39 protein-coding genes and 4 pseudogenes are annotated in these 43,740 nt (G+C 61.3%); 30 read left to right on the top strand and 13 right to left on the bottom strand.

Annotated elements, in window-relative coordinates; all coding sequences use genetic code 11:
* Positions 1 to 57 precede the first annotated feature (57 nt).
* Positions 58 to 147 (top strand): annotated as a pseudogene (locus A5625_RS29980) (aldehyde dehydrogenase family protein); the annotation flags it as partial.
* A 92-nt stretch (positions 148 to 239) separates the two neighbouring features.
* On the opposite strand, the pseudogene A5625_RS29975 reads toward A5625_RS29980, so the two are convergent.
* Together A5625_RS29975 and A5625_RS05635 are read right to left on the bottom strand one after the other, a co-directional pair.
* Positions 240 to 1,055 (bottom strand): annotated as a pseudogene (locus tag A5625_RS29975) (aldehyde dehydrogenase family protein); the annotation flags it as partial.
* Positions 1,056 to 1,605: 550 nt separating this feature from the next.
* Positions 1,606 to 2,085 carry a hypothetical protein gene (locus A5625_RS05635; protein ID WP_066989934.1) on the bottom strand — a complete coding sequence of 160 codons (480 nt, stop codon included), beginning with the start codon at positions 2,083 to 2,085 and terminating at the stop codon, positions 1,606 to 1,608.
* A gap of 808 nt (positions 2,086 to 2,893) precedes the next feature.
* Here A5625_RS05635 and A5625_RS05630 point away from each other — a divergent pair.
* The 4 genes from A5625_RS05630 to A5625_RS30725 all read left to right on the top strand — a co-directional run bounded on the left by A5625_RS05630 (position 2,894) and on the right by A5625_RS30725 (position 5,435).
* On the top strand, positions 2,894 to 3,481 hold the full coding sequence (locus A5625_RS05630; protein WP_369829987.1) for a hypothetical protein: 588 nt from the start codon (positions 2,894 to 2,896) through the stop codon (positions 3,479 to 3,481).
* Positions 3,482 to 3,708: 227 nt separating this feature from the next.
* The gene (locus tag A5625_RS05625) at positions 3,709 to 4,176 is read left to right on the top strand and encodes a hypothetical protein (RefSeq protein ID WP_156747975.1); all 468 of its coding nucleotides are present in this window, start codon (positions 3,709 to 3,711) and stop codon (positions 4,174 to 4,176) included.
* Between the two features lie 64 nt (positions 4,177 to 4,240).
* Complete coding sequence (locus A5625_RS05620) at positions 4,241 to 4,888, top strand: CAP domain-containing protein (protein WP_156747969.1); 648 nt, start codon at positions 4,241 to 4,243, stop codon at positions 4,886 to 4,888.
* A gap of 265 nt (positions 4,889 to 5,153) precedes the next feature.
* A complete protein-coding gene (locus A5625_RS30725; RefSeq protein ID WP_369829986.1) occupies positions 5,154 to 5,435 on the top strand; it encodes a DUF732 domain-containing protein in 282 nt (93 codons plus the stop codon).
* A 111-nt stretch (positions 5,436 to 5,546) separates the two neighbouring features.
* On the opposite strand, the gene A5625_RS05610 is transcribed toward A5625_RS30725, so the two are convergent.
* Positions 5,547 to 6,602, bottom strand: a complete 1,056-nt coding sequence (locus A5625_RS05610) for a TIGR03857 family LLM class F420-dependent oxidoreductase (protein WP_066989948.1) — start codon at positions 6,600 to 6,602, stop codon at positions 5,547 to 5,549.
* Positions 6,603 to 7,061: 459 nt separating this feature from the next.
* Between A5625_RS05610 and A5625_RS05605 the strand changes: the two genes are divergently transcribed.
* The 4 genes from A5625_RS05605 (at position 7,062) to A5625_RS05590 (ending at position 9,725) form a co-directional block, all read left to right on the top strand.
* The gene (locus A5625_RS05605; RefSeq protein WP_066989921.1) at positions 7,062 to 8,036 is read left to right on the top strand and encodes a quinone oxidoreductase; all 975 of its coding nucleotides are present in this window, start codon (positions 7,062 to 7,064) and stop codon (positions 8,034 to 8,036) included.
* Between the two features lie 18 nt (positions 8,037 to 8,054).
* Positions 8,055 to 8,873, top strand: a complete 819-nt coding sequence (locus A5625_RS05600) for a 2-keto-4-pentenoate hydratase (protein ID WP_156747963.1) — start codon at positions 8,055 to 8,057, stop codon at positions 8,871 to 8,873.
* Positions 8,863 to 9,363 carry a nuclear transport factor 2 family protein gene (locus A5625_RS05595; RefSeq protein ID WP_197515981.1) on the top strand — a complete coding sequence of 167 codons (501 nt, stop codon included), beginning with the start codon at positions 8,863 to 8,865 and terminating at the stop codon, positions 9,361 to 9,363. The genes A5625_RS05600 and A5625_RS05595 overlap by 11 nt, the downstream gene beginning before the upstream one ends.
* Before the next feature lie 71 nt (positions 9,364 to 9,434).
* Positions 9,435 to 9,725 carry a hypothetical protein gene (locus tag A5625_RS05590; RefSeq protein ID WP_066989915.1) on the top strand — a complete coding sequence of 97 codons (291 nt, stop codon included), beginning with the start codon at positions 9,435 to 9,437 and terminating at the stop codon, positions 9,723 to 9,725.
* Between the two features lie 996 nt (positions 9,726 to 10,721).
* Here the strand turns inward: A5625_RS05590 and A5625_RS05580 are convergent.
* Positions 10,722 to 11,714, bottom strand: a pseudogene (locus A5625_RS05580) (IS481 family transposase).
* Between the two features lie 693 nt (positions 11,715 to 12,407).
* Between A5625_RS05580 and A5625_RS05575 the strand changes: the two are divergent.
* The 9 genes from A5625_RS05575 to A5625_RS05535 all read left to right on the top strand — a co-directional run bounded on the left by A5625_RS05575 (position 12,408) and on the right by A5625_RS05535 (position 22,478).
* Positions 12,408 to 13,196 (top strand): ABC transporter permease, encoded by a 789-nt coding sequence (locus A5625_RS05575; protein ID WP_066989909.1) that lies wholly within the window; start codon positions 12,408 to 12,410, stop codon positions 13,194 to 13,196.
* 20 nt (positions 13,197 to 13,216) lie between these two features.
* Positions 13,217 to 14,047: an ABC transporter permease gene (locus tag A5625_RS05570; RefSeq protein WP_369829985.1), complete on the top strand. Its 831-nt coding sequence runs from the start codon at positions 13,217 to 13,219 to the stop codon at positions 14,045 to 14,047.
* 6 nt (positions 14,048 to 14,053) lie between these two features.
* Positions 14,054 to 15,436: an MCE family protein gene (locus tag A5625_RS05565; RefSeq protein ID WP_066989903.1), complete on the top strand. Its 1,383-nt coding sequence runs from the start codon at positions 14,054 to 14,056 to the stop codon at positions 15,434 to 15,436.
* Positions 15,433 to 16,476, top strand: coding sequence for an MCE family protein (locus A5625_RS05560; protein ID WP_066989900.1), 1,044 nt, complete (start codon positions 15,433 to 15,435; stop codon positions 16,474 to 16,476). The genes A5625_RS05565 and A5625_RS05560 overlap by 4 nt, the downstream gene beginning before the upstream one ends.
* On the top strand, positions 16,473 to 17,819 hold the full coding sequence (locus tag A5625_RS05555; protein WP_066989897.1) for an MCE family protein: 1,347 nt from the start codon (positions 16,473 to 16,475) through the stop codon (positions 17,817 to 17,819). Before A5625_RS05560 ends, A5625_RS05555 begins: the two co-directional genes overlap by 4 nt.
* Positions 17,816 to 19,147, top strand: coding sequence for an MCE family protein (locus A5625_RS05550; RefSeq protein WP_066989895.1), 1,332 nt, complete (start codon positions 17,816 to 17,818; stop codon positions 19,145 to 19,147). The genes A5625_RS05555 and A5625_RS05550 overlap by 4 nt, the downstream gene beginning before the upstream one ends.
* Entirely contained in the window at positions 19,144 to 20,283 is a 1,140-nt protein-coding gene (locus tag A5625_RS05545; protein WP_066989891.1) for an MCE family protein, read from the top strand. Before A5625_RS05550 ends, A5625_RS05545 begins: the two co-directional genes overlap by 4 nt.
* A 1-nt stretch (position 20,284) precedes the next feature.
* A complete protein-coding gene (locus tag A5625_RS05540) occupies positions 20,285 to 21,739 on the top strand; it encodes an MCE family protein (protein WP_066989887.1) in 1,455 nt (484 codons plus the stop codon).
* A 364-nt stretch (positions 21,740 to 22,103) separates the two neighbouring features.
* On the top strand, positions 22,104 to 22,478 hold the full coding sequence (locus A5625_RS05535; RefSeq protein ID WP_066989883.1) for a nuclear transport factor 2 family protein: 375 nt from the start codon (positions 22,104 to 22,106) through the stop codon (positions 22,476 to 22,478).
* A gap of 93 nt (positions 22,479 to 22,571) precedes the next feature.
* Here A5625_RS05535 and A5625_RS05530 read toward each other — a convergent pair whose 3' ends face one another.
* Positions 22,572 to 23,297 (bottom strand): IclR family transcriptional regulator, encoded by a 726-nt coding sequence (locus A5625_RS05530; RefSeq protein WP_197515980.1) that lies wholly within the window; start codon positions 23,295 to 23,297, stop codon positions 22,572 to 22,574.
* A gap of 245 nt (positions 23,298 to 23,542) precedes the next feature.
* On the opposite strand from A5625_RS05530, the gene A5625_RS05525 reads away from it, so the two are divergent.
* The 4 genes from A5625_RS05525 to A5625_RS05510 all read left to right on the top strand — a co-directional run bounded on the left by A5625_RS05525 (position 23,543) and on the right by A5625_RS05510 (position 27,945).
* Positions 23,543 to 24,772 carry a CaiB/BaiF CoA-transferase family protein gene (locus A5625_RS05525; protein ID WP_066989942.1) on the top strand — a complete coding sequence of 410 codons (1,230 nt, stop codon included), beginning with the start codon at positions 23,543 to 23,545 and terminating at the stop codon, positions 24,770 to 24,772.
* A complete protein-coding gene (locus A5625_RS05520; protein ID WP_066989877.1) occupies positions 24,769 to 25,665 on the top strand; it encodes a fumarylacetoacetate hydrolase family protein in 897 nt (298 codons plus the stop codon). The genes A5625_RS05525 and A5625_RS05520 overlap by 4 nt, the downstream gene beginning before the upstream one ends.
* Complete coding sequence (locus A5625_RS05515) at positions 25,662 to 26,441, top strand: enoyl-CoA hydratase-related protein (protein ID WP_066989874.1); 780 nt, start codon at positions 25,662 to 25,664, stop codon at positions 26,439 to 26,441. Before A5625_RS05520 ends, A5625_RS05515 begins: the two co-directional genes overlap by 4 nt.
* Positions 26,442 to 26,748: 307 nt before the next feature.
* Positions 26,749 to 27,945, top strand: a complete 1,197-nt coding sequence (locus A5625_RS05510; protein ID WP_197515979.1) for a DUF3500 domain-containing protein — start codon at positions 26,749 to 26,751, stop codon at positions 27,943 to 27,945.
* Positions 27,946 to 28,253: 308 nt separating this feature from the next.
* Here A5625_RS05510 and A5625_RS05505 read toward each other — a convergent pair whose 3' ends face one another.
* Entirely contained in the window at positions 28,254 to 29,021 is a 768-nt protein-coding gene (locus tag A5625_RS05505) for an IclR family transcriptional regulator (RefSeq protein ID WP_066989868.1), read from the bottom strand.
* Between the two features lie 96 nt (positions 29,022 to 29,117).
* Between A5625_RS05505 and pcaH the strand changes: the two genes are divergently transcribed.
* From pcaH to mdlC, 8 genes are all read left to right on the top strand, one after another.
* On the top strand, positions 29,118 to 29,900 hold the full coding sequence (gene pcaH, locus A5625_RS05500; RefSeq protein WP_066989865.1) for a protocatechuate 3,4-dioxygenase subunit beta: 783 nt from the start codon (positions 29,118 to 29,120) through the stop codon (positions 29,898 to 29,900).
* On the top strand, positions 29,893 to 30,444 hold the full coding sequence (gene pcaG / locus A5625_RS05495; RefSeq protein ID WP_066989940.1) for a protocatechuate 3,4-dioxygenase subunit alpha: 552 nt from the start codon (positions 29,893 to 29,895) through the stop codon (positions 30,442 to 30,444). Before pcaH ends, pcaG begins: the two co-directional genes overlap by 8 nt.
* A complete protein-coding gene (locus A5625_RS05490) occupies positions 30,441 to 31,670 on the top strand; it encodes a lyase family protein (RefSeq protein ID WP_066989862.1) in 1,230 nt (409 codons plus the stop codon). Before pcaG ends, A5625_RS05490 begins: the two co-directional genes overlap by 4 nt.
* On the top strand, positions 31,667 to 32,452 hold the full coding sequence (locus A5625_RS05485; protein WP_066989860.1) for an alpha/beta fold hydrolase: 786 nt from the start codon (positions 31,667 to 31,669) through the stop codon (positions 32,450 to 32,452). The genes A5625_RS05490 and A5625_RS05485 overlap by 4 nt, the downstream gene beginning before the upstream one ends.
* Positions 32,449 to 32,844, top strand: a complete 396-nt coding sequence (gene pcaC / locus A5625_RS05480) for a 4-carboxymuconolactone decarboxylase (RefSeq protein WP_066989858.1) — start codon at positions 32,449 to 32,451, stop codon at positions 32,842 to 32,844. The genes A5625_RS05485 and pcaC overlap by 4 nt, the downstream gene beginning before the upstream one ends.
* Before the next feature lie 43 nt (positions 32,845 to 32,887).
* A complete protein-coding gene (locus tag A5625_RS05475) occupies positions 32,888 to 34,078 on the top strand; it encodes a 4-hydroxybenzoate 3-monooxygenase (protein WP_066989855.1) in 1,191 nt (396 codons plus the stop codon).
* Positions 34,079 to 34,384: 306 nt separating this feature from the next.
* Positions 34,385 to 34,693: a nuclear transport factor 2 family protein gene (locus A5625_RS30720; protein ID WP_369829984.1), complete on the top strand. Its 309-nt coding sequence runs from the start codon at positions 34,385 to 34,387 to the stop codon at positions 34,691 to 34,693.
* A 79-nt stretch (positions 34,694 to 34,772) separates the two neighbouring features.
* Positions 34,773 to 36,344 (top strand): benzoylformate decarboxylase, encoded by a 1,572-nt coding sequence (gene mdlC, locus A5625_RS05465; protein WP_232003452.1) that lies wholly within the window; start codon positions 34,773 to 34,775, stop codon positions 36,342 to 36,344.
* Position 36,345: 1 nt separating this feature from the next.
* On the opposite strand, the pseudogene A5625_RS30715 reads toward mdlC, so the two are convergent.
* The 7 genes and pseudogenes from A5625_RS30715 to A5625_RS05435 form a co-directional block, all read right to left on the bottom strand.
* Positions 36,346 to 37,007 (bottom strand): annotated as a pseudogene (locus A5625_RS30715) (DUF3500 domain-containing protein); the annotation flags it as partial.
* A 146-nt stretch (positions 37,008 to 37,153) separates the two neighbouring features.
* Positions 37,154 to 37,453, bottom strand: a complete 300-nt coding sequence (locus A5625_RS30435) for a DUF3500 domain-containing protein (RefSeq protein ID WP_066989848.1) — start codon at positions 37,451 to 37,453, stop codon at positions 37,154 to 37,156.
* Positions 37,454 to 37,588: 135 nt separating this feature from the next.
* Positions 37,589 to 39,268 carry an AMP-binding protein gene (locus tag A5625_RS05455; RefSeq protein WP_066989846.1) on the bottom strand — a complete coding sequence of 560 codons (1,680 nt, stop codon included), beginning with the start codon at positions 39,266 to 39,268 and terminating at the stop codon, positions 37,589 to 37,591.
* A complete protein-coding gene (locus A5625_RS28140) occupies positions 39,265 to 40,419 on the bottom strand; it encodes a DUF3500 domain-containing protein (RefSeq protein WP_197515978.1) in 1,155 nt (384 codons plus the stop codon). Before A5625_RS28140 ends, A5625_RS05455 begins: the two co-directional genes overlap by 4 nt.
* Before the next feature lie 97 nt (positions 40,420 to 40,516).
* Positions 40,517 to 41,398, bottom strand: a complete 882-nt coding sequence (locus A5625_RS05445; RefSeq protein ID WP_066989842.1) for a fumarylacetoacetate hydrolase family protein — start codon at positions 41,396 to 41,398, stop codon at positions 40,517 to 40,519.
* 106 nt (positions 41,399 to 41,504) lie between these two features.
* On the bottom strand, positions 41,505 to 42,332 hold the full coding sequence (locus A5625_RS05440) for an NAD(P)-dependent oxidoreductase (RefSeq protein WP_066989937.1): 828 nt from the start codon (positions 42,330 to 42,332) through the stop codon (positions 41,505 to 41,507).
* A gap of 227 nt (positions 42,333 to 42,559) precedes the next feature.
* Positions 42,560 to 43,420 carry a cupin domain-containing protein gene (locus tag A5625_RS05435; protein WP_066989840.1) on the bottom strand — a complete coding sequence of 287 codons (861 nt, stop codon included), beginning with the start codon at positions 43,418 to 43,420 and terminating at the stop codon, positions 42,560 to 42,562.
* Positions 43,421 to 43,740: the final 320 nt, after the last annotated feature.

Here is a 43,740-nt window from a genome sequence, read left to right as displayed (position 1 = left end):
GGGCTTAGCGACGCAGACATCGACGGTGCCGTCGACGCCGCGGTCTTCGGTGCGTTCATGAACCAGGGGCAGATCTGCATGTCGACCGAGCGCATCGTGGTCGCCTCGCAGCTATGCGACGAGTTCACCAGCAAGCTGGCCGCGCGCGCAGCATCACTTGTGGTGGGCGACCCCCACGATCCCGCCACCCAGATCTGCCCCTGGTTCATGAACGCACCGAAGACCGCGGCGTCGACGGCACCGTCGATGTCTGCGTCGCTAAGCACCAGCATCGGTGCTTTTCCGCCGAGTTCTAGCACCACCCGCTTGAGGTGTTTTCCTGCTAACTCACCGATGATGCGGCCTACGCGCGTAGAACCGGTGAAGTTGATGCGGCGCACCGTCGGGTGGGTGACGAGTCGCTCCACGATCTGGGGTCCGTCTTCGGCGGCGTTGGTGATCAGATTGATCGCGCCGGGGGGCAGGCCGGCGTCGTGGAGCGCGCGGGCGATCTCTGCATGGGTGCCTGGAGTCTGTTCGGAGGCTTTCAGAATGACGGTATTCCCGTAGGCCAGTGGCATCGCTACTGCACGGACTCCCAGGATCAGCGGCGCATTCCACGGTGCGATACCTACGGTGACACCGGCAGGCTGGCGCAGACCGAGGGCCGTCAGCCCTGGCACATCGGATGGAATGACTTCACCCACCGTCGAGTAGGTCTGCGCTGCGGCCTCTCTCAACATGCCAACCGCAACATCGACATTGAACCCGCACCATCTGATGACGCCGCCCATCTCCGAAGCCATCAACGCGCTGATTTGTCGGCTGCGTTCGGACAACAGCTGCGCAGCGCGCTCCAACAATGCTCGTCGCTGACCCGGATTGGCGCCCGCCCATTGCTCCATCCCGTCCGCGGCGGCGTCCACGGCAGCGTCGACGTCACTCACGGTTGCGGCAGCCACTGTCGTAATGGCGTCACCCGTAATGTTCGACGTGTTCACAACGGTACGGCCGGAGCTCGAAGCGGTCCACCTTCCATTGATCAACAGCTCGACGTCGCGCGCGTTCGCGCTCATCGCGCCTCCTAGCTCCTATTGGTCTGCACCCGTGGGTCGCATCTGCATCGCGTCACCGGCTTGCGGCCACGAACACTCATCGATATCGCCAGCCGCTGCGGCATGACGACCCGGCCGAGCTTCGATCAGAGCGCCAGGATAACAGGATGACCAGTGATGATGAATATTTTTGACACTTCATCGCCGCTGTAGCGTCACTGCGGCGTGGCCCACCGCGACGGCGGGAGGTGTGCATGCCGTTGGATGCTTTGGCTGATGCGCTTTGGCAACACTTCGGCGCGAGGTAGATGAACCGAAGCATCGACCGCAGTGCGACTTGGGGCTACACGTGTGCCGGCGACGTGGTGGTCGGATGGCCGGCGCGCAGACTCACGCGAGGTAATGCGCTCACACCGGCGATGTGACCGAACTGCCTGCCCTGGAATGTGTGATGCCTAAGCGTTCTCTAGGCCATCGTTGGCCGCGCGGCCGGCATGGCACAGTTCGTTCGGCCGCGTACGCCTTTGAGCCGGGATTCTTCGGCAAAGGACCACGCGAACCCTGGCGCGCGTCACTGATCGCATGTCATTCCGATCCTGCCACCAGTACTGCACCCGGCGGCGCAACTTCGGTGACACGACTGGCTACGTTGACCGGACTGCCGAACCAGTCCCGAGCCCGGCTCACCGCCCAACCCGACGCGAATACCGATCCACAGTTCGGGCGGTTTCGCGTCGCGGCCGGCAGCCTCCGACAAATCCAACATCGCGTCAACCAACTTGACGGGATCCGGGCAGATCAGCATCACCGCGTCACTGGTCGTCTTGACGAATCGCACTGGCGGGTCGATGATTTCACGCGCTAGCGCGGCCAGGCGTTCAACTAGTCCCACCAGGTCCTCCGGCGGTACCGCCTCGCCCTGGCGAGTGAACCCAACCATGTCGGCGAACGCGACGGTGAGTCGGCGAGCCCCAGGCAGCGCGGTGCCGGCTGCCCGCTCGGTGGCACTGAGTTCCTCGCCCTCCACCGCGCGCCGCAACTGCACGAACATGATGTCGCAAGTCAGCGGACCCAGCAGCGGCGCTACTCGGCGTACTAACGCCTCGTGCGCATTGGCAAGCGCCTCCTAACACGTCGTTACGGCATTCTCCTGATGCAATGCGGCCCATTGGTGGCTCCGGTGGCCTCTGGACGCGTATCGACATCGAGGACATCGCCAATGACGGTGGAGTGTCACCGCGACAGGTAGATCGAATTTCGTCGCTTGACGCTGCGGCGCACCCTAGCTACGTTAACCTCAGGCCGTTTTACGGAATAGTGGTCCACATTACGGACCATGCGAACTGTCAGGGGAGACAAGGCATGACAATGTTGTGGGACGCTCTCCTCACTTCAGGGCGATGCGATGCTGACGGTCAACCGACAGTCAATCCGTCCCGTCCCGGCGAGAAACTACTTCGGCTTGTCGCGGCCAGTGGGGGAAGGGTCTTCGAATGGTCACGGGCGCGTCTTGGTGGACTCGCGCACAGCCAGGACGGGATGCCGTCCAATTACGCAGCCTTGCCACTACCGTCGCTGGCCGACCCGTCGAACGAGGAAGGATCTTCGCAGAAGACCTCGTCGCCAGAGGCGACATCACCTGACTGGCCAGCAACGCAAAATCTCGGCATCGGCCGGTGTCCGCCCGGTAACGGCCGTCCGGATATGACCCAACCTCTGGCAAATACGTTGGTCCGACTGGGTGCTGGTACCGCCAAAGCAACCCGGCGCGTGGTGCCGGAAAGGAATAGACAATGCCAAAGCTTGCTGGTACCGACGGCCGTTGTCTAAACGGCTCTTCCGAAGCGGAGGATGCTGGGTTGGCGCAGGAATCCTCGGCTGAGGAAAAGGAGCACAGCCAGATCGAAGCGACCGACACCGAGGATCCCGCCGATCAGCACGTCAAGCGCTGCGGCCGGACCCGTCTTTCGAGCTTGAGGTCCGCGATCGTCGTAGGTGCTGCCGTCGTGGTCGCAGTGGGCTCTTTGGCTGGCTGGTTGGGCTACCGCACATACGAAACACGACAGGCGCACGCGCAACGTAACCAGTGGGTCGCAGTCGCGCGCCAAGGCGCGTTGAACTTGACGACCATCGATTACACCGAAGTTGACACCGACGTGCAGCGGATCCTGGATTCATCGACGGGCGCGTTCCGCGATGATTTCAAGAAGCGCTCACAGCCGTTTATCGAGGTTGTTAAGAAAGCGAAGTCAAAAACGCAAGGCGCCATCTCCGAGGCAGGCCTGGAATCGCAGCAAGGCGACCAAGCTCGGGTACTCATCGCGGTGTCGGTGAAAACATCGAATGCCGGTGTATCGGAACAAGTCCCGCGCCGTTGGCGGATGAGGATAAGCGTCGAGCGGGTCGGTGACGACGCTAAGGTGTCCGACGTTGAGTTTGTGCCATGAGCCACAGCAAGACGACCGAATTAGAGCGCGAAGTGCCGATCGACAGCGACAACAGCACGAGCGCACCGCCGGCTCAACCTGAAGAAGCGTCGGCTCCCGACGACGCGGTGGCAGACGGCAACGACAACGGCGACGTTCACGGCAAAGCCGACGCGGCTGACGAAGCCGAGCAGGCCGAGACGGCTAAAGACCCAGCCGGGCTGGGCGACCGATTCTCGTGGAAACGCATGGTGGCCTGCGGGCTACTGCCAGCCCTGGCCCTGGCCCTGGGCTCAGGCGCAGGTTATTTGAAATGGCAGAGTGGTAAAGCAGAGTTGTCGCGCGCAGCGGCTGCGCAGTCGACGCAAGCAGCAAGCGAAAACACCATCGCGATGCTCTCTTACCGTCCCGACACGGTGGACAAGGACTTGGTTTCCGCGGCTAATCGGATGACCGGCAAATTTCGCGATGACTACACCCGATTGATCAGTGATGTCGTCATTCCGGGCGCCAAACAGAGGAAGATCTCGGCGGTAGCTAAGGTGTCCGGTGTCGCTTCGGTATCGGCAACCGAAAACCATGCGGTGGTCCTGGCTTTCGTCGATCAGACCGTCACCGTCGGTGATGATGCACCAACTGACACCGCATCCACCGTTCGCGTGATCCTCGACAAGATCAACGGGCGTTGGCTCATTTCACAGTTCGAGCCCATCTAGTGTGCAAGGCCCGCCGCGCAACGCGACACCCATCCCGCGTGGCGATTTAAAAGAGGAGATCGACATGCATCGCAGGCCTCTTGCCATGCCAGGCTTGGTTCTGGCTGCCGGCGCGCTCCTGGGCATGCCCGTCGCCCATGCAGACAACGACAACAACACACTCATACCAAACAACAAGCGGCTCAACGACGGTGCCATCGCCAACGTCGACACGATTCACCGTCAGGCTGGCTGCCTGAACCAGGTCAGGCCCAACCCGCAACTTCAAATCGCAGCGCAGCGGCACGCCGAGGACGTGCTCAACAACCGTGCTCTTGACGGTGATATTGGCTCAGACGGATCTAACCCACAAGACCGCGCCAATGCGGCCGGCTACCACGGTAAGGTGGCCGAGACAGTGGCGATCAACCCCGCCCTTGCGATCAGCAACCTTGAGTTGCTCAACGGTTGGTATCACGACTCCGCAGATTTCGCTGTCATGTCCGACTGTGCCAACAGCCAAATGGGCGTGTGGTCCTTGAACAGCTTGGATCGCACCGTTGTGGTTGCGGTCTACGGGCAGCCAGACCAGCCGGTCAACACTCAGGGCGTGAATGTTCCGCTCGACCCTTTCCCCGACTATGACGCTAGCGACGAAATCGAATTCGGCATCGATTGGTTTCCGTGGATCCTGCGGGGTGTTTACCCGCCGCCGGCGTATGCGCCGCAATAGGGCAAGTTCGTTCAACCCGAGTAATCGCTTCAAGTTGGGAAATCGCATGAACTCGTACTTCGACTCCAGCCGACACGACGAGTTCGAACGCGATATGCACCGAGCGAGTGGGGATGGCGACGGACCGACGCGCGCGCGCCTGCTGCAACGATGCAGGTGTGCCGGCGCGTTAGCCACCAACAGCGGCGGGTGGCTCGCCGCCCTAGTCCTCGTTGCGACTGCCGTCGGCGGGGCGACACAGGTGCTACCGGCGCGGGCGAACGCAATGCCGGCACCGGAAGTGGAGTATGTGTATGACGTCATGGTGCGGCGCCATTACAATTTCGCGAACCCCGACGAAGCCGTCAAGTATGGCTACGGAATCTGTGACAACCTCCGCGGGAACGCGAGCTATGCCCAAATCATGGGCGATGTGAAGCGCGACGTCATGCCCAACGACGAATTTGCGGCCAACTACCTTGTCTCGTATGCGGTTAATTTGCTGTGCCCAGCGCAGATCTGGCAGCTGAGGAACTCGGCCGCAGGCTACCAACCACCCGCACAGTGACGGCATAGGGCCAGTCACCGGCCCACGGTCGCGTCGATGTGGGACGGGGATAAGCGCGTCAACCTGAGGTCAGGTCAGCGGTCTTCACTCTGACCCAAGCGGTGTCCCGGTTCAGGCTCCCTGGCTTGTGGCGCGATACGCCGCGATGATCGGCTCAAGTTCGTCAGGAGTCGCGCCGTGAAGAATTACTCGATCGGCGCCGCAATCGAATTCGCGCCGGATGCGTGCGGCACACTGCTGCGCGCTGCCCGTTGCCACTGAGTCGAACCAGGTGGTCGGAAGAATCTCGGCGATGTGGCTGAGCTGATCATGGGTCGCATCACTTTCGATCGGCTCGGTGAACGAGGAGACGACTGGGTCGGCACGAAATCGGCGAAGCACGAGTGGGTCCCAACCGTAATCAGCGACAAAATCGTCACCGAGGTACTGCAGGTAGTTGGCCAGCCGGGCAACGGTTTTCTGCAAGCGAACTTCTTCCGGTAGGTGATCTCCCGCCGTGATCAGGCATGACCACACGCGAACAGACGCCGGGTCACGTCCAGCGCAGACGGCGGCGTGTTTGATGATCTTGACCGCGCGCGTGAGCGCTTCCTCGTCAAGGAAGGTGTGTAGGACGACGTCGTCGAAGAGTTCGCCTCCAAGCGCGAGATCGTCGTCGTGGAAGGCGACCAAGGCCAAGGGAATCGTCGAATGCATCGGCGCGCAGTCGATCCGCAGCACGGGGAAATCGCCGGCTGGCCCGTGATGGTCACGGATCGTCTCGCCTCGCCAGAGACGCCGGATGAGCCCTGCCCAGTCGCGCATTTGCGCCGTGGTTACCGGAGGAAGCCCGAATGAGCGATATACCGCGGCGACGCCGGGACCGATTCCGAGGATGAACCGTCCATTTGACAGTCGGTCCAGGGTTGCCGCCCACGCGGCCGTGATAACCGGATGTCGCAGGTTGTGATTGGTGGCGGCGATGCCGATGCGGAGCCGAGTTGTAGCGGTGCAGGCAGCACCTGAGAGGGAGGAGGCTTCGGCGCTCATTTTCCAACGTTCGGCAAGAAACGCTGTACCCAATCCCAGTTCTTCGCCACGGCGTGCCTCGTCTATGACGTTCGCAGGGTCCGCGTCAGCCCCGGCCAGTAGGTAAAAACCGAGTTCATCCAGCTTATGATCGCTCAATCTGGGCCCCATTGTTACGTCTCGGCGACGGGTCGACTGCCGTCATGGTGGGCCGTAGTACCCGCCGTCGCAGCGAGGCGGTCGCCACTTTACGAACGGGCTTTCCGGCGTATATTGTTCTGCTATGCAGACCAATGGTCCGTCGCACGGACCATGCCGATGGTACGGTTGCGGATATTTCTGTGTCAAACGCCCTTTGAGTTTCGACGAAAAACTTTACGGAAGTACGGCCGCACGCCGCCAAGGCAAGGCGCCATGCACCCTTGTATTCGTCATTCCGGCGATGACCGCCGAAATTCGCTATGCGCGGCGCGGCTGGCCGCGCTGTCCGAAATGGTCCGTGCCTTATGAGGAGGTCAAGTTGAGAAGTCGCGCGGGGTACAGGAACCGGCTTGAGGACTTGCGTTTCGAGTTCACCGCTGAGCCGCCGACGGATATGACGTTGGCGGTAGACCGCTGATGCGTGCCGTAGTGGTCAAAGAGTTCGGTGGGCCTGATGTGTTGGCTGTCGTGGACCAGCCTGACCCCCATCCGGGCCCTTCCGATCTTGTCGTGCGCGTGCAGGCCGCCGGCGTGAACTTCCGTGATGTGATGGTGCGTCGCGGCGCCTACCCATCGATGCCGCCTCCACCCCTGCGGCTGGGAACTGAGGGGGCGGGCGTGGTGGTCGAAATAGGGCACGATGTTACTGAATTCAGCGTCGGTGATCGGGTGGCGTGGCCAAACACCGATGGAAGCTACAGCGAATTCGCGGTTGTCCCGGCAGCGCAAGCGGTACATGTTCCGCCGGCGGTGGAAACCACGGACGGCGCGGCAGTGCTTGCGCAGGGTCTTACCGCACACTATCTGGCAACCTCGGTCTGGGGTCCCATATCCCCCGGGGACAGCGCCCTGGTTTTCTCGGCAGCCGGCGGAGTGGGGCGCTTGCTGACGCAGATCATCACCGCGCATGGCGGCAGGGTGCTCGGCGTTGTCTCCGATGAAGCCAAGGTGGAGCACGCTCGCGCATCGGGTGCCGAGGATGTTGTGGTTGGCTACGACGGAATTGCCATCGCAGCGCGCAATTTCACTCATGGTCGCGGAGTGGACGTCGTGTTCAACGGTGTTGGTGGCCCGCAGTTTCGGTCAAGCCTGGACTGCGTGCGTCGGCGCGGCATGGTAGTGCTCTACGGCGCATCAGGAGGCCAGACTCCGCTGGTGGATGTCCATGAGCTGGCGGACGCTGGCTCCATCTTCCTCACCAGACCGCGTCTGGCTGACTTCGTAGCGACCCGAGCGGAGCTCACGAAACGCGCCGATGAGGTGTTCAGTTGGCTCACCGAAGGCAGTATCAAGCTGCATCTCTCGGCCAGCTACTCATTGGCCAATGCCGCAGCCGCGCATCGAGCTCTTGAATCTAGAAGTACCACAGGAAAACTCGTTCTTGTGCCATGATTGATTTGAGGAGGATCATTGCCTTCCGACGGCCTCGTCGATCTAGTGTTGAATGACGACACGTGGTCCGAACCGCATGTCGATGTGCTCAGTGTCCAGCCCGAGATGACGTACGCAGACGCGTATGAACTCCAGTTCGAGCACATGCGCAAACGTGTCGCCGGCGGCGATCGGATCATCGGATACAAGGCCGCGGGTACGTCCTTGGCTGCGCGAGACATTCTTGGTGATTCCCCGATGCCGTTGCCGATCGTCGGCACCTTGCTGTCTTCGAATTTGGCGCGCGAAGGTGCGCAGTATGTGGTTAAGCCCGGAGTCACTTACGTGGAAAGCGAAATCGCTGTGGTGCTTTCGGAAGGTCTCGCTGGCCCGCATGTTAATGACCTTGATGCCTCCCGCGCGATCGGGGCACTGTGTCCGGCCATCGAGATCGCACCGTGGTCACCGTCGACCGTGGCCAAACAGCGGAGCGAGCAGCATGCCATCGCTACGCAGAAAACCGATGGGCTCGTTGTCATTGGGGCTCCGCGGTCGTTGGGTGGGGTGCAGGATCTCCACTTGGAAGGCGTAGTTCTGACCGTCGATGGGCGTATCACCGGCTCCGGGACGGGAGCCGAAGTCATGGGTAGTCCGCTAAGCGTCGTGTCAGCCATCGCACGGCATCTGTCTGAATACGGTTTGGCGCTCGAGGCCGGCATGGTTGTTATGACGGGATCCATCACGAAGCCGCTGGGGTTGCCAGATGGCTCTCGAAGCGCCCGAGCGATGTTCACCACACTCGGCAGCATTGGGGTGCGGTTCACGAATAATACAGAAGGGAGCCGGTGTGACCGCTGACATGAAGGACGCACAGGCAATGGAAGCCGCGGTGTTGTGGAATCAGCTGTGGGCCTTGGAGTGTGCATATTGGTCGGAAGTGGATTTCAATGCAGCCCAGGCCGCTCCGGAATACTACACTGAGGACGCCGTCTTCGAAATCGGTATGCCCGGTGCGCGCTTGCAGGGCCGACAGGCGATCGCCAAGTTCTACGCTGGCCGTCGGGAAGCCGGAGCCAGAACCACCCTGCACACGGTGAACAACTTTACGTTGCTGGAGTGGAGCACCACCTCGGCTCGCACTCGTTCGACCGTTTGCCTTTACGGCCGCGATGGTGACGCACCACAGGAATCGGCAAGACCCATCTTGATGACCGATGCCGAGACGTCGTATGTCGTTGTCGCTGTTGGCGGCTGGAAGGTGAGTAGTCGTGTCAACAGGCCAGTCTTTGTAGACTCCGAGCACCTGCCGCTAGAGCGGATCCGCCAAATCGCCGACAATCCGACGTAAGTCGCGTCGGCGGGTAAGTGCGCCCCGCCGACGCGCGCTAAACCAGTTAAGCAGGGGTAGGGAATTAACTGATGCTGGCCCAGATTCTTCTGACGTTCTCGACCGTAGTGATTACCGGAGCACCGATGCTTGCGGACTTCAACCGTACCCATGCAACGAATCCATTGTGGACTGGACATGCGCGCCACCACGTGGGGTGGCAGGCGTTCAGTTACGCCCTTTTGGGGCTGCTTGACCTTTATCTGATCTGGGTTGCTCCAAGCACCAAGAGCCTCGTTGTCAGCGCTGGCATCCTGTTGTGTATGCTCACCGGATTTTTCATCATTGCCTTGAATGTCAAGCGTTTCGGCGGCACATTCTAGGATCCAAACGGCTACCTTCCCTGGGCGCGCCTGACCATATTCGGCAAGCAAATTGAAGTGGCGGAAATGCGACCGTAGCCTCGATCTTCATTTGTGTATTGGTCGGTGCGCGCATCGCCATCTGACATAGCATCGCCAGGTTGATCGTTCAATCGTTCGCTCCAATGTCTGCGTCTCGACGCCGAACAAAACCTTGATCGCGCGTACCGACAGGCCGGTTGTTGCGCCCTGTTGGCCCACGCACCGCGTCGATTTATGCCATGAAGGCCGTTAAGTCTGTGTGGCAGTGAACATCCAGCCTGTGAGGAACTGCCACCGCTCCGACCGGTACGTCGCGGTCTTGGTTTATGCGCCGAGTTGCCGTGCGCAAACCGGCGACGGAGAATCCACGCAGGCATGGGCGCGAACCACGTCGGTCAGGGTCGGGTGGTTGGTCGCTACCCATATCCACTACACCGTGTAGCCGTGCGGGTGGGCTGCGTGGGGATGACGGGTGTCAGTCCGCTTCGAAACTGATGTCTCGGCGGGTGGCAAGCGCAAGTTCGCGCTTCAGTCGCTTCCCGCATGCTCGCCGCGGCGCCGTGAACGCCATGGTGCTGTTGGCCCAAACCGATTCTGACGCGAGCGTCGTGGCGACGAATCGCGCGGCCGCCAGATAGGCTGGTGGTCGCCCAATGAGTAAGCCCCGCTGATGAATCGGCATCGCGAGTGCGGAATTTTCACCGAGGGCAAAATTCTGGTCGTTGTCGTTTGAACACCGCTTTGTCCAGTGGTGCCGTGGTCGCGGCGAGGAACTTACCCGCGGGCGAGAAGCCCAGTGCTGAGCGAGCGTCACCGTCTAGGGTGCGTACAGGTGCGTACAGGTGCGTGGACAGAGCGCCTGCGCAGACTGACCCGGGCCGCAGCGCGTGCTGGGGTTGCTGTTGCATGTGCAGCGGCGGCGGCGGCGCCTCTTCAGCCGGCGAAACCAGCCCCAGGCTAGTGCAACTTGCCCGACTAGCTGTACTGCCCAGGCAGGTTGGTCAACCGCGTGATGGGTGGGGTCTTGCCGATCGCTGAGTGTTGCCGGTGGTGATTGTAGGTGTGCAGCCACGCTGGAAGGGCTGAGCGGCGGGTGCGTTCGTTGGGGTAATGACGGGCAAAGGCCCATTCGGCAGCCATGGTGCGGTGGAAGCGCTCAATTTTGCCGTTGGTCTGAGGCCGGTAGGCGCGGGTCCGTTTAGGCACAATGTGCAGCTCAGCGCAGGCGTGGCGCCAGGCGTGGGAGCGGTAGCACGAGCCATTGTCGGAGAGAACACGTTGCACCGTCACACCACGGACGGCGAACCAGCCCACGGCCCGTCGCAACACCGCGATCGCGGTGGCCGCAGTTTCGTCGTCATGGATTTCGGCATAAGCCACCCGCGAGTGATCATCAATCACGGTGTGCACGAAGCCATGCCCCATCAACTCGTTACGGTGTCGACTGCGTTTGGTGTTGGGCATCGCACGTCGGTTCTTCCATCCTTGAGCTTGTCCCACGAATCGCCAGCCCCCACCGTCGGGGATATTGCCCAACTTCTTCACATCGACGTGGATGAGCGCACCGGGACGGTCGTGTTCATAGCGACGAATGACCTCTCCGGTCCGAAGATCGATGTGCGACAGGCGATTCAGCCGACAACGCACCAGCACAGCGTGCACCGTGGAAGCCGGCATCGACAACCGCGACGCGATGGCCAACGGCGCCAGTCGATGACGCCACCGCAACTCCACGATGCGACGCACCACCGGCGGCGGTGTGCGGTTAGGGCTGTGATGGGGCCGGCTGGAGCGATCGGCCATCCCGGCCTGCCCCATCGCCGCATACCGCACAGCCCAACGTTTAGCGGTCGGCCACGACACATGGAAATGCTCAGCGGCCCGCACGATCGGCCATCACTCATCAACGACACGACGAGCCAGCATCAACCGACCCCGAGGAGTCAAAACAGCGTTAGCGTGGACCACGAAGGTCTCCTGTTCGTTACGGGTGAAGTGGTAGCAGCTCCACTCCACGACAGGAGACCTTCACCATCAACGACCGCTATAGCGTGTCGTCACATCTCAACCAACGACCCTGGGCAGTACAACTAGCAGGCCCAGTGTGCTCCCGATGATTCGTCGTCCAACCGAGGAGCGCGTTCCATTTCTTCCGAGATAGGTCTCTGCTAGATCGGGCAGCGCTAGATAGCTTGCGGCCCAGGGTAGTCCAACGTCGCGCCGCTCTTTGACTGCGCTCGGCGGCGAAGGTCACCGAGTCCTGGGGCCGGTCAGAATGGGTGACGATCCGCGCGGTTGATGGCGCTGGCGAGCTCATCGACAGGGCATGACATATCGCGCCGACCAGATCATCGACGCTCGGCATTTCAGCACTGTCCTAAACCGCCGCGGGCCGTGACCGGGGTGGTTTGGAAACAATATTGCTAGAGTCCGGTATACGGACCGTAAGACTGTGATACGGTCTGTCGCGACCTGGCAACTGGGGTTTTATGCCGCAAGTCATTGACAAAACTTGATGAACAGCGAAAGCTGACCGTCGCGACGAAACTCCAGTCGCCCCCGGGGTCGCTGACCATTCGAGTCGCGGAAGGTAGACGCAGTGATCAATCAGCCTCAGCGTCCAAGCGCCCGTATGAGCCCAATAGACGCGAAAGCGGTGTCATGACAACAGGCTTGCTTCTGCCTCCACCGGCGCGCAACGCCGCGAAGGCGCTCGGCGCGGTCGGTTCGTTCGCAGGGCTGTGCATGGAGACATTCGCCGCGATGGTGCGCCCGCCGTTTGCTTGGAGGGAGTGGTTAGCGCAGTCTTGGTTTGTCGCTCGGGTTTCCCTGCTACCGACGTTGCTGCTATCCATTCCTTTCACCGTGCTGGGAATCTTCACTTTCAACATCGTGCTGGTGGAATTCGGCGCGGGTGACTTCGCCGGAGCCGGCGCCGCCTACGGTGTTGTCACCCAGATCGGGCCGATCGTCACCGTTCTGGTCATCGCTGGGGCTGGCGCGACCGCGATGTGCGCCGATCTGGGCGCCCGCACTATCCGTGAAGAGCTCGATGCCATGCGAGTCATGGGCATAAATCCCATTAAGTCGCTTGTGGTTCCGCGGGTACTCGCAGCCACGGCGGTGTCTGTGATGCTGTCCTCACTGGTCATGCTCGTCGGAATCAGTGGTGGGTTCTTTTTCTCGGTGTTCGTCCAACACGTCACGCCTGGAGCCTTCGCTGCCGGCATAACGGCCATCACCAGCATGACCGACGTGGTGATCGCCTGGATCAAGTCGATGCTGTTCGGACTCGCAGCCGGCCTGATCGCCTGCCACATGGGCACTTCGGTCGGGGGCGGACCTGCCGGCGTGGGCAACGCCGTCAACGAGACCGTCGTCTACAGCTTCGTGGCGTTGTTTGCCATCAATATCGTCGCTACCGCAGTCGGAGTGCAGGTAACGCTATGACGACTGCTGCTCCCTCGGGTATGTATCCGACTCTGCGTCAGCTGTGGTCGCGGTTCGCTTCGGAATGGAACCGCATTGGTGCGCAGACCGAGTTCTACGGCAAGACACTGACCTCCACCGGTGACGCGGTCATCCGCTACAGAACGGAGATGCTGCGCCTCATCGCCCAGATGAGCTTGGGCACCGGCGCTTTGGCACTCATCGGTGGGACTGTCGTGATCATCGGGTTCATGACACTGACCACTGGCGCATTGGTTGCAGTCCAGGGCTACAGCCAGTTTTCCCAAATCGGCGTGGAAGCCCTCACGGGATTCGCGTCGGCCTACTTCAACGTTCGGCTTATCGCGCCGGTAACCGCAGGAATCAGCCTCGCGGCCACCATCGGCGCGGGCGCGACCGCCCAGTTGGGGGCGATGCGGATCAACGAGGAGATCGACGCGCTTGAGGTGATGGGCATCCGCGCTATCGCCTTCCTTGCCTCGACGCGGCTGGTCGCCGGGGTCTTCGTGGTCATCCCGCTGTACTGCGTAGCCGTCGTGATGTCTTTCCTTGCTGCGCGATTCGGCACTACCGTCGCCTACGGCCAATCCACCGGAGTCTATGACCACTACTTCAATACCTTTTTGCGAACCTCAGATCTGCTCTGGTCCTTCTTGCTGACCATCACGATGGCGTTCGTCATCATGTTGGTGCACACCTACTACGGTTTTACGGCGTCCGGCGGCCCTGCTGGTGTGGGTGAGGCCGTTGGCAGGGCCGTCAGGGCTTCCCTCGTCACATCAGTAGTTGTCGTCCTGTTCGTGTCGCTTGCCGTGTATGGCCAGTCCGGCAACTTCAACCTCTCCGGATAGCACCTCGTGAGCCCGCAGTCACGCCGTTTGCCGCACGCCTGGTGGACAGTACTGTTGATCCTCGCCGCGGTCGCCTTCATATTCACCTGCTCGGCCTCGTTCGGAGGCGCGTTCGAATCGGCGGTCCCGGTAACCGTGATGTCCGAAAGATCCGGCCTGGTCATGGAATCGGGCGCCAAAGTCAAGATGCTCGGAGTCCAAGTCGGCCACGTCGGCGGGGTATCGAAGGGCAGCGGGCCGGTCAGCCTCAGGCTGGAAATACTGCCCGACGAGTTAAAGTACATCCCCGCCAACGTGGAGGCCGAGATTCGAGCCACCACGGTTTTCGGGGCCAAGTTTGTCGACCTGGTTTATCCGCAACATGCAAGTGCGCAGCACCTGTCGGCCGGTGCCGTGCTGCATTCCCGCAACGTCACTACCGAAGTCAACACCGTCTTTGAGAACATCGTCAACGTTCTCAAGCGGATCGACCCCTCAAAGCTCAAGGCTGTGCTGACCGCCCTTGCCGACGGGCTACGTGGCCAAGGCGCAGCAATCGGCAACGCGATCACCGACACCAATGAGGTACTGACCGCGCTGAATCCGAAACTACCGGCGATCGACCGTGGTTGGCGGTCACTTAAGAACTTCTCTGACACTTACGACGGCGCGGCGAACGACATCGTCGCCGTCTTAGACAACGCGTCGGTCACCAGTGCAACCATCACCAGCCACGCCGACCAACTGAACGCCGTGCTGCTCAACTCGATTGGGCTCGCGCGCAGCGGTACTGAACTTCTTGGCCCCAATGAGAACGCGTTCATCCGAGCGCTCAATACGCTTGAGTCGACGACAGACGTGCTTGAGCGCTACAGCCCGACGTATACCTGTCTATTCCAGGGGGTGCAGTGGGGGCTCGATCACGGCTTGCGGGAGTCTAATGGTGCCAATGGTCGAACCGCGTTCCTCGACATGGCGTTGTCGTGGGGCGACGACATGTACATGTATCCGGATAACCTGCCTATCATCGCGGCCAAGGGTGGGCCAGGTGGAAGGCCAGGTTGCGGGTCGCTGCCGGACGTCTCGAAGAACTGGCCGGTCCGATACCTGGTGACCAATACCGGATGGGGGACAGGCCTTGACCTCCGCCCCAATCCCGGTCTCGGCCATCCTTGTTGGGCGGATTACCTGCCAGTCACTCGCGGCGTGCCCGAGCCACCCAGCATCCGTCGCTGCATTCCCGGACCGGCAGTCGGGCCGGAACCCTATCCGGGTGCAGCGCCCTACGGGGCGCCGCTCTACGGCCCGGGAGGTGAGCCCCTGTATCCGCCGCCGCCTGGGGCTGCCCCGCCTCCGTCTGCGCCATCGGTAGAGCCGGCGCCGCCCCCGCCTGGAGAGGCAGCGCCATGACAGTGGATTCCCGCGGACAGACGCTCGCCGCTTCGATATGGCGGCTAGGCGCGTTCGGGCTGGTTTGTGCACTTGGCATCTTCGCTCTCGTGGCGATCTTCAATCAGTCGCGGTTCGACAACGAGGTCCCGTACAGAGCTCAGTTCTCTAACGTGACAGGACTTCGATCCGGTGACTTCGTGCGCATCGCGGGGGTCGAGGTAGGGAAGGTAAAGCACATATCGATTGGCGCTGGCGCGGTTGCGCTAGTGGAGTTTTCCATCGACACCACCGTGCACCTCACCCACGCAAGCAGGGCCGTGATCCGCTACGAGAATGTCGTAGGAAACCGGTATCTGGAGCTACAGGAAGGAGCGGGGGATCCTAGGCGACTGGCCGCAGGATCCACCATTCCGCTCGTACGCACCGAGCCTGCACTCGACTTAGATGCGCTGGTCGGCGGCTTCCGGCCCTTGCTGCGCGCGTTGGACCCAAATCAAGTCAACAAGCTCTCCATACAACTGATCCAAGCGTTCCAGGGCCAAGGCGCGACTATCAGTTCCGTGCTGGACAACGTTGCTGCGCTCAGCAACTCGCTTGCCGACCGCGACCAGCTGATCGGCGATGTCATCGCCAACCTGAAAACGATCCTCGGCGAGCTGGACGACCAAAGCCAGCAGTTCGACAGCGCAGTCAAATCACTGTCCGACCTCGTCGGTGGGCTGGTCGCAAAAAAGGAACAGGTCGCGCATGGGATCGCCTACACCAACGCGGCGGCCTCGACGCTAGCCGACCTGCTCGTTGCGGCACGGCCAGGAATCAAGGCAGTGGTCCACGAAGGAGACCGTGTCGCAACAATTGTCGCCAATGATCGCGACTACCTTGACAACCTGCTCGACACCCTGCCTGATTCCTACAAGGTGCTGGCTCGACAGGGGCTTTACGGTGACTTCTTCAGTTACTACTTGTGCGACTTGTTCTTGAAGGTTAATGGGAAGGGCGGCAACCCCGTGTACATCAAGGTCGCCGGACAATCAACTGGGCGGTGTTCCCTCAAATGAGACCACTTCACGAGCGCCGCCCCGTGCTCGTCGGCACCGTGTTTATCGCACTCGTAGCGGTGGCGGTAGTCGGCGCGCTGCAGTATCACCGACTGCCAATCTTCAACATGGGCCATCAATTCAGCGCCTACTTCGTTGAATCCGCTGGGCTACGGCCGGCTGCGAAAGTGCGGGTTTCAGGGTTGGAGGTCGGCGAGGTCGACAGCGTCGATCTCGACGGGTCTCGGGTGAAGGTGACCTTCACGGTCGACAAAGGCATTGCAGTGGGCAATCGGACCGAAGCGGCGATCAAGACCAAGAGTCTGTTGGGCACCAAAGTGCTTGAGGTGACTCCGCGAGGCGACGGCCAGCTATCGGAGCCCATTCCTACCGAGCGCACCTCCTCCCCGTACCAGTTGCCGGATGCGTTGGCCGAGTTGAACAACACCATCCGTGGACTCGAGACCAACAACTTGTCGCAGTCGCTTTCCACCATGGCGGAAACGTTCTCGCAGACCCCCCCCGATCTCAAGATCGCTATCGCGGGCGCAGCGCGACTGGCCAGCACACTCGATGCGCGCGATACCCAGTTGCGCGCTTTGCTCGCTGACGCCCAGAAGGTTTCGAGCGTGCTGGCCAACCGCAGTGATCAAATCGTCAACCTCCTGTCAGCCACTAACGCGCTGTTGGCGGAGCTACGCGCGCAAAGTGATGCACTGGATCACATCGCGGGCAATATCACCGCACTCGCCCATCAATTGCAGGGATTCGTCCAAGACAATCGTGAACAGTTCGGTCCAATGCTGGATCACCTCAACACGGTGATGACTGTCCTGGACAACCGCAAGGCGCAGATCCAGAAATCGCTCAATATGGTCAACCCCTACCTGCTGGCGCTGGGAGAGTCACTGTCGGCCGGGCCATTTTTTAAGACGTACATCGTCAACCTGCTGCCGGGCCAATTTCTGCAACCATTCATCGACGCGGCGTTCTCAGATCTGGGCCTTGACCCGAACGTGCTACTGCCCTCTCAGCTAAGCGATCCCCCAACGGGGCAGCCGGCGACGCCGCCACTTCCAGTGCCCTACCCGCGTACCGGCCAGGGCGGCGAACCGCGCCGGACGTTGCCGGACGCGATCACCGGCAATCCGGGAGACCAACGCTATCCCTACCGCGAACCGCCGCCGGCTCCCGCGCCTGGCGGCCCGCCCCCCGGGCCGCCGGCGATCCCGCCAGGAGGGAAATCCGCAACGGAACCCACACCGAGGCCGGTCTATGTCCCGGCGCCGAATGAGGTTGCGCCTTCGCCTGTTCCAGGTCCGTCAGCTACCGCGCCGCCTGCCGGTGAAACGGGGGGACAATGAGAAAGAACCGTTTTGCCCGTACCGCGCTGGCCGCGCTCCTGACGGCGCTTGCCGTCAGTGGCGTGGTGACTGCGGTCCGGACGGTCGATTACACGCATCGCGTGCAAATAGCGGGTTACTTCGACAACAGCAACGGACTTTTCACTGGTGACGAGGTACGAATCCTCGGGATACGCGTCGGTGAGGTCTCGAAGATTGAAGCCGAGGCGCACCGTGTGAAGATCAGCTTCTGGGTCGATGACAAGTACGCGGTGCCCGCCGACGCAAACGCCATCATCATCGCTCCATCACTGGTCACCGCGCGCGCTATTCAGCTCACGCCGACGTACACCGGTGGTCCAAAGATAGGCAACCACACCGTGATACCGCAAACCCGCACGGCGGTTCCAGTGGAATGGGATGATCTCCGTGCCCAGTTGCAGACGCTGGCCGAAACCCTTAAACCGACCGAGCCCGGTGGCGTTAGCACTTTGGGCGCTTTGATCAACAGCAGCGCTGAGAACCTGCGAGGGCAAGGCGCAAACATTCGCGACACGATCATCAAGCTTTCCCAGGCATTCTCAGCGCTCGGGGATCACAGTGGCGACATCTTTGCGACGGTCAAGAACCTGGCCACTCTTGTCTCGGCGCTACGGGACAGCACGGATGTCCTGCGGCGGCTCAACGGCAATTTCGCAGCTGTGAGCGCTGCAGTGGCCAATGGTCCGGACGAAGTGTCGCAGGCTGTCGAGAGTATCAACCTCGCCGTCGGCGATGTGACTTCCTTTGTCTCCCAGCATCGGGAAGCCATCGGCAGCGCCGCCGACAAGTTCGCTTCGGTGATCAAGGCGCTCAACGACAGCCGAGACGATGTCGAGCAGTTGCTGCACGCGGCGCCGACGACCATGTCCAACGTGGCCAACCTGTATCAACCGGCTCAAGGCGCTGTCTCCGGCACTGCTGCCATCGCCAACTTCAGTAATCCGATCCAGTTCATTTGCGGAGCTATCGAGGCGGCGTCGCGACTGAACGCCCAACGGTCGGCCAAGCTGTGCGTGCAGTATCTGGCACCGATCATCAAAAACCGTGAATACAATTTCCCCCCAATCGGATTCAATCAAATAGTGGGGGCGACGGCGAGGCCTAACGAGATCACCTACAGCGAGGACTGGCTGCGGCCCGACCATGCTCCGCCCGCAGCCCCGCCGCCACCGGGCCCTGGGTCGGCACCGCCATCACCACCGCAGCACGCTGACACGGCGGTGCCGGCTGACGCATTTGGCGCCACCGCCACCAACCCGGCACTAGGTCTGCCGGGCATGATGCTCCCTTCGGGAGGCCCGTCATGAGATCTACTATCCGGCGCTGCGCGGTCGCGGTTGTTGTGGTGCCGCTGGTACTGTGCGCGCTGGCAGGCTGTCAGTGGCAGGGTGTTAACTCGTTGCCGCTGCCGGGCACCGCCGGCGGCGGACCGGGTTCCTACGTGATACAGGCAGAAATGCCTGATATCGGCACTATGCAACGCAATTCACGAGTGCGTGTAGGCGATGTCACGGTCGGGACCGTAACCAATATCCAACGACAGGGTTGGCACGCGTTGGTGACGATGCGCGTCAGCGGTGATACCCCGCTGCCTGCCAACACAACCGCTACGATCGGTCAGACCAGTCTGTTGGGCTCTTTGCACGTCGAACTCGCTGCACCAGCCGATGAGCCGGCCCAGGGACGGCTGCGTAATGGCGCCGTTATCCCTTTGTCGTCGGCGCGCAGCTACCCCACCACCGAGCAGATCCTCGCCGCGGTATCGATGTTGCTCAACGGCGGAGGTCTAGGGCAACTACAGGAAATCATCCGCACGTTGGGTACCGCCTTCAATGGCAGGGCAAACGAAGTGGGCCACATCATGGGCCAGCTCGATGATTGCCTGAGCGCGCTTACCAACCAGATCAGCGACATCACCGCAGCGACGGAAAGCCTGAATCGATTGGCCGGCAAATTCTCGGCCAATCAGCCGGTGCTCGACAAGGCGCTGCACACAATGCCCGGCGCGATCGCGGCCCTGCGCGATCAACGCCACAACCTTGCCGACGCGTTGGACGAACTTGGCAAGTTCAGCGCCTTAGCCACCGACACCATCCTTAAAACTCGCAAGTCGCTCGTGAGTGAGATCAACAGTCTGGGGCCTGTGCTCAAGTCGCTGGCTGATGCGGGGCCTGCGCTGACTCATTCGCTCAGTTTTTTCAGCACGATCCCGTTCACCAAAGAGGAGCTCACCAACTGGATGCGCGGGGACTTTGGAAACATCACGGGTATCATCGATCTGACTTTGAGCCGACTGGATGCCGGATTGTTCACGGGCACCCGGTGGGAGGGTAACCTGACTGAACTTGAGCTTCAGTGGGGCCGCACCCTCGGGCAGCTGCCGAGCCCCTACACGGCGCGCAATCCGCTGCTGAACCCATACCAGTACGACCAGGGGCCGTGACATGCATCTGGACCGGCGTATCAGAATTCAACTGGTGATCGTGGCGGTGATCACCGTCGTGGCTGGGGCAGTAATGGTGTTCGGCTACATGAAAATTCCGACCGAGGTGCTCGGTGTCGGCCGCTACACCGTCACAGTGCAGTTACCGGAAGGCGGCGGGTTGTATGCGACCAGCAACGTCACCTACCGAGGCACAGAGGTCGGGCGCGTCGCCAGCGTGTCCTTGGACGGCCGTGGGGTGGTCGCGGTGCTGTCACTGAAAAGCGATGTACCTATACCCGCCGATGTCAGGGCCGAGATACACAGTGTGTCGGCGATCGGGGAACAATACGTCGCCCTGGTGCCCGGTGAGGCAGCCGCTGGGAGGCTCAAGAACGGTGACGTCATCACCAGCGATCGAACGTCAGTCCCGCTTCCCGTCGACCGGCTCCTGGATACGGTGAATGCTGGCCTCGAGGCGATCCCTCAGGACAACCTCCAAGTCGCGGTCGAGGAAGCGTACACCGCGGTGCATGGGTTAGGCCCCGAGATTTCGCGGATCATCAAGGGCGGCACGGCCCTTGCTGTCGGGGCACACGACAACCTTGACTCGATCACTACACTTATCGACCAAAGCCCGACGCTTCTTGACTCCCAAACCGATACCGCTGACTCCATCCATGCGTGGGCCGCCAACCTTGCTACGGTCACTGGACAACTTCACCGCAGCGACGCTGCCCTCGCCGGAGTGCTTCAAAAGGCACCGGCGGCGACGCAGGAAGCTTGGCAGCTCATCGACCGGGTGAAACCGGCGCTGCCGATCTTAATGACGAACCTCGCCAGTCTCGGCGAAATCACGCTAGTCTATAACCCCAATATCGAGCAGGTATTGGTGCTGCTTCCTCAGATCATCAATCAGGGCAATGGCGCGTCGCTGGCCAACCAGACTGCGGCTGGACCTTTCCGGGCCGCCCAGTTCCTGAACCTCAATATCAATATCAACGTCCCTCCACCCTGCTTGACCGGTTACCTACCTGCCCAGCAGCAGCGCTCCCCGGCACTGGAGGACTATCCCGACCGCCCGCAGGGTGATCTATTCTGCCGGGTACCAAAGGATTCCCCGTTAGACGTGCGAGGTGCTCGAAATATTCCATGCGCGAGGGTGCCGGGCAAGCGAGCTCCCACAGCCAAGCTGTGCAACAGTGACGAGCAGTATCAACCGCTCAACGACGGATTCAACTGGAAAGGCGACCCGAACGCCACCCTGTCGGGCCAAGGTGTGCCGTTCCTATCGCCCGGTGCGATGCCTCCACAGGCACCTGTCGCCGCGCCGCCCCTGGCGGTAGCCCCTTACGACCCTGCGACGGGCAAATACTTGGGACCGGATGGGCGAGTCTATACACAGTCCGATCTCGCCCAAAGTACAACAACCGAAAAGTCGTGGCAATCAATGCTATTACCGCCGGGCCGTCCGTAGCTATATCGATACCAAGGCGCATTGGTGAAACGGGTGCCCGTGTTCCGCGAGAGAAGATCAATGACCGCGTGGCCCAGTATTCATGACGGCTACACCGCTCGGCTGGCTCCGTTCAGCGGGCTGAGGCCCTTCCACGAGATTTTGATGAACGCCCCGGCAGAACAGGCAGGGCCTAACGCAGTTGACGGCAAAGGGACAATTTTTCGGACTTACCACCAACGGGGAATCATCTTATCCATACCGTCATGCCGTCATGCGGGCACCCAACGGTGGCGACTACGGCATGGCACTCATGTCCGGCGTAACCCGGTGACAAGTTCCATCTGTATAACGAAGAAAGGCAAAGTAATTGACCGTCCGTACCTTGACCACGATTGAAGAAGCTGAAGCCGCTTGGATCGAGTCGCTTACCGAGCCGACCACTGAACGCATGCGGCAGTTGGTGCACCCAGAGTTCATCGCCGTGCACGGGCCCACGGGTCAGATTCAGGGCGCCGAACGGTTCCTCGCAGACACCGCGGCGCGACCCGGGCCGCGTCATGTGCAGATCGTCGACTCGACCGTCCGTGTCCTCGGCGACACCGCAACGGTGAGTTGCATTGAGGAGTACCGGGCCCAGTTCGTCCCGGATGCGCCACCATTCGTCATCCAGGCCGCGGTTTCACGGGTGTGGATTCGTCAAGGCGGACAATGGCTTCTGGCACACCTGCAGATGGCGCGTCGGGTCACGCCGGGGTGAGTTTTGATGTGATGACCGCACCGCCAGGATGGGGGGAGGCTTTCGGCTAGATCCACGTGGTCTGGAATTTTGCTGGCCAGCGAGGGACCATAGTCAGCGCGTGAACACGGCGGGCAATGAGCCACCGATCTGTTCTGCTGTCGAACGGACCTTGCGCCCATAGTCAGGTCGAACAGACTTGGGCATACGGGGTTTTGGGCCGGAGATCGAGACCGATCCGATGGGGCGTGAATTGGAATCGAGAATGGGCGCTGCGATTGAGACGACACCTTCCTGCAGTTCCTCGTCGGCAACCGCGTAGCCGCGTTTCCTCGTCAGTTGGAGTTCGTCATACATGTCAGATGCCCGCGTGACCGTTCGTGCCGTGACAGCGGAGAGACCAGATTGTACGTAGTGGGTGATCTCGTCGCTAGGTAGACGAGCGAGGATCGCTTTACCGTTGGAACTGGCGTGAAGCGGTGCGCGCGCACCCAAAGGTGCGATGGCACGGACGGGGTGGGGGCTGTCAACGCGTTCGATGAGCACAACCTGATCGCCGTCCCTGATCATCAGATGGATGGTTTCGCCGACGTCGGACGACAAGTCGTGCATGAAGGGTAGCGCTCGCTCACGAAGGCTGCCGCGATTGCTCACGGTGCTGCCAACAATGAAGGCCTTCATACCGACTATCCATCGCGTGCTGTCGTCTGGATCGCCTTCAAGCCAGCCGTCTTCTGCAAGGCTCGTTAATCCGCGATGCACGGTGGTTTTCGGCAGGCCGAGTTGACGGGTCAGTTCCGTGAGGCCCACAGGTTGCAGTTCGGAGACGGCTTCAAGCACGCGCAAGGCAGTCCGAACGCTCCGCATATAACTCCTCGACACGAACAGGTTTTTATCGTCAGGTCAGCGTACCAGACCGGTCCACGATGTGGACCGGGTACCCAAGTCAAGCGAGTCCGCTGCGGTCCAGCACCGTCACGCTTGACGACGCCGCGCTGCAGCGCCTAGGTTATGCAGTGCGACCGTATTACGGTCCACTGGTCTGTAGTTCGGACCGCGATCCAGTATTTGAAGGGTGGATTCAGTTGACTGACACGCCCAGAGCCAGGGCGTTTCTCGATGGGATTCGGGTTCTCGACGTCACAGGCGCTCTTGCCGGCCCGTACTGCACGACGATCTTGGCGGATATGGGCGCCGAAGTGATCAAGGTCGAGCCCACCGAAGGCGACAGTCTTCGCCGGCGTACGGCCGACCCCGCGAACGGCGCATTGGCTTTCGACCTGGTTCACCGCGACAAGAAGAGCCTGGCAATCGACCTCAAATCCCGTGCAGGCAAACGAATCCTGGTCGAGATGGCACGCCGCAGCGATGTATTGGTGGAAAACTTCAGTGTCGGCGTGCTCACCCGGCTCGGCTTGGGCTATGAAGATCTGCGTCCTGAATGCCCAAATCTGGTTTATTGCTCGATATCCGGTTTCGGCCAAAGCGGGCCGATGCGGGACGCTAAAGGCATCGATCTGATTGCACAGGCCTACGGCGGGCTGATGAGCGTGACCGGCAGTGACGACGGGCGGCTGGCCAAAGCCGGCTTTCCGGTGTCCGATCTTGGCGCGGGCATGTGGGCGGCGATCGGTGTACTGGCGGCGTTGGTGCGGGCTGGGTCGGGCGGGGGCGGCGGTTATGTCGACGTATCACTCGCCGACACCATCGCCTCGTGGTCGTTATGGGAAATTGCCGACTACATGTCGACGGGCGTCGTACCAGAACCGTTGGGAACGGCGCATCGTCTCGCGGCGCCATATCAGGCATTCAACTGTGGTGACGGGCAGCTCATCGCAGTCGGCGCGGTCGAGCGATCATGGCCGCGACTCTGCGCGGTTCTCGATCTCGACCTCTCTACGGATGACCGATTCGCGACCGAGTATGAGCGCTTCCGTCACCGCAAGCAGCTCGCCGAAATACTCGACCAACGCTTTATGCAGGAGCCACGAGACCACTGGATCGATTGGCTTCGTGATGCCGGAGTACCTTGTGGCCCTGTTAATTCGATCGACGCGGTGGTCGGTGATCCGCAGTTCAAAGCCCGCGGGATGTTCCCTCAAGACGAAGAACGGCATGGCGCAACGCTTTTAGTCAACACGCCGGTCATGGCCGATGGCGCCCCACGTGCACGAGGTAGGGCACCGCGGCTCGGCGAATCGGCGCCCGCGCTCCTTGCCGAACTCGGCTATGGCCCGAAGGAAATCGAGGATCTTGTAGCGGCCGGGGTTATCGCGTTGGCGGCCACCGACACCAACGCAGGGTCACTATTGTGACAATCAGCGTGGCACCAGACAGCGCCTGGGACGGGGGCACCGGACTGAGCCGAATCTCACTAGACTCCGCGCCGGTTGTGATCATGTACCAACCGGGTGCACAGCACGGTCATATCGCCACCGTCAACGGCGCTGCCTTCACCGATCTTCCCGCCCTGTTAGAGGCCGCCGACGGCGAGGCGTCACAGATCCGCCCCGGCACGAGAATCAGCGTCGAGGCGCACGAGCTGCTCAGCCCACTCGCCAGGCCGCGCAAAATCATCTGTGTGGGACAAAATTACATGGCGCATGTCAGCGAAGCCGGCCGTCAGGAAGCGCCACCTTATCCGGACTTGTTTGCTAAGTGGGACAACGCCTTGGCCGCCCCCTACGCCCAAATCCAACTGCCGCCCGAGTCGAATCAGGTTGACTTCGAAAGCGAATTGGTCATTGTGATCGGTCGGCGCAGCCGGCGAATCAGCGCAGGGGACGCCGGGGACGTCGTCTTCGGTTACACCATCGCCAACGACGGCTCGGTACGCGATTACCAGTTCCTGACATCTCAGCGCACGGCAGGGAAAGCATGGGATGGCCTTACTCCGCTCGGGCCGGTTGTGGTACCCGCGGAAGGACTTGGCGGCATCAGTCCGGACCTTCGCATTACCGGCCTGCTCAATGGCGAGATCATGCAGGACGACCGCACCAGCAGCATGATTTATAGCGTGGGTGACTTGATCTCCTATATCAGCACTTTCATGACACTGGACCCGGGTGATCTCATCCTGACCGGCACGCCTGCTGGCGTTGGACTTGTCCGCGAGCCGCCCGTGTTACTCACGGATGGAGACGTGTTCGAAATTCGCATCGAGGGCCTCGGTGCGTTGCGCAGCACCTACGTGAACGAGATACTGTGACGACTCCAACTGTCCGCTTCGAAATCGACAACGCGATCTCGTGGGTCACGATGAGCAATCCAGCGCGCCGTAACGCCCTGTCTACGACCATGATGCAGCAGCTGGAACAGAGCTTGCGCAATTTGGACGTCGATCCGGCCGTGCGGGCGATCATCCTGAGGGGCGAGGGGACCGCGGCGTTTGCCTCGGGCCTGGACATTTCCGAATTCGATGCTCAGCAGAATAGCCAAAAGGCGAAACACAGGGCCGATGAGATCACCGACAAACTGTTCAATACATTGGCAGCCATGACCAAGCCGGTAATAGCGATGATCTTCGGCCCCTGTCTTGGCGCGGGCGTGGCGATCGCCAGCTATGCCGATATCCGGCTGTGCGCCGCCACAAGCCAATTCGCCATTCCGGCAGCACGCCTGGGACTCGGCTATCCAGTCGAACTCATCCACGCACTGGTGCGTATCGCCGGGCCAGGCCAGGCGGCTGAATTGCTCTTCACCGGCCGCACGTTTTCCGCAGCGGAGGCCCTGCAGGCTGGCATTGTCAATTCCATTTTCGCGCCGGAAGCGCTCGAGGAAGCGACGCGCGGGTTGGCCGGCACGATCGCGGGCAACGCACCATTATCGGTACGTGCGGCGAAGGCGGCGATCAGATCGCATGGTGCGCCCGAGTACCGCGCTACCGCCGAGGAATTGGCAATGGCGTGCGCCAGATCGGCCGACGTGCGCGAGGGCCAGCGCGCGTTCATGCAAAAGCGAAAGCCCCAGTTCGTCGGATCATGAACTCTTGCCTCGGTGCGCCGCCTCCCCTCATGCGGTCGCCCGCCCTCAGCGCTGATGCTCCCCATGTCGCGGGTACGGACCGGCCTAGCCGCTCGGAGCCGGCCTACTGCCCGGCGTTTCGCAGAGTGCCAGGACCGTTTTGGGTGGCCGACCGAACCAGACCCACCAGTAGTGTCTTCCGTATCGAGGACTTATTACCTGTGAGTCGGACCCCAGGTCACGTTAGTGAATTGACCACCAACTTCTCGAAAAGGCCACGCGTATGACGGCACGTTTCAGGGACTTCGTATATCCCCAACATCCCCTATTGAGCGGGCTCGACAAACTAACCCCAACGGAGTACGCCGAAGTGATGCGGCAGACACCAGTCCTGGGCGACGTCATCAAGTACTGGATGGAGCTCTTTGAGAGCACTTCGTTCAATGGCATCAGTTCTGACGGCAACATCATCGAGGGGCTGTTCGAGCTGGGGGCAGACGAGGGCGCACCCACCGCCAAGGCTTCCGAGGCGGCGGAGAATCTGCTCAAAGCGCTGACCCTTGAAGACCGGACGAAAATCTGTCATCCCCTCGATAGCAGGGTCTGGCGGGCATGGATGAACCCGGAGTTTTACCTTCTGCCGTACGGTCTTCGCCTGGAAGATTTAGACAGCACCACGCTGGCGCTGGTCATGTCGCTTATTCAAGCAAGCGTCAGCGACAAAGGATACCGAAAAATCGTTGACCTGATGCGGATTAACGACTTCCTGGGTCACATCGTCGGCGTCCCGAACGCAATAAATGTCGGCAGCTACAACATCAACATCTTTGGCACACCGTCGCTCCACCAGCCTTGGGGCTGGAACTTCTGGGGCCACCATGTGTGCCTGAATGTTCTGTTTCTCGGCAAGCAGCAGGTTTTCACACCAGTCTTCTTCGGCGCAGAACCCAACGAAATCGACGAGGGCGAGCATGCCGGCACGATCGTCTTCGTCGAACAGGACCGTGCCGGGCTGGACCTTGTCCAGTCGCTCACTCGCGACCAAGCCGACAAGGCGATCCTGTTCCACCACAAGCGCGATCCCAAGATGCCGCCGGGCCGGATCGCTCTCGGCGACGAACTACACCTGGGAGGTTGCTTCCAGGACAACCGAGTTATCCCTTACGAAGGGATCAATGCCCGCGACCTCGCCCCCGGCCAGCGTGAGCGACTTGTTCGAATCGTAGAGCTATTCCTCGATTACCAGCCCCCTGGGCCTTTGGCCGCCCGTATCAACGACGTTCGCAGACACCTCGATGACACCTGGTTCTGCTGGATCGGCGGCACCGCAGATGACGCCGTCTTCTACTACCGCATCCAAAGCCCAGTCATCATGGTTGAATTCGACCATCATGCCGGTCTCGCTCTGTCGAATCCGGAGCCCGAGCGATTCCACGTCCACACCACGATTCGCACTCCGAACGGAAATGACTACGGTGTGCAACTGGTTCGGGCTGCCACGTCACTCCCACAGCGACTGATCTGAGTCCAGCCCTGACCTGCCCGACGCGGTATGAACCCCCGACTAGTCCGGTTGACATACGTGGCCGCACCGTCATCGTTCCGCTGAATGCTTCACACTGTTCTTTCGCCGTAATGATCGATGTATCGTTCCATGGATGACAAGCGTTGCCCCCGTGGGAATTCACCCATGCCGAGCGTCGTATCAATTCCCGGCCCGCCTGGACATCAGCGATTGAATCGACTACGGCCTTCGCTTGCCCCCGAAGAACTACGAGCCGTCTCTGCCGAGCACGTCTTTGCCTGGGTGAGATCCACCATCACGCCGTCACGCTACGTCTCGGACCTGTCCTGTGACGACAGGCTTCGCGAGATACCCTGCGCTGCCACATCGAGCGCTGCCACCAACCTTGTCCGGGAGCCCCTGAGTGAGGGCATGACGAATCCCAGCGCGGCAACAACTTCGTCGCCGTGAAAGACTGGAACGGCTACTGAGCAAGCGCCAGGCGACATCTCTTCGATGGTGGTGGCGTATCCGTCGCGCCGCACGCGCTCGAGCTGAGTGGACAGGACGCCGCGGTGAGCGATGGTGTGCGGGGTGATCCGAGTCAGATGGCCCAAGATACGTTTTTGAACGGTCGGCGGTGCGTATGCCAGCAATACTTTGCCCACTGCGGTCGCATGGAGCGGGAGCCGGCTTCCGATAGTGCTGACTACCGGCACTGAGGTATGGCCGGCGAGCCGGTCCAGGTAAAGGGCCTTGTCGCCGTCGCGGACTGCGATGTGCACTGTGGCAAGCGTCGCTCCATATAGATCGTGCAGGAATGGTGAAGCTATCTCACGCAGACCGGTCTGCACCGGGGCCAGAAGGCCGATGTCCCAAAGCCGTCGTCCGACCACGTAGTCGCCGGTCGGTCGTCGGACCAAAGCTCCCCATACCTCGAGTTCCTTTACTAGGCGGTGCGCGGTCGGCAGCGGGATTTGCGCGCGCCTGGCTATTTCGGTGAGACCGAGCTGTCGATGCCCGGTATCGAATGATCCGAGCAGGGCCAGCAATCGGGATGCCACAGTCGAACCGGGTTGTGAGGCGTTTCCCGCCACACATCACCTCCACATGCTGGCGTCTGATGAAACTCTTCTACTGAGTGGAAGTCTAGCCTGGGACCCTCGGCGGTGGTGCGCTTATTGTCACGTTTCATGAACAGCGTGGCGCTGCACCATGGATTGGTATCTCAGGGTGAAATCTCCGCCGAGATACGCGAAATCGCAGCGGAGTGGGAAGGCGGCGGCCGATCCGAGTTTGAACCCCGCATCGATTACCCGCCCTATCGAAGCGCCATCCTGCGGCACCCCAAAGCCGCTCTGCACGAAGTGAACCCGGAGGGGATCGAGCGGTGGTCACCGTGTTTTGGGGATCAGGACGTTTCGCGGCTTGACGCTGATCTGACCATCGGGCACTCCGGCCCACCCCTGGGAGAGCGGATCATCGTCGCCGGCCGCGTCATCGACGGGCGCGGACGCCCACTCACCGGGCAACTGATTGAAATATGGCAGGCGAATGCCGCCGGCCGCTACATTCACCAAGGAGACCAGCACCCAGCACCCCTGGATCCCAATTTCACCGGGCAGGGTCGGTGTCTGACTGGCCCCGACGGCACCTTCCGCTTTCTCACAGTCAAGCCGGGACCCTATCCGTGGCGCAATCATTACAATGCATGGCGTCCCGCGCACATCCATTTCTCCGTTTTCGGAAGGTTATTCAGTCAGCGTCTCGTCACGCAGATGTACTTCCCGGGTGATCCACTGATGGCGTTGGACCCGATCGCGCAGTCGGTTCGCGACCCCGCCGCACGCGATCGGCTGATCGCCCACTACGACCACGACATCTCGGTATCGGAGTTTGCAACGGGATACCGGTGGGACATCGTGCTGAACGGAGGGCGACAGACCTGGATGGAAAACGGCGACGATGATGGCTAGTCATCTGCTGACCCCAGGGCAGACGGTGGGCCCGTTCTTCCGCTACGCGATGGAGTTTCCCGACGATAACTGCCTGGCGATGCCTGGACGGCCAGAGGCTATCCGCTTGCACGGAGGTGTTTACGACGGCGCGGGCCGGCCGGTACCCGATGCGCTGATCGAGTTGTGGCAGCCCGACAGCGCGGGACACGTGATGTCACAGCCCGGATCCCTGCACCGCAACGGATGGACGTTTACCGGCTGGGGCCGCTGCGCAACCGATGCCAGCGGGAATTACACCTTTACCACCGTAGCGCCCGGTGCCGTCATCCCTGGGCGTCCGCCCTTCTTCGCGCTGACTGTCTTCGCCCGCGGACTATTGGACAGGCTATTCACCCGTGCGTATCTGCCTGGGGACGGTCTCGAGACGGATCCGTTGCTGTGCGATTTGACTCAGGAGCGCCGACGAACCCTCTTCTGCGTCGCAGAGTCTGACGGGTATCGGTTCGATATTCGGCTGCAGGGCGACGACGAGACCACATTTCTCAGGTTCGTCGACGGATGACAAACCTGCTCTGGCCGGGTGAGCACCGAGCGGGAAGTCTCATGACGGATTCCGCGATACTGCGTGCCATGGTCGCCGTCGAAACAGCGTGGTTGCACGCGCTGGCCGCACACGACCTCGCTCCCAAGCAATTGGTCGAAATCGATCTCCAAGAAATGCTTTCGGCCGATGCCTGTGCTCGACTGGCCGTCAGCGCCGAGGCCTGCGGCAACCCCGTGATCGAGCTGGTCGGGTTGTTGCGCGAACAAGCGCCGGAGCACGCGCGCCGCTGGATTCATCGCGGACTCACCAGTCAAGACGTCATCGATACCTCGCTGATCATGTCCGTCCGCGCGGTCATCACCGAATTGCAAGGTCATCTCCTGCAACAAGTTTCGGTTTTGGCAACGCTGGCTGACAAGCATCGCAACACGCCCATGGTTGCGCGAACCCTTACGCAGCACGCGATTCCGACCACCTTTGGCGTGAAGGTGTCGGTTTGGCTAGGCGGGCTCCTTGATGCCTACCGCAGGCTGAATACAGCCTCCACGCCAGTGCAGATCGGAGGAGCGGCCGGAACCCTCGCAGCCACGGCCGAGCTGGCGACGTTGCGGGCAATACCCGGCGACGCCGCAGCGATCGCTCTTGACCTGGTCCATGATGTTGCCGACGCATTGGGTCTTTCGTTCAGCTCGCCATGGCATACCTCGCGATCTGTGGTGACGGAAGCTGCCGATGCCTTCGCCGGCTGCACTGACGCTTGGGGCCGCATCGCAGCTGACCTGGTTACCCTGTCCCGGCCTGAAATCGGGGAGGTCAGCGAATTGATGTCTGCTGGCCGCGGCAGATCGTCAACCATGCCACAAAAGCAAAATCCAGTGCTGTCCATATTGATTCGACGTGCCGCGATCGCCTCCCCAGCCCTGGCGGCAACGCTGCATACGTCGGCTGCTCTTGCCAATGACGAGCGACCCGATGGTGCCTGGCATGCCGAATGGGACACGCTCAGAACGTTGGCGCGGCGCACCCTCGTCGCGGGCTCGCAATGCACGGAGCTCCTCCGCGACATTCAGGTCGACCCCACGCGGATGGCGGAGCATCTTGCCGATGATGGAGTGCTCGCAGAACAGCACAGTATTGCCGAGATGGTGGGCATGCCGCCGTCGGCATCGTATCGAGGTGCTGCGGATAGGGTAATCGACGAGGCGGTCGACCGGGTACAGCACCTGTTGAAGGATAAGTCATGACCGTGCCTCGAATCGCGTGTACTCATTTGGCTGGAGCGGACCATTTACCGCTTTTGGTTGTCGGCCCGTCACTCGGTACTTCGGTTGCGGCATTGTGGACCTCAGCGGCGCAGCTGCTCGGCGAGACCCATTGCGTCGTCGGATGGGATCTGCCGGGACACGGTGCCAGTGTCTCACTGCGCGCGCCCTTCACCATCGCCGATGTGGGAAAAGCGGTGGCCGCAACAATCGAGTCCGAATGGGGTGCCGGGACATTCGCCTATGCCGGCGTGTCTATTGGCGGAGCAGTGGGCCTCCACTTATTGCTCGACGCCCCTAGCCGTGTCTCGGCGGCGGCGTTGATCTGCACGGGTGCGGTGATTGGCGCAGCTGCTGATTGGCGAGCGCGCGCGCAACGCGTCCGTTCCGAAGGTACGGCCGCGATGCTGCAAATGGCGCGACAGCGTTGGTTCGCACCGGGATTCGACGAACGCGAACCCCAGAGAGTGACTGCTTTGCTCGAATCACTGCGGAATGCTGACGCTGAAAGTTACGCGATGTGTTGTGAGGCGCTCGCGGAATTCGACGTACGCGACCGACTGGCACGCATCAAGGTCCCGGTTCTGGCGATCGCAGGCTCATGTGACGTCGCCACGCCGCCGAAATCGTTGCTCGAACTGGGAACGCGTGTCCGTGATGGCACCTTTATCGAGCTGCCGTGTGCCGCACACCTGCCCCCGGCGGAAAGGCCTAGACGGATTGCTCAGCTGGTCACATCTTTACTTGAGAGGGCTCCTCGATGACCAATGGGGACAGTCGCTTTGAACGCGGGATGAGGGTGCGTCGTGCCGTGCTCGGCGATGAGCATGTCGATCGAGCCAACGCCACGATCAGTCATCTGACGGCGGACTTTCAGCAATTGATTACCGAATACGCGTGGGGAACCATCTGGACCCGACCGGGGCTGGATCTGCGCTCCCGATCGATTATCACGCTGACGGCTCTGATCGCCCGTGGGCACCACGCCGAACTGGCCATGCATCTCCATGCGGCGCTGCGCAACGGCTTATCAGGTGATGAGATCAAGGAAATTCTGCTCCAAAACGCCGTTTACTGCGGAGTGCCCGATGCCAACACCGCGTTTCGGATCGCGCAGGAAGTATTCACCGATCTGGAGGGCGACCAGACGTCGTGAAGACTACGAAATCATGTCTATGACAACCGATTCCTTACCCCGCATGCGCACGCAAGTGGTGATTGTCGGCGCCGGTCCTGCCGGGCTCTTGTTGTCACATCTACTCAGCGCCGAAGGCGTCGAGTCGGTGATTGTCGAAACCCGTTCGCAGGAATACGTGCTGTCGCGAATTCGCGCGGGCATCCTTGAACAGTCGACGGTGAACCTCCTCGATGAAGTCGGCCTGGGCGACCGACTACGTCGAGAAGGACTGGAGCACAGGGGAATTTACCTTCAATGGCCTGGCGAACGCCATCATCTCGACTTCGTCGATTTGGTCGGACGAAGTGTATGGGTTTATGGGCAGACTGAAGTGACGAAGGACCTGGTCGCCGCGCGAGAGGCCGACGGCCAGCCGGCGTTCTACGGTGTCACCGACACGGTTCTCCACGATGTCGAGAGCGACGCACCGTATGTCACGTTCGCCGATGCGCAGGGCAAGCTGGTCCGCGTCGATGCCGCGGTCATTGCCGGCTGCGACGGGTCACACGGGCCGAGCCGCGCGGCCATACCGGACAAGGTCCGCCAAACGTGGGCGCATGACTATCCCTATTCCTGGCTCGGCATTCTCGCCGACGTAGTGCCGTCAACCGACGATCTGATCTATGCCTGGCACCCCGATGGCTTCGCACTGCACTCCATGCGGTCCAGGCATGTGAGTCGGTTGTATTTACAGGTGCCCAACGACGCCGATTTGACGTCATGGTCCGATGAACGGATCTGGGATGCGCTCAGGGTCAGGCTGGGTCACGGACACGACGGGTGGGAGCTCACTCCGGGACCGATCACCAACAAAAGCGTCCTGCCCATGCGCAGCCGCGTGCAAAGCCCGATGCGATACGGCCGGCTGTTCTTGGCGGGCGATGCCGCTCACACGGTGCCACCTGCTGGCGCAAAAGGCCTCAACCTCGCGGTGGCCGACGTCGCGCTGTTGGCTCCTGCGCTCACCGCACTGCTGCGCAAGGACGACTCTTCGCTGGCCGACGCTTACAGCGAAACGGCGTTGCGCCGAGTCTGGCGGTGCACGCACTTTTCGTGGTGGATGACCACCATGCTGCACGTCGGCGACACGGCCGGGGGAATGAATTCGTTCGACGCCCGATTGCAGGTGTCCCAATTGGCTTGGGTTGCAACCAGTCGTTCGGGGTCGGCGGACCTGGCGGAAAACTACGCCGGCTTGCCGATTGGGTATTGAAAGCACTCGGCCGCGGCCGATTGCCGTGATTGAGTGAACGGAATATCGTGCGATGAACGTTCATCAGATAAGATATGACCTTATCCGTGCGTCCTCGTGGATCAACCCACATGAATACCCTGCGACAAGGGTGCGATCCGTAGCGGTGGTAGTCGCGGGACCGGCGTCGCGCCTGCACTGGCGGGGTCCGGGCCGTACTTCAGTTGTCGGAGAGGAGAAACAACATTGACCACTGGCACTTTCGCAACGGTTGAGCAGGCCGAGGAAGCGTGGGCACAGGCGTTCACAGCGGCGACTGGACAGGAAATGCTCGACCTATTGCATCCACAGTTCGTCGCGGTGCACGGTCCCGTTGGCGCCATCGACAACGCTGAACAGTTCGTCGCGCAGGCAAATGCCAGGCCCAGGCCCGGTCGCGTCAGGTCTCACGCCCCTACCATCCACGAGTTCGGTGATGCGGCGACCGTGGCTTGCATCCAAGAATGGGAGTTCGAGTTAACTGCAGGCGCCCCACCATTTGTCATGCAGGCAGCAGCGAGCCGTGTCTGGATCCGTAGCGAGGGGAACTGGCGACTGGCACTCCTGCAGATGTCACGCCGACTCCCGCCGGCCTGAGCATGCCGCGTCTTTTGCTTGAGCACCATAACCCTTCGTAGCCCGAGGATTTTCTAACCCAATGCCCACTGTGCGCGACGTGACCTTCGATTTGCTGCGCCGTCACCATATGACGACTATCTTCGGTAACCCGGGTTCGAACGAGTTGCCTTTTCTGGCTGGCATGCCCGACGACTTCCGCTACATCCTCGGGCTCCATGAGGGCGCGGTTTTGGCTATGGCCGATGGCTATGCGCAAGCCCGACGCGCGCCAGCATTGGTCAACCTACACGCCGCTGCGGGAACTGGTAACGCCCTCGGCGTCCTGACCAATTCGGTGTACTCACACAGCCCATTGGTAGTCATGGCCGGCCAGCAAGTCCGAAGCACGATTGGACAGGAGACGTTCCTGGCCATTTCCGAGCCGGAGACTCTCGCCAGGCCGATGGCGAAGTGGAGTTGTCAGCCGACATGCGCCGAAGATGTACCCCGCGCTCTCGCCCAGGCAATCCACATGGCCACGCTACCGGCCAAAGGTCCAGTGTTTCTTTCTGTTCCGTACGACGATTGGGCCCACGAGGCACCGCCGGAAACGGGGCATCTGCTCAAACGACGGGTCGTCTCAGGCGGCTGTCTCGGTGCGGAGGCACTTGCCAGCGTCGCCGCAGCGCTCGACGAAGCCCGTAACCCCGTTCTCGTCCTGGGCGCGGAGGTCGATGCGGAGGCCGCGAACGACGACGCAGTGCGGCTGGCCGATGTATTGGAAGCACCCGTGTGGCTGTCGCCGTCGGCGCCCCGGTTGCCCTTTCCCACCCGGCACCGGAGCTTTCGTGGTCCGTTGCCGGCGTCTGTACGTGGCGTGACCGCAGCGCTCGAGGGCCATGACATCATCCTGGTGATCGGCGCACCCGTATTTCGCTACCACCAGTACGAGCCGGGGCAGTACCTGTCTGCCGGTGTCCGGTTGATCCACATCACCAGCGATCCGAGCGAAGCAGCGCGCGCGCCGATGGGAGAAGCCTACGTAGCAGATGTGCGCAATACCCTTAGCCGCCTTGCCCAAACGGTGCGCCCCGGTCAGCGCTCGACTCTTAGCCCGCTGGCTGGCTATCGTCTTCCCCCGGTGTCTAGTGACGACGCGGTCCATCCCGAAGAGCTGTTCGCCGAACTGCGCGGCCTGGCCCCAACGGATGCCATCTGGGTCAACGAGGCGACCTCGACCACTGCGGAGTTCTGGGCGCAAGCTGACATCAGCGTGCCCGGCAGCTACTTCTTCGCGGCATCAGGCGGCCTGGGATTCGGTTTGCCCGCCGCAGTGGGCGTCCAGCTGGCTCACCCCGGCCGTCAGGTGGTGGCCCTTATCGGCGACGGGTCCGCCAACTACGGCATTACGGCACTGTGGACAGCCGCCCACTACGAAATCCCGGTCATCACAATCATTCTCAAGAACGGGACCTATGGTGCATTGCGTTGGTTCGCTGGCGTCTTGAAAGCGGGAGAGGCCCCGGGACTCGACATTCCCGGCATCAACTTCCCCGAGATCGCCCGGGGTTACGGTCTAGATGCCGTGTCAGCGAACACGATCAAAGACTTTGCGGCCGAGTTTAGTTCGGCTCTGACGAGCCACAAACCCACGCTCATCGAAGTGGAAGTCGTGCGGACGATGAGCTAGGTCATGGTTTTTGTTGGCCACTGTGCTGTGCCAAGAGGTGCTGAAGAAGGATGTCACGGCCGAAATCCTTTGTAGGATCGCGCCAGACGGCGTGGGCGTGATTCGCGTGGTCTTCAGTATTGTCGAATTCGACCAGCGTGACCGGGCTTCGATGCGGAAGTAGTGCGGAGCCTCCAATGAGTGTGCACCCGCCCACACGAAGTGCAGCTGGTCTTGTCCTTTCTCGCGGATCCGGTCCATCTCGCGCACGACCTGGTCAGGCTTGAGGTTGGTCAGGAACGCCTTGAGTAACTCATCGAAAGCCGAGGCTTGTCCGGTATCCATGGCGCCCCTTGCCAAGCCGCGCGAGCGGCCCTTATGTAGCGCAGTGCGTACCGGTCGGCATCGGTGATCATGGCGTCGCGACGGCCGACGCCGTGCACGTCCGGCCATTCCTCCTTGCCTATAGCCGGGACGCAGCGCGTCACGAAATCCTGTGGCGGCACGGGGTTGATCGTCGCTATGCGCCTTTGTTCACTATCCAGACTCCAGCAGCGCGAAGGCGCTGTCTCCTTCTTCAGCGAGGACTCGATACGGACCGACGCGGGCAGGCTCAGAACCAAGCAGAAACGGGGTTGGCGCCATCCGATCTTGCCCGGCGACAGTGAAGTTCAACGAAAGGTGTTGTCCGACAAAGAGTCAGCCCAACTAGCATCGGGCTGAGGCTGATTGAAGAAGGTCAAAAAGTAACCCTCGGGATCGTGAAAAAAGGGGTGCCATGTGTCCGAACACCGGCGCGTTCAGCTCTCGCAGGACACATTCGAGCGACCTCACCTGAACGAGACTTTGGCGTAGCGCTCGACCGAGGTGCACTGCGCGACCAATCGATGGGTGAGGTAGCGCTGTATACCGGTCATATCGCGCACCGGCACACCATGGCGACCCGATTCCGCCAGAAAGTTCCAATTTGTGCCGACCGGGTCCTCTAACGGGACGACGATGTGGGATCGCTGGTCGTAATCGAGGTGGTCGAACAGTGCCATCGCCGCGTAAGTCACCGCCGTGACGTTGAAGTCATCGTCGATGGGACGGTGTCTCGGCGCGTGGTGCAGTACCGAGTCGTCGTACATCACGTTGCTGCCCTCGCATATCCGTCGGACGTTTCCGTGGCCGCACACGCGACGATCGGTGTCCTGACCGCACCAGCGCGGCGTGCCGCCACATGCACATCATCGTCCCGCTTCGAAATCGACGATGCGCATTCGTCAGCGGTTCTGCGCGGACTCGCGCAGGGTCCGGCGAAGTATCTTGCCAGTACTAGTTTTCGGCAGCTGGTCGACGATCTCTAGCTCACGGGGGTATTTATAGGCTGCCATGTTCTTCTTGCAGAACTCGATGAGCTCACTCGGTGAGCAGCAGGCACCCTGTTTTAGTGAGACGAACGCCTTGACGGTTTCGCCGCGATACGGATCCGGCATCCCCACTACGGCGGCTTCACGGATGGCGGCGTGGGTGTAGAGGACGTCTTCGACTTCCCGGGGCCAGACCTTGTATCCGGACGCGTTAATCATGTCTTTCTTGCGGTCGACGATGTAGAACCATCCTTGGTCGTCCATGTAGCCGATATCACCGGTCCTGAGCTCGCCGTCGACGATGGTTTGCGCCGAGTCTTCTGGCCGGTTCCAGTAGCCCGGGATTACTTGGGGGCCTTTGATCGCAATCTCTCCCAAATGCCCCGCGGGGAGCTCTTCATCGTCCTGGTCGAGCACGCGCACCGCCGTGTTAAAAACCGGCAGTCCGACGGACAGCGCGCCGGTACGGGGATCGATTGGTGCGATAGCCCCTAGCGGCGTTGCATGTGAGGGAGATGTCGTCTCCGTAAGGCCGTAGATGTTGTGAATCTGGCGTCCAGTACGGCGCTGGAAGTCGTCTGCAAGTGTGGGGGATACGGGCGCCCCTCCTGAGTAAATTGCGCGCAGCGGATCAAAGTCCTGCGCGGGATCCGCCGAATGCGCAAGCAGGGCGGTGAGTGCGGTGATCGCGGCCACAGTGAAGGTCGGGCGATGCTCTCTGATCGCGTCGAGAACAACCGTCGGATCGAAGCGGTGCGTGAGCACCAGCGGGCACGGGGAAGCGAGTGCCGCGCCGACATGCCCTACGAGTCCGGTGATGTGGAAAAGTGGTGCGATGGCCAGGATGGCGTCCAGCGACGACAGTCCTACCCACCTGCGATAGGTGTAGGAGTTGAAAGACATTGAGCGGTGCGTATTTATCGCCGCCTTCGGTATTCCTGTTGTGCCGGAGGTGTATGTGAGTACCGCGGCGTCATCCGGTTTGGGCAGCACGCCGGAGGGGTGACGACCGCGGTATTTCGTGAGCAAAGCGTTGAGCCAGAGAGGGTTATGGTCCGGTCGAATCTCGATTGGCTCGAGGACGCGTGGATCATTCCGCGTCTGAAAGTCGTTCGCGGAAGTGGTGATCACCGTGTGCAACTGAGGCACAGCACCGCTGTCGATGACATCCTGGACCACCGAGTAGAACAGGCTGTCAAGGCAGATGAGGGCCATCGCATCGCTGTCAATCAGCGCATGAGTCAATTCGCGTTGCTTGTTCATCGGATTTACCGCAACGGCGATGCCGCCGATCTTCCACGCAGCAATCAAGCCGATGATGAAGGACGGATTGTTTTGCACGTACAGCGCTAACCGATCCCCGGACCCGTAGCCACGCGCCATGAGCGCCGCCGCCAGGGCATCCGCGGCCTCGTCGAGATCTGCAAAAGTCAGCAGACCGTCAAAATAGCGGATCGCCGGCTGGTCTGAAGCCGCGGCGATGGCCGCGTTGAAAACGTCCAGCATGGTGTCATGCGGGGGTTGGATACTGAACGGCATTCCATCCCCGTACGACGAAAGCCAGGGTGCAGCGTCATCGGATGTGGTGATCATTGCTCTCCGTGGTGGCGGTGGTAGTGGTGACGCAACAGGTTTTTGGCATAGTCGCCGCCGTTCGGCGTCCGCACGATCGTGTGCACATGGAACGGCTCGGGCTCGTCGTTGTCGAGGAATATCCCTGCGTGGTTGTCGTATTCGATGAGCACTACAGGGCTGTGGACGCGGTAGTAGAAGGGCGATGTCTCATCCCACTGGCCGATCCATGCCAAATGTGTCTCGTCGAGGTACTTTTCGACGACTCGGGTCCGTGACTCGCGTGGACCCCCGGTCGGAAGGTTATTCAGGTAAACCTTGAGCAATTCCCGTAGTAGTTCGCGTTCTCCTGCGGTCATCTCGTCACCGCGGACACCCTCATAGGGAAGAACGAGATTGTCGCGTCCCGCGCCGGCGCGGTGACGGCCGTCGACTCTTCCGGCTAGCGCCGGGGGTAGTTCGGCGCTCAGCATTGATCCATGAAGCAGAGCCTTGCTCTGGCGATACGTCCTTAAACCGTCCATGAGTGCCAGGGCGGCGCGTCGGTGATCGTGGAAGACGGTGTGCGCCTCGAACTCGCAGCCGAGAAACGCTGGGGTGACTACCAGATGCTGGTCGACGATGACCGCGTGCAGGTCTATGTGGTGACCGGCCAGTTGCCAACCCCAGGGCTCGTCCGCCTCAGGGTTTCCTAAAATGCTGAACCAATAACACCATTCGGTGAGTGTGTCTTCGTAGCCCTGGACGTAGCTGCCGAGCTGCGCGTTGAGCCGCATGGCATCGCGTAGCTGCGCGAACCCCAGCGGGCTCACGGTTGCCTCGATGACACCGAGCGCACTGAAACGCTGCTCATCGGAGAGCTCCTCCAACAGCAGCCCATGCTCCGGGAAAGTCAAGAAAGCGTTGGACCACATGCGTATTTCGGGTGCGTCTAAAGGCAGTGTCGCCGAGCGACGTTGACTCTTGTCCAGCGTTTGCAGATAAGCCCTTGCCGCGTGGAGCGCGCGCCTCGAATCGAATCCATCGCCGCCAGTATCGAGGCCTACACGTGGCAGCCCATCAGCGGTGACGCCGACAAACTGCTGTGCAGCGCCGGTGTCCACCGGAGGTAGTTCGGCATCGCCGGCAAACTCAAGCATCTCCTTTATGCCAGCCTCATCGGTGAAGTCCACGGCGCCGCGACGAAGCGGGAAGTGTTGATGGCGAGGGTGATACCCGAGATAACTCTGCGGGTTTCCGCCTCCGTTGTCTCTAAAGCGCTGCATGAGTTCAGCCCGCAGTCGACCCAGCCTTGACTTTCGGATCAGACTCGCCTGCCCGCGGACCGAGTTGTGGCACCGCGCTTGGCGAACCGATTGTCGTTTCCAGCGTTCCCACACCATCGGCGTCAACTTCGACGAGATCACCTTCATTGAGGAACTCTTGTGGCGAGCGGCAAAGCCCCACCCCCGGAAGAGTGCCCATTGAGATGATGTCTCCGGGCACCAGGGTGATCACACGGGAGATCGACGCAATGGCTTCCTCGATGCCGAAGATGTAGTCAGTGGTGCCTCCGTCCTGCTTGACGATTCCGTTGACCAGCGTGCGATAACGAAGGTCGGCAAGGTCACCAACCTCATCGAGAGTCACCAGGGCCGGCCCGCACGGGGCCTGGCTGTCCCCAGCCTTGGTGACCGCGATCGTTTCGATCCCGCGGATGAGATTGCGTGCGCTCAGGTCGTTGAGAATGGTTATCCCGGCGACGTGCTCCAAGGCACGTTCGGCGGGAACGCACTTCGCGATACTACCGATGACTACGGCGATTTCGCCCTCCCAGTCAAGCTGGGTCACGGCAGGAGCAGGATGAACGGTGGCCCGGTGCCCTGCAAGCGATGTGGGCCACTTCGGAAAGAACCACGGTATGGCGGGTTCCGGCACGCCGACTTCCTCGCAATGGTCTTTCGAGTTCAGCCCGAGACACAGGATCTTCTGTGGATCCGGTACGGGCGGTAGTAACGCCACATCGTTGACGCTTGGGTAAACCGACGGATCGGCAACCACGAGTTGCCGTGCGCTGGCGGTGATCGTGCTCCAGTCGGCTTCACTTGCGGTCGTTAGCAACCGACGAACAGACGCCGCGTCAATCTCGGCAGAGAGGTCGTGATGGTCCACAGCATCCTTGAGTGGGCACAGACGTGTGCCCACGACGACTGCGGGAACCTCTTGGTTTCCGTTCAGGTATGTGGCTAGACGCATGATTACTCATCACCTCATTCAATCAGCGCGGATCGACGAAAATGTCGAGCTGCAGTGGTGGTTGCCCGCCGTACGGGCTCAGGTCGGCGATACCGGCATTTGCGAGAACGTCGGCATCGATCAGGCACTGTCCGGTCAGCTGCGAGGGGGGTGTTTGCAGGATGACGCATGCGGCGTCAGCCATGATCGTCGGCTGCCGCGAACGTCGCATGGTCTCGGCGCCGCCGAGCACGTTGTTGACGGCAGCGGTGGCAATAGTAGTTTCCGGCCACAAGCAATTGCTGGAGATCCCGAACGGCCGAAGCTCTTCGGCGAAGCCCAGCGCAAGGGTGCTCATGCCGTACTTGCTCAACGTATAGGCGGGATGTGCCCCAAGCCATTTCGGCGTCAAATTGATCGGCGGAGATAGGGTCAAGATGTGCGCCGATGAAGAACGCGTGAGGTGAGGCAAGCACGCTTGGGTCAGCGCAAATGTGCCACGGATGTTGACGTCCATCATCAGGTCGAACTTCTTCAGTGGTAGATCCGTTGTGGCGTCAAGGTTCAGCACGCTCGCATTGTTTATGCAGATGTCGACTCCGCCAAAACGCTCAACCGCCATTTCCACTGCGTGCTGCACGTCGTCCGCGTTGCGTACATCTCCGCAGACGGCGACGGCCGCGCCGCCGCTGCGTTCGACCTTTGCGACAGCGGTCTGAATCGTCCCTGGTAGTTTCGGGTTTGGCGCGGCAGTCTTCGCGAGCAGCACGACGTTGGCGCCGCGAGCGCCGAGTGCAGCGGCGATTTCGAGGCCGATGCCCCGACTGCCGCCCGATATGACAGCGGTGCGTCCGGCGAAGGGCCTAGACAAGAAGACTCCTACTTTGTTCACTGGTCTGGCGGGTCAACTGCCTCGGCCCCCGCCGCAACGGACGATCGATTCCCAGTTCGTCAGCGACCTGAACGGCGGTCTGACACCAACTTTCGCCGCTGGTTTGGCTGATCAACGTCGGTGAGCCTTCGCGACCGCATCCAGGCAGCTCATTAGAGAACCGTGATGATCGACTCGACGGATGTCGTTGGCGACCGGGGTAGTGCTCATCGGTACCGCGTCCTCGGTTGGCTAGTTATCGCGGCGTCACTGGCGGATACGAATACTGTTTGGGGGCCGATGTGGTCGTCGCCGTTGGCGTGAAAGTCCACGCCGTGGTCCCAGGGCTTTCCGGGTTGAGGTGGTGGGGCCAGCACGGCGAGATGTTTTTCGGTGGTGCTGCTGTCGTTGTACTGGCGGTGCGGAACCCCGGCGGGCAGCAAGACCAGGCTGCGTGGCGGCACCACATGTTTTTGCAAGGCCACTTCGACGGTCAGCTCCCCTTCCAGCACGAGGTAGTACTGGTCGAACTCGTGGATATGGGTATCGGGGCCGGCGCTGGCAGGATCGAGCTCCATGTAGTTGACGACGGCGTTGGAACAGCCCATGGCGGGGCCGGTTAGCGGCAGGAGACGCAGGCCGGGCATGGCGGGGTTGAGCTGGTCGGGGTGGATGCGGCGGGTGTAGCCGGGGTCATCGGTGCGGTCATCGACGGGCACGTCGTCCGGGGTTTCGACCATTAGCGCTATTGGCACCATGGGGGAGGGTGCGGGGATGATCATCTCGAAATGCGTTTCGCTGCCGGGCCCGTCGTTCCAATTGCGATGGGCCAGTCCGGCGGGAATGAACACGAAGGTTCCGGCCTCGATGCGGTGCACCTGCTGCCCTAATTGGACGTTCATCGTCCCCACGAGCAGGTAGTAGAGCTGGTCGCTGCGGTGGTAGTGCAGTCCAGGTCCGCAGCCGCCCTCTTCGATGTGGCTGGCGATCATCAGTGCGCTTTCCAGTGACGACAGGAACTGCGCGCGGTAACCCGGAAAGCCGGTATCTACAGTCTTTTTTTGATCGAAGCAGCGCACATATTGCATCAAGGCGCCTTCCGTAGTCCTTGGAAAATCGTCGAGTGATGAGTGTTCAACAAGGGTAGTCTTCCACGGTTCATACCTCGTGTAAAAGACTAAAAGGTGCGACTTTAAGACTGTCAGCCACTAAATCGGGTGCTGCGTTGGTGTCGTACCTTCCCGTACTCGAGCCTCAGCAGAGTGGTCGGGCACATCCACCGACTTGCGTCGACGAGCGCCGCGATTTGCGGCTCGCTATCCGTTTCTGTCGCGGTTAAGTAATCACTGGGCGTGCATAGCCCGTCGATCGGCCGCTCATTGGGGCGTCGAGAGCGCAGTCGAGGGCT

This window comes from Mycobacterium sp. 1465703.0 (genome assembly GCF_001672975.1).
GTDB lineage: Bacteria > Actinomycetota > Actinomycetes > Mycobacteriales > Mycobacteriaceae > Mycobacterium.
The sequence above is the reverse complement of the archived record's forward strand: the minus strand, read 5'-3'. Positions and strand labels throughout refer to the sequence as shown.

Coding starts and splice junctions, on each gene's coding strand:
- A5625_RS05635 (WP_066989934.1), bottom strand. CDS start 2,085: ATGTTCGTGCAGTTGCGGCGCGCGGTGGAGGGCGAGGAACTCAGTGCC.
- A5625_RS05625 (WP_156747975.1), top strand. CDS start 3,709: ATGGTGGCCTGCGGGCTACTGCCAGCCCTGGCCCTGGCCCTGGGCTCA.
- A5625_RS05620 (WP_156747969.1), top strand. CDS start 4,241: ATGCATCGCAGGCCTCTTGCCATGCCAGGCTTGGTTCTGGCTGCCGGC.
- A5625_RS30725 (WP_369829986.1), top strand. CDS start 5,154: ATGCCGGCACCGGAAGTGGAGTATGTGTATGACGTCATGGTGCGGCGC.
- A5625_RS05605 (WP_066989921.1), top strand. CDS start 7,062: ATGCGTGCCGTAGTGGTCAAAGAGTTCGGTGGGCCTGATGTGTTGGCT.
- A5625_RS05590 (WP_066989915.1), top strand. CDS start 9,435: ATGCTGGCCCAGATTCTTCTGACGTTCTCGACCGTAGTGATTACCGGA.
- A5625_RS05575 (WP_066989909.1), top strand. CDS start 12,408: ATGACAACAGGCTTGCTTCTGCCTCCACCGGCGCGCAACGCCGCGAAG.
- A5625_RS05570 (WP_369829985.1), top strand. CDS start 13,217: ATGTATCCGACTCTGCGTCAGCTGTGGTCGCGGTTCGCTTCGGAATGG.
- A5625_RS05560 (WP_066989900.1), top strand. CDS start 15,433: ATGACAGTGGATTCCCGCGGACAGACGCTCGCCGCTTCGATATGGCGG.
- A5625_RS05555 (WP_066989897.1), top strand. CDS start 16,473: ATGAGACCACTTCACGAGCGCCGCCCCGTGCTCGTCGGCACCGTGTTT.
- A5625_RS05550 (WP_066989895.1), top strand. CDS start 17,816: ATGAGAAAGAACCGTTTTGCCCGTACCGCGCTGGCCGCGCTCCTGACG.
- A5625_RS05545 (WP_066989891.1), top strand. CDS start 19,144: ATGAGATCTACTATCCGGCGCTGCGCGGTCGCGGTTGTTGTGGTGCCG.
- A5625_RS05540 (WP_066989887.1), top strand. CDS start 20,285: ATGCATCTGGACCGGCGTATCAGAATTCAACTGGTGATCGTGGCGGTG.
- pcaH (WP_066989865.1), top strand. CDS start 29,118: ATGAACAGCGTGGCGCTGCACCATGGATTGGTATCTCAGGGTGAAATC.
- pcaG (WP_066989940.1), top strand. CDS start 29,893: ATGGCTAGTCATCTGCTGACCCCAGGGCAGACGGTGGGCCCGTTCTTC.
- A5625_RS05490 (WP_066989862.1), top strand. CDS start 30,441: ATGACAAACCTGCTCTGGCCGGGTGAGCACCGAGCGGGAAGTCTCATG.
- A5625_RS05485 (WP_066989860.1), top strand. CDS start 31,667: ATGACCGTGCCTCGAATCGCGTGTACTCATTTGGCTGGAGCGGACCAT.
- pcaC (WP_066989858.1), top strand. CDS start 32,449: ATGACCAATGGGGACAGTCGCTTTGAACGCGGGATGAGGGTGCGTCGT.
- A5625_RS05475 (WP_066989855.1), top strand. CDS start 32,888: ATGCGCACGCAAGTGGTGATTGTCGGCGCCGGTCCTGCCGGGCTCTTG.
- A5625_RS30720 (WP_369829984.1), top strand. CDS start 34,385: ATGCTCGACCTATTGCATCCACAGTTCGTCGCGGTGCACGGTCCCGTT.
- A5625_RS30435 (WP_066989848.1), bottom strand. CDS start 37,453: ATGTACGACGACTCGGTACTGCACCACGCGCCGAGACACCGTCCCATC.
- A5625_RS05455 (WP_066989846.1), bottom strand. CDS start 39,268: ATGATCACCACATCCGATGACGCTGCACCCTGGCTTTCGTCGTACGGG.
- A5625_RS05435 (WP_066989840.1), bottom strand. CDS start 43,420: ATGCAATATGTGCGCTGCTTCGATCAAAAAAAGACTGTAGATACCGGC.